The following is a 57,671-nucleotide window of genomic DNA, read 5'->3' on the forward strand; positions in this document are numbered from 1 at the left end:
CTAGCGTCCGCGTGCCTATTGACCACGGGTACTGGTCCCAGGCGAGCGGCACGGGATTATTTACCGCGATGTAGTCGAGGTTGTTGAGCTTGTGTCATCCGGGGCGGTGGTGAGGAAGGGCAAGAGTGGCGAATTGCCGATTGAATGTCTGCGCGCTCCCCGTTAGCTGTCTGCAACGTGCCAGAGAATATGAGTAACCCTGCAAATTCAATTGCTGCATATTCCGTACTGATTGCGCTACACCGCTTTCAATCTTGACCTCGCAATGAGTTCTATCGCGGCATCAGATTCGTCGAGCTCAGCCTCGGCGATGATCGCCGGAAGGTAGTGCCCGGACACGGCGACGGTATTGAAGGTTCCCACCGGCAAGGTGTTCAACGATGACGGAATTATCCGACCCATGGTGGCGCGGTGCTTCCCGGCGTTACTCTTTGCCGATGATCGCGGGTGAGAAAGCACCTGACTTCACTCTGTACGACCACACCGGTTGGCCGCGGACACTGTCCGCGCTACTTTCCCACGGGCCGGTTGTGCTGTTCTTCTTCCCAATAGCGTCCTCACCGATCTGTACCGCCCAGGCTTGTCATTTTCGGGACCTGAGCAGCGAATTCGCCACCGTGGGCGCCCAGCGCGTGGGCATCAGCACCGACACCGTCGACAAGCAAGCCCACTTCGCCCAACAGCGATCATTCGACTATCCGCTGCTTTCCGATGCGGACGGCGTGGTGTCTGAGATGTTCGGGGTGCGCCGAGGCAGGCTCGCCCAGCTGCGCAGATCCGTCGTGGCGCGTGAGGAGGCCCGGCGTGGCCGGCACACTCGGCACCGTGGCCTGCTGGCCCGGCTGCTGCCGGTCAGACGGACCACATTCGTCATCGACACCGACCGCACCGTACTCAAGGTCGTCTCCAGCGAGCTGCGCGCATCGGTGCACGCCGACCAGACCTTGTGGTTCTTGCAGCACCGCAACGTGGCGCACAGTCCGCCGCATATCCCGGCGAAGCACACCGTCGCGGATCAGCAGCCGGCGGAAAGGGACGAACCGACCAGTGATTTGTTCACCGAACCGGAGACTGCGGACGCGCTGAGCCTGGTCCGGCCATACACGCTGACGGCAGGCCGTACTTACTCTGCCGTCGAACTGGCACTCGAGGCTCCGGTCGAAGCGCTCAACATCACAGCGAAGCTGCCGCGCTGGCCGAAAAGTGATGTGCGGGGCAAGATCATGACGTTGTGCGCACAAAGCACCTCCGTCGCCGAGATTGCCGCTCGTTTGTCTTTGCCGCTCGGTGTGACCCGGGTTCTGGTCGGCGATCTGGTGAAACAGGGCTATTTGCAGGTGCACGCCACGCTCGATGACTTGGTGACAATCGACGAACAGCGTGAGCTGATAAGCAGAACCCTGCAAGGCCTTCGAGCCCTCTGAGGGCCGGGGCGCCGGGCGCACTAGCGTCTCGTGCATGTCGGCACGCAATGCTGTCCGCTGTTGGCAGGGGAGAACGTCGTTGATCTCCACCTGCGGCGACGCACATCGCTAAGTTGACATAATGTCGCTTATCGGCACAATTATCTCTGGAGACCATCACCAGATGAATACGCACGGCGATGTGCATTTCGCGCCGACGGTTGCCGATTGATGTGGAGTCGTCTGCGAGGTTCGCGGCCCTGATTGCGCGCGATCTAGCTGTGTAGCCCAGCTTCCGCGCCGCGACCTGGCTCAGCCCGAAACGGGAGCATCCACCGCGTGGCTGTGATCCGTCACAGTGACGTAATGAGCTGTGGCAGTGTGTATCTCGAAAGCCACCTATGCTTCAACATCTGGTCGCTGGAGCCGGCCGGCAGGTAAGCGGCCGCGGCGCGGAACTCCCGTTACGTATTTCACTGACGGTGACAACGTCATCCGCCTGCTTGCCCACCCGGCATGCGAACTGCACATCGGACCGCGCGGTGGGCGGACTGCGAGATCAAGGCCGCGCGAAAGCCGGCTTGAGCCAGGCTCAATGGCGGGTCGACATGTAGAAGTAGTAGCCGATCGCACCGGCGAAGAACAGCACCAGGACCACGATGGTGCTGATCCGCTGGCCAGTCGCGTGGGCTCGGTGGCCCGGCGCGCACATCGTGACGGGGAAGCCGAGAGCAGTAAGGATCTCGGCCGCGGGCCCTTGACCGGCTGGATCGATATTGAGCTGGCCGCCTCTACGGAGCACGAGTTCGACCGTCAACGGGTAGGACGGCAGATCCAGGCGGTAGCTGGCTGGTACGGATCCCCCGTAACTCGTGTGCTGTTGCGTCCGTGCGGCGAAGGCCGGCCTGATGTACGCCTGCGCGATGTTCTCGCGCCGTGCCAGTGGCGCGTTGTCGGCGTAGACGCCGGTTTGGTCGACGTACAGGGCGAGAGAGACACGCTGTGGCGTGATCCCACGCGACAGCAACATCGGGTACACGCCGATCATCGCTGGGACGACCACTGCGAGGGCGATCAACTTTGTCCTGCCGGGAAGCAGCATCAGCGCTACGGCGAATAGCAGGCAAACGACCATGGCGCCACCGAAGATCCACTTGAGTTGGCGGTTGGTCCGCATCAGGGTCGCCGGTCCGCGAAACATGGAACGGCAGTCTATGTGTCGGCGTCCGTTGTGTCGCGGGTTTGCTGAAACGTCCTGGCAGGTCAGCGTTTGTCGACAGGCTAGGCTACGCCTGCCACCATGGGCGCAGTGGCAGGCCGTCGGTGCCGTGCTCGGCGAGATTGGACGCGAGCACGTGGTGCAGCTGAATATTGTTCTGCTCGAACGCCACCCGGGACGCCGCCATGTACAAGCCCCACACCTTCGCCGTGGCGATGCCAACCTCGGCGACAGCCTCCTCCCAGTGCGCGACGAGGTTGTGGGACCAGTCACGCAACGTCATGGCGTAGTGGTGACGAAAATTCTCCGCGTGGAGCACCTCGAATCCCACGTCTTGAATCGCGGACAGAATGCGACCCGAACCGGTCAGCTCGGCGTCCGGGAAGACATAGCGATCGGTGAAGCTGCTCGCGCGGAAGTTCGACTTGTTGTTGTTGCGGGTGATTCAGTGGTTGAGCAGCAAACCGTCGGTGCGCAACTTGGACTTGAGGAACTCGAAATACGACGGATAGTTCTTGACGCCGATGTGCTCGGTCAATCCGATCGAGGAGACTGCGTCGAAACCGGTTTCGTCGACATCGCGATAGTCGCAGTGACGCACCTCGGCCAGTTCACCGAGCCCTTCCTCCTCGACCGCTGTTTGAGCCCAGGCAGCCTGTTCTGCGGACAATGTCGCGCCGATCGCGTGGACGCCGCGCCGGGCCGCGTAGCGCACCATGCCACCCCAGCCGCAGCCGACGTCGAGTAGCCGGTCCCCCGGCTGCAGCCGCAGCTTCTCGAAGATCAGCCGGTACTTGTTGTCCTGGGCCGCCTCCAGCGTTGCTTCGGACTCTGGATAGATCGCACACGTGTAGGTCATTGACGGCCCCAAGACCCACTCGTAAAAGGAGTTGGACACGTCGTAGTGGTATTGGATCGCCCCGGCATCACGAGTCTTGCTGTGCCGCATGCCCTCGGCGATTCGGCGCCAGCGAGGCAGCACCTCCTGCGGCGGTGGCGCTGCCGGCAGGAGATGCTCGATGCCGACCGCGCGGACGATACTGGCCATCAGTCGCGGCGAGGGCCTGGTGAATTCGACCTTTTCAGCCAGCAACTTGAGTACGTCGTAGGGATTGCCGGGGTGCACGCCGCGCGCCTCAATGTCACCGGCGACGTATGCCCGGGCCAGACCGAGTTCACCTGGCGCGGTGGCCAGATAGGTCGTACCGCGAGGAGTAAGCAGGTCCATTCCCAGTACGGCGTCTTCGGCTCCGGCGCTACTGCCGTCGTAGGCAGTGAACCGTAATGATTCGGTGGCGCCGCGGGTGAAGACCGCCAGGACCTCAGCGAGGCTCAACTTGCCTGTCGCGGTCGACGCCGGCTCCTTGGTAGTCGTCATCTTCGTTGCACTGCCTTTGCGTACAGGTCGAGGAAGCGGGAATCCGGATCGTAGATTTTCTTGGCGGTCTTGTAGGTCTCGCCGCCGTAGAGTTCGTCGAACTCTTCTCTGGTGTAGTAGGAGTCGGAGTACAGCGATTTGTGCCCGTCCAGCGTACCGACCTTCTCCTCGATCAATCGATTCGTCGCGCCATCGGTCGCGCCCACCGGGACCGACGACCAGAAGCCGACGTTGACGTAGCTGTGTCCCGTCCGGATCGGATACAGCGACCAGCCGTCGTGATCACGTAACCGCAACGGGCACAACCAGATCGGAGCGATCGGTACCGAATTGAGGAACCATTCCAAGAACTCCGTCGTGCGTTCGAGTGGGAGCTCGACATCTTGGACCACCCGTTCGCGCGGCGGACGGCCGTTGCGCTTTTCGATGCGGTCGGCGATACCGAACCGCCGGTCGAGCGCTACCAGCTTCCAGTACACGCTGCTGCGGCGGTAGCGTCGCGGCCACCAGCGTCGCAGACGGGGGTTCTGCGCGCCGAAAGCACCGGAGCACCAGAACCAGTCGGTGTCCCATCGCCAGAAGTAGTCGTGCATTGTCAACCGGTCTTCTGTGGTGCCGGTGTCGTGCTGGATGGAGCGGTAGTAGATGCGTTGTCCGGTGTAGTCACTGGCCGGGCCGGAGGCCGCGGTGCGTTCACCGAGAGAGAGGTAGCTCTCGGTGGCGTTGAACACCACGCCGTCGAGATAGTCGACGCGAACACCATCGAACTCATCGGTGTCAATGATGCGATCCATCGCCGCCATCAGGTGGCTCAGCGAGTGGAACCGCACGTGCCGCAGCGCGACGAACGGTTTGACAGGTTCTAACTCGATGCGTAACCGTGTCGAATATCCCAGTGTGCCATATGAATTCGGATACGCGCGGAAGAGATCGGAGTGCTGCTGGGGTGAAACGGTGAGCAATTCTCCTGTGCCGGTGAGGATGTCCAACTCCAGCACAGACTCATGAGGCAGGCCATTGCGGAATGAGGCCGACTCGATGCCCAACCCGGCGACTGCCCCGCCCAGCGTGATGGTCTTCAATTGCGGGACCACCAGCGGCGACAGGCCATACGGGTGCGTCGCTGCCACCAGATCTTCGTAAGTGCACATGCCGGCCACGTCGGCGGTGCGTGCGTCCGGGTCAACCGAAATGACGTTCGTCAGCCCTGAAACGTCTAGTCCAGGAGTGCGGAGTCTCGCGCGGTCGCGGAACAAATTGGAGGTGGGCTTGGCCAGTCGGACAGCCGCCGTCGAGGGAATCGAACGATAACTCGCCAAGAACCGTTCGACGCCCTCCACATGAGTCGCAGGTGCGGATGCAGGGACAGGCATCGCCTCAACGATAGTCCCCGACAACCGCCAGCGCAGATACACCGCAACGACCCGCAAGGAGCAGCACGCCTCCTACGGCTGTGCTGCGTCGTCGTGGCTTGCCGCCAGATTGCAGTGCACGGTCATAGGTATCGTGTCGTGGTGGCTCAAACGGAAAGCGGCTTGTCGCCCGGGTCGTCGCGATCCGCGATGGCTCGCCGTTCTCGGCTGGCTCGAACAGGCTTATTAGCGACAAGTACAACATGACACCTCGCCGGGCAGACCCGAAGGCAGCTCCCCCAGTGGGCGATCTGGTGGTTCCGGTCGTAGACGACCTGCCCCAAGGTCTCGCTGACACCGTCGCTGAGCTCATTGGCAGGCCACGCGCGCGCGGCTGGATTCACCTCTGCTGTGCGGCCATCGCCACCGTGGGTGGATTGGCACTGGTGTCGGTTGCGGGAATCACGTCTTCTCAGAAAGCCGTCCTCGCAACCCTGATCTACACCGTCACCATTGTCGCGATGTTCAGCGTCAGCGCCATCTATCACCGCAAGCACTGGCACAATCCGGTGGCCTTGAAGTGGATGAAGCGGCTGGATCACTCGGCGATCTTCATCTTCATCGCCGGTAGTTACACCCCCTTCGCACTATTGGCGATGCCGCCGCGCACCGGAGCCGAAGTGCTGGCCATCGTATGGACGGGCGCAGCAGCCGGCGTGGCACTGAAGATGTGGTGGCCGTCGTCTCCGCGATGGGTTGGCATACCGCTCTACCTCTTGCTGGGCTATGTGGCGCTCTGGTTCGCCGGCACCCTGCTCGACGGCGGAGGGCCGATCGTCGTCGGCCTACTCGTCGCGGGCGGGATCCTCTACAACATCGGCGTTATCTTCTTCGCCATTCGTTGGCCGAACCCGTGGCCGCGCACCTTCGGCTATCACGAGTTTTTTCACGCCTTCACCGCAGCCGCGGCGGTGAGTCACTACGTCGCCGTGTGGTTCGTCGTCGTGTAATGCCGACTGGAATACTCGAATGGGCGAACAGCCCCGGACAAGAAAGCGATTCCGATCGTGGCGAAGGCAAAGAGCGAACGCAAGAACGACAACGAAACAAAGTCTGCTTCACAGCTGATCGATGCCCGAATCGCCGAGCTCGACGACTGGCGCGGCCAGACGCTGGCTCAGATCAGGAAACTCATCAGCGAGGCCGACCCGGACGTGGTCGAGGATTGGAAGTGGCGCGGTGTACCGGTGTGGTACCACGGCGGAATGATCTGCACCGGTGAGACTTACAAGAATGTCGTCAAGATGACATTCGCCAAGGGCGCTGCACTAGACGACCCGTCGCATCTCTTCAACTCCAGCCTGGATGGAAATACGCGGCGTGCCATAGATATTCACGAAGACGAGAAGATCAATGAAAAGGCGCTCAAGGCGCTCATCCGCGCCGCCGTCGCGCTGAACAAGTCGTAGGGGTCAATTCCCCACTTCCCGGAGACGTCGGCATCTTTCGTCACTGTGACGCTTATCCTCTGTCGCGCGACGTAATACATTGGAACATCTCAGGTGTCAGGTACCAATCGTCGCATCCGTGCCGCTGCCGGGGCGCGGCGGCAGGACCGTGAGCCACGAGTCCGAGAGCAGCTCCAGCAGCTGGCCGTCGGGGTCGCGGATCATGGCCGACTGATTGGAAACAGTGCCCTCGACGATCGATCCCCCAAAACTCTCGACCGCCGCAAGTACCTCGCTGAGATCGGACACCGACAGCGACAGATGAGTAAGCCCGACTTGGTCCATCACGCGGTCCGGCCCAGCGCGCAGGACGCGATGCGAGTAGGCGAGCAACTCCAGGACCAGCCCGTCGCGGACGAGATATGTCGCATGCAAGCCGATCGGTGTGTTGAGTTGCAGCAGCTGGCCCGTTCCCTCGTCCGGTGGCTGGAGTTCCCACCAGAAGGTGAAATCAAGCAGCCCCTCGTAGAAACGCCGCGATCGGGCGGTGTCGGCGACACACAATCCGACATGGTTGAAAACTATTCGCTGACGGGCCATTCAACCTCCGACGAGTGAGCGGCGACCCCTACGGTATCCGTAGCGGGAACGGGTCGTTGGCGAAATCGATTTGGGCTGCCGGATTGGCGACCGCCGTGGTCATCCCGGAGCCGAAAGCACCCGATCGGTCGAAAAGCGTGGCAGTGCCGACCGAAATACCGTCGGCCGCCCAATGTGAATCGGCTTGCACGCCGATCCACTCCCCGACGGGCAAGCGCGCCAATCCCACGGTCAGGTCTCCGTTGATGTAGCCGACCCCGTGAGTGCCGAGGTTCGTCACCAGGCTGGTGGCCTCGGCAACCATCACCGCCCGTAGGAACTGCGAGTTGGGATACCCTGCCACCACGTCAATAGCACTGTTGTAGAAGCGCTTTCGGGCGTCATTTTGATGCGCTCCCGGCCAGCGACTCCACTCACCCGCGTCGCTGTGTACAACGGTTTGCACGCCATCGTCTAACGGCGGCGGGAATGGAATTGTCGTGGGCACGGACCACAGTTGCCCTGGTGGAGCCGCCGACCGGCGGTATTGCACCAGAGTGGCCCGTGCGACCAACCGGCCCTGCTGTACCACGTCGCATTCCGCGCTACGCACTCGCCGGCCGTCACGCACCACGCGGACGGTCACCGCGGTCGCAACACCGCGCGCCGCTCGAAACAAGTCGACTGTGAGCCGCGTCGGCATGAAATCGGGCGATCCGTGCTGGAGTTCGAGCGTCCGCGCCGCCAGGCCTACGACGGCCGGTCCGTTGAGATGATCGTCGCCCCAGTGACTCCCAGCAAACTGGGTCGGTTCGAATTCACCGCTCTCGGTCAGAGTGAAATGTGCGGGTTCCACCGGCGCGTCACCTCATCGTCAGTGCCCGGTCGAACCGCGGCAGGACTAGTGATCATGGGCCCTGGACCAAAAATACTTAATATCTCAACCACCTCCGATCCAAATCAGCGAATTTGCCTTTCGCCCTTACCGTTTACATTCATCACCGACCGCCTTCGGCATACCCGTTCGGGCGTAACCGACCGGCACGCTAACATCAGCCTGATCCTTCACGTGCGACCAGAAAGACGAGAGGACCTTACCTGATGACGGGCCGTCGACAGCGACGCAGTCTGGTGGCGAGCAGCACCGTGGCAATGGCGCTGGTGCTCGCGGCGTGCGGCAGTCACACACCATCATGGTTCCCGATGCAGGCACAGAAAACGTCGAAGACACACGCTCCGGATGCGGCCCCCGCTACCTCCTCTTCGGATCTAAAACCGTTGCCCGCCAATAACATTAAAACCTTGATCTTGTCGAACGAAGACGTCAACGAGATTGTCGGACTGCCCTTGAACGATAGGTCGCAGTTCGAGTCGCCCACCGCCTCGGCCAGCGACTACAGCAAACCCGACTGCGCCCTGACCATGGGGATCACCAAAGATGCCCTCGGGGACGGGGAATTCACCGCCTACCGTGCAATCCGAAACCAGGCGTCCAAAGATGACAGTCTCATCGGGATGTTTTCGCAGAATATCGCCACATTCGAGACTTCTGGCACGGCCAGCGAGATTTTCCACAAAGCGTACGGAACGCTGGATCATTGCAATTCCGGCACCATCGCTGCCAAAAACAACCCCGCCAACTGGAAAATCCTGGCCGCAGGTCCGTTCAACGGCGATGTGGTGACATTCGGTGCCTTGCAGTTCACCGACAAAAACCAACCGCTCGGATGGCGTTGCGATCACCAGGCACGCGTCAAGAACAACGTCATCGTCGAGACGTCGATGTGCGCGTGGGCGAACGGATCGTCCGCGGCTGCGGCCGGCGTCGACCAGATCAGCGCCCGGATACCACCTCCAGACAAACCCGCTCCGCCCGCCCCGACAGACTTCTTAGCGCCGACCAAGATCAAATCCCTGATCGTCGGGGTTCCAGAAGCCAGCAAGATCCTCGGCGCCAACCTCGGCGACAGCAGCACCGTCTTGTATCCACCGGCTCCCCGTGACTTCGGCGACAAGTCCCACTGCAGCGCGTTGGAAGGACCCGACGCGAATTCTTTCGGAGCCGACGTCGACTACACCGCGTATCGGGGCACCGATTATCGCGAAGCCAAAGACAATTACCAGCACATCGTCGACCAACAGGTCGCTACATATCCGGATACCGAAACTGCATCCCGCATCTTTCACAACGCGTTCAACGGTCTCGATGGCTGCGACGGGGCCCAGGTACCCGGTGAGACCGGGAGTGACGCCCAGTTCCAGCTGCAGGCCCCCACCATCACCGACGGCAGGGCACTATGGGTGTTGACCGGAATATCCAACGGTCAGCCGGACGCGTGGCGCTGCGCCTTCAATTTCCGCACTCAGAGCAACGTCCTGTTCGTCGCGAAGGTCTGCGAGAACGGCGATCCGACCGACATCGCCAGTCAGATAGCCGATCAGATGGCCGGCGCGATCCCCAAGTGAGCCCTCGCGCGCTACAGCAAACGACGCCCATCGGCACCGAAGAAATGCAGATGTCCAGTTTGCGGATGTACGCGCACGCGGCTCCCCCGCTGAGGAGGGTCCTGCCCATCGGTGCGCGCGACGACAGGCCGATCGAATGCATTGTCGGGGCTGGTGATTCGACCGTACAGATACGCGTCCGCACCGAGTTCTTCGACCACGTCGATCTGTATCTCGACGCCGGTCGCGCCGACTTCCAGATGCTCCGGTCGGATGCCGATCACGACTTGTGCTGCGGTATCGGTCATCTCACGTGGCAGCGGGATCGACCAGTCACCGAGTGAGACGGAGTGATCGACGACCGGAAGAGTCAACAGGTTCATCGCCGGTGTCCCGATGAACTCCGCGACGAACGTGTTCACCGGACTCCGGTACAGTTCCCGCGGTGTCGCGCACTGCTGCAAGACGCCGTCGCGCAGCACTGCGACGCGGTCACCCATCGTCATCGCCTCAACTTGGTCGTGGGTAACGTACACGGTGGTGGTCCCCAGTCGCCGCTGAAGTCGGGCAATTTGATTGCGGGTTTGCACCCGTAGTTTGGCGTCCAGGTTGGACAGTGGTTCGTCCATCAGGAACACCTGCGGTCGACGAACGATCGCGCGTCCCATCGCGACGCGTTGGCGCTGTCCTCCGGACAAATCCTTCGGCTTACGATCCAGGTAGGGCTCGAGGTCGAGCAGTCGCGCCACATCCAATACCCGTTGCCGGATCTCGGCTTTCGATGTTCCCGCGATCTTGAGGGCGAACCCCATGTTCTGCGCGACAGTCATGTGCGGATACAAGGCATAGTTCTGGAAAACCATGGCCACGTCGCGGTCCTTCGGATCGGCGTCGGTGACATCTTGGGCGCCGATGAAGATCCGGCCGGAGTCGACTGTTTCCAACCCCGCGATCATCCGGAGCGATGTGGTTTTGCCGCAACCGGACGGTCCGACCAGCACGACGAACTCGCCGTCGCCGACGCTCAGGTCCAAGTGGTCAACGGCGGGTCGGTCCGTGCTCGAGTAACGCCGGGTCGCGTGCTCGAAAGTCACTGAAGCCATCGGCTACCCGCCCAGCCCGGTGACAGCGATTCCGCGGATGAAAGCGCGTTGCGCAACCGCGTACACCAACAGCAGCGGCAGCAGAATCAGAATGGACGCGGCCATCAGCACGGGCCACCTAGCGGTGTATTCGCCCTGCATCCGAACCAGCCCAAGAGTGAGGGTCGCGATACTGCTTCGCTGAATCATCAACAGCGGCCACAGAAAATCATTCCAGACGTTGACCCAGGTGAGCACCGCCAGCACCATCACCGCCGGCTTTGCGTGCGGGAGCAGTATCCGCCAGTAAATCTGCCACGGAGAGCAGCCGTCGAGGATCGCCGCTTCCTCGAGTTCGTCGGGCAGGGTACGGAAGAACTGGCGCATCAGATAGGTACCGAATGCGCTGCCGAACAATCCCGGCACGATCATGGCCCACGGAGTGTCGGTCAGCCCGGCGACGCGCATCAGAATGAACTGCGGGATCACCGTGACGGTCAGCGGCACCATCAGTGTCCCCAGATACAAGATGAACAACGTATCCCGGCCCCGAAACCGCAGGCGCGCGAACGCGTAGCCGGCCAGCGAACAGAAGAACACCTGCCCGATGCTGACGCAGCCGGCATAAAGCACAGAGTTGAAGAACATTCGCCAGAAGGGCATGACGGCGAACACGTCGCGGTAGTTGGACCACTGCGGATGTGCGGGAAACAGGCTCGGCATGGTCACCTCGCCCGTTGTCTTCAACGATCCCGACAACGCCCACAGAATGGGAAACAATGCACACGTGCCGATCGCCGTCAGCGTGGCGTACAGCACGACACCCCGAAAGACCTTGGGCCGGAACACCCGTCCTGCTATGCCCATGATCGTTCCTCCTGCGCGGCTCGACGGCGCCCAAGCCGCAACTGCACAACGGTAAGCACCAGCAGGATCGCGAACATCACCCACGCCAGCGCCGACGCGTAACCGAACTCCAGAAATGCAAAAGCATGCTGGAACAGCATGATGCCCAGAACGTACGTCGCCGTCTCGGGTCCCCCATTACGGCCGGTCAGAACGTAGACCAGATCAAAGGCCTGGAATGCGTGAATGATTGAGATAACGACCACGAACGACAGGGCACTGCGAATCAGCGGCACGGTGATCGACACGAACTGGCGCAACTCCCCCGCGCCGTCGAGCCTGGCCGCTTCATGGAGGTTCTCCGGCACCCCCTGCATGGCAGCCAACAGAATGACCGTGGCGAAAGGAACGCTGCGCCAGACGCTGACGATGCACAACGAGGCCATGGCGTATTTCGGATCGACCAACCACGGAATCGGTTCGATACCGATCCAGCCGAGGACGATGTTCAGCAGGCCGTTGTTGGTGTTGAACACGAACTGCCAGACGACAGCCATCACCACCGACGAGACCGCCAACGGCAAAAAGACGATGGTCCGAAATATGGCTATCCCCTTGATTTTCCGGTTCAGGACACCGGCTACGGCAAGGCTGATGAGCACGGTCGGCACCACAGTTCCTACCGTGTAGACCACTGTGTTGCGCAACGCGATGCTGAACAGCGGGTCTTCGGCAAAGAGGCTGCGGTAGTTCGCCGAACCGACGAACTTGGCCGGCGTGAACATATCCCAGTTGTGGAAGCTCATGTACAGCGAGAATCCGAGCGGGAACAGCATGAACACTACGACCGCCGTCAAATTTGGCGCGACGAAGAGACGGCCGGCCCGGGCGCGCCGCCTCGACGGTCCGCGTCGCGGGGTCGCCGTGGTGGCGGAAACATCGATCGATGTCATGGCGTCCGGAGCACCTCTTCGATCTTGTGCGTCAGCCCGTCTGTCAGCGACGCGGCGGGCCGCGAGCCCCGCAGAACCGGACCGACGTTGCGGTCCATCAACGCGGCGATCTTAGGCCACGCCGGAGTGACGGGCAGGCCCTCAGCGTGGGCCGGTCCGCCGGTCAACACCGCCAGATTGCTGATTCTGTTGTGCGCGTTGGCAAAACCTGGCGACCGCAACGCAGACCGCAGCACCGGTACGAACAGGCCCGTCTCGGCAATGACCGCCTGGCCGACGGGTCCGGTGGCGAATTTCACGAATTCCCATGCCTGTTTCTTGCGGGGGCTGCTCGATGCGATGGCCAGCCCGGTGGTCCCGATATTCGAATGTGCGGCATGTCCTTTCGGGCCGGTCGGCAGCACAGTGATATCGAAGTCGAGGTCTTGGGCCCGCACCAGCGTCTGATATCTCCAATGCCCGCCGAGCGCCATCGCGGCCTGGCCCGACGAGAACAGGTCCGTCTGCGACATCGACTGGGTCTCCGATGCGGTGGGCGCGACCCGGTGCTTGTTGGCCAGATCAGCGTAGAACTGAATGCCCTCGATGAACGCGTCATCGTCGAAGTTCAGGTGCGACGGATTCATCCGTGGATCTGACCACGGAACTCCGTTGTTCATCCCGAACAACATGGCGGAGTAATACGGCACCCAGGTGTCGACGAATCCCCATTGACCGACCCGGCCCGATCGGTCGCGTTTGGTGAGCGCCTTGGCGGTTTCCAAGAATTCGCCGAAGCTCCACGGCTCGTTCCAGCTCCCGGGCGGTGGGCGCACGCCGGCCTCGGCGAACAATTTCTTGTTGTAGAACAAGAAGTTTCCGGACCACTGCTCGGGGAATGCATACTGTCCGCTGCCATAACTGAATGTCTGGTACAGCGACGCGACGCTGTCCGCTCTGAGTTCGGCGGCAAAGGTCTTGTCGTGCGCCAGCATGGTGTTGAGATCCAGCAGCACTCCCCTCTCAGCCAGTCCGGAGTAGGTGAACTCCCACGCCATCAGCACATCTGGACACTTGCCGCCGGCGCAATAGATCGACACATGCTGCAATGCGTCCGGCCCGGACAACAAGGTCCGAACCTTGATGTCGGGATGCCTGCGCTGAAATGCGTCTACGACGCGAAGCCGGGCATCCGCCTCTTCGGGGTTGGCGGCGAAGAAAAAGGTCAGTGCGTCGTCCTCGGAGCTACACGCCGTCGGCCACACCGCGAGCGACGCGGCGCCGAGCGCTCCGGCGCCGCGGAGCAGCGTCCGCCGATCGAAGGGCCTGCCGCAGCCAAGTCTGGTGTTCGTGATGGGTCTCCGGATCGCAGTGACGGTTATGTGGTTCTTAGGTAATCGATCTGGCTGTGGTGTTGCTGTGCGCTGTCGATCGTCGGCGCGGCCATTATTGCGGGAAGTAGCGGACCCGATGGATCCCCGTGCCGCGTCGGGCCATATCGGCGAACAGAACGCCGCGGCGGTCGCCCGCGGTGACCGAGGCGGTAACTGTGGAACCCGCGGCAATCAGCTTCGCGGCGCTCGCACCCGAGCATCGTTCGATGAGCTCGGCGACGTCGACGACCTCCTCGTCGCCGAAAGTGATTGTCGCACCGGATGACAATGCCTGCAGCGTGCCGAATCTGTCACCTCGTCCCACGGCTTTCACGAAGGTGTCGACCAATGACTTCTGCCGAGGCCCTACTCGGCGGAAGCCGGCAAGGAATCCGACGGTGCCGCGCAACCGCTGATTGCGGATCAGCCCTTGCGAGAGTTGGACGGTGGCCGGCACGGCAGATGCGCCGTTGCGCAGGAACTGCAACATCATCGCGGGCAGCTCCCAATACGCGCGCAACATCGCAACCTTCCAGTCACCGTCGATCTGGCTGAGGTCATACCGGAGGAATGCCGGAATCGTCATCGTGACCGCTGAACCCATCGCTACCTCGAGATCGAGATCGCGGATCACCGACGAGCCGCGGACGATATCGAGATCGCGATGAAAGGCGATATCGCGTGGGCCGATGAAAGTGTCGTAGAACCGGCCGATTTCGGCCGGCCCCGTGTGTGGCCGCGAACCGACCGGATCTTCGACACGACCGTCCGCGGTGAACAGGCCCACCCATCCCGTCCGGTCATGGGCAGCCGCGGCCTGCGGTGATCGTTCCACCGCGGTCAGCAGCGTCTGCTCCGCCGGCGCCATCATGTGCCCGCCCCCACAATCGTGACGCCCGCCGCGCGCAGAGCTTCGATGGCAGCGGCGGTGGACTCCTCCCCGACCCCCACCGTCAAGTTCACCAGTACCCGAGTCGCCAAGCCCTGCCCCACAGCGTCGTCTGCGGTCCGGCGGACGCAGTGGTCGGTGGCGATACCCACCACGTCGACCTGGTCGACTGCACGTTGCCGCAGCCAGTCCGCCAGCGCAGTGCCGCTGTCGTCATGACCGCTGAACCCGCTGTAACCGGCGTCGTAGGCGCCCTTGCGGAAGACCGCGTCGAACCGCCCGGCGTCGAGATTAGGATGAAACTGCGCGCCGACGGTATGGGCAAGGCAGTGCGGTGGCCACGATGAGATGCAGTCCGGGTGGTCGGAGAAATGGTCGCCGGGATCAATATGGAAATCCTGCGTGGCTACCACGTGTCGGTAATCCGCGCTGCCATCCAGGTATGCGTTGATGGCGCTGGCGAGCGCCGCCCCACCAGTCACAGCCAGTGAGCCGCCCTCGCAAAAGTCGTTCTGAACGTCGGTCACGATCAGCGCGCGCATGAGACCACGGTATCGCCGACGGAGCCGTGCAGGACTCAGCGTGACCGTTCGTCTGACTGGGATCGGCAAAGTTAACGCCGTTACCTGTGCGTTGCATCAGGTAGCTAGTCAAACTATAGTCCAGACACGTGTCCAGAAAGTTCGCTGACGCCTCGCCCGAATCGTTCGCCGTGATTCCGCCCGGCAACACCACGCCGGATCGGGCGTGAGCATGCGGATTGCGCTGCTCTCGTACCGCAGCAAGCCGCACTGCGGCGGTCAGGGGATTTACGTCCGGCATCTCAGCCGGGGCCTGGTCGAACTCGGACACCAGGTCGAGGTGTTTTCCGGCCAGCCCTACCCCGAGGAACTCGATCCTCGGGTCGTGCTGACCGAGGTGCCCAGCCTCGACATGTATCGCGAGCCCGACCCCTTCCGCATACCGCACCCCCGGGAAATCCGGGACCGCATCGACCTGCTCGAGCTGGCCGGCGTGTGGACGGCGGGTTTCCCCGAGCCGCGCACCTTCAGCCTGCGCGCTGCGCGGCTGCTGGCCGATCGGCTGGGTGACTTCGACGTCGTGCACGACAACCAGAGCTTGGGCGTCGGCCTACTGAAAATCGCGGCGACCGGCCTGCCCGTCGTGGCGACTGTGCATCATCCGATCACCCGCGACCGGGTGCTGGACCTCGCCGCGGCAGGATGGTGGCGTAAACCGTCGGTGCGCCGGTGGTATGGCTTTTTGGCGATGCAAGAGCGAGTGGCTCGCAGTATCCCTGAGCTGTTGACCGTCTCGTCGTCCTCGGCTGCCGACATCACCACCGACTTCGGCGTGCGCCCCGACCAGCTTCATGTGGTGCCGCTGGGCGTCGACACGGACATGTTTGCACCGTCGACAGAGCCGCGAATTCCCGGTCGCATCATCGCAATTGCCAGCGCCGATCGTCCCCTCAAAGGCGTTGGGCACCTATTGCAGGCGGTAGCCAACCTGCGAACCGGACACGACCTGGAGCTGCAGTTGGTTGCCAAGCTCGAGCCCAACGGCCCGACCGAGAAGCTGATCGCCGAGCTGGGAATCTCGGATATCGTTCACATTTCCAATGGGCTCTCCGACGCGGAACTGGCGCGGTTGTTTGCCTCAGCCGAAATCGCTTGCATCCCTTCGCTTTACGAAGGCTTCTCACTGCCGGCGGTGGAAGCGATGGCCAGCGGGACACCGATCGTGGCCAGTCGCGCCGGTGCACTGCCCGAGGTGCTCGGGCCCGACGGCGGTTGCGCCAGGCTGGTGCGTCCCGGTGACGCCGCTGAGCTGATTCGGGTTATCGGCGAACTGCTCGCCTCCCCCGACCAGCTGAGGCGTCTGGGTGCGGCAGGTCGCCGTCGCGCTGTCGAGGTGTTCAGCTGGGAATCGGTGGCCGCGCAGACGGTGCGCGTCTACGAACAGGCCGTTGCGCGCAGCGCGCCGGCCCGCGACGAACGCCAGGCAGTGGGTGAGCCGTGCTGACGGTGGATTTCGACCGGCTCGGAATCGGTTCTGGCACCAACGTCATCGATATCGGCTGCGGGGCCGGCCGGCACAGTTTCGAGGCGTACCGGCGAGGCGCCGATGTAATCGCCTTCGATCAGAACGCCGCTGAGCTCGGTGAGGTCGACACCCTGTTCCGGGCCATGGCCGCCGCCGGGGAGGTGCCGCCGTCGGCGCACGCTGCGACTGTCGTCGGTGACGCGCGGGAGTTGCCTTATCCGGACGGGAAATTCGATTGCGTCATCGCCTCGGAGATCCTCGAGCATGTCCCGGCCGACGATGCCGTGATCGCCGAATTGATTCGGGTGCTCAAGGTCGGCGGCCAGCTGGCCGTCACGGTGCCGAGATGGTTGCCCGAACAAGTCTGCTGGCTGCTCTCGGACGACTACCACAGCAACGAGGGCGGCCACATCCGCATCTACCGGGCAAATCAGCTGCGCGACAAAATCACCGGACGCGGCATGACATTCACCCACACCCATCACTCGCACGCGCTGCACTCACCATTCTGGTGGCTGAAATGCATGGTCGGCGTGGATAATTCCGACCATCCGGCTGTCGCCGCCTATCACAAGATGTTGGTATGGGACATGATGCAACGACCTCTGTTGACCCGGGTGACCGAATCAACACTGAACCCGCTGATCGGCAAGAGCGTCGCGCTGTATTTCGAGAAACCGGTACCCGCCGTTGAGTTTGTCTAAAGTACCGGGCGTCACCGGCGTCCTCTCCCCCGCGCAATGCCGGCAGACGGCGGAATCGATTGCGGCACTTCAACAGCCGTCGGGTGAGATCCCATGGTCAGATGGCGGTCACACCGACCCCTGGGACCATGTGGAATGCGCGATGGCCTTGACCGCGGCGGGTTTGACCACGCAAGCGCGACGTGCCTTCGACTGGTCTCGTCACCAACAGCGCGCGGACGGCTCCTGGCCGATTCAGCTCCGCGCGGGCGCCATCGAGGACGCGAACAGCGACAGCAACTTCTGCGCCTATATCGCAGTCGGAGTCTGGCACCACGTACTGGTCACCGGTGACCTGAGCTTTGCGGCTACGATGTGGCCGACGGTGCGCACGGCTATCAACTTTGTCTTGGATTTGCAGCTCGAAGGCGGCGAAATTGGTTGGGCGCGTAGCTCTTCAGGGCCGCTGACCGAGGCGCTACTCACCGGTTGCGCCAGCATTTTCCACAGCATTCGGTGCGCGCTGGCCTTGGCGAATCTGGTCGACGAACCACAACCTGAGTGGGAGCTCGCGCTCGGCCGGCTGGGACACGCGATCACCACCCACCCGTCGGCGTTCACCGAGAAGCCACACCACTCGATGGACTGGTACTACCCGATCCTTGGTGGTGCGCTGCGCGGTCGCGCGGCAGAGGCCCGGATCGCAGACCGTTGGGGGGATTTCGTCGTCGACGGTCTGGGCATCAGATGTGTCGATGACCGGCCGTGGGTCACCGGCGCGGAGACCTGTGAACTGGTCCTGGCCCTCGATGCGATGGGCAATCGGCAGGCCGCTCTGCAGCAGTTCGCCGCGATGCAGCACCTGCGCGAGAAGGACGGCTCCTACTGGACCGGACTGGTGTTCAGCGATGGGAAGCGTTGGCCCGTCGAGCGAACGACATGGACCGGAGCGGCTGTCATTCTCGCCGCCGATGCGCTGTCATCCACAACCGCCGGCAGCGGCATTTTCCGCGGCACCGAACTTCCGCGCGGCCTGGAAAGCGATTACGACTGCGAGTGTGCGACCAGCCAGTTCGATCGCTAAACCGCGACTCCGGCCTCGCCTTTTCGCCGCTGCAACACCCGCATCGACCCGATCGCGAACTTCTCCTGGAACGCACCGCTTTGCAGTGCGCGGCAATAGATCTCGTAAGGCGGCCGCCCGCCGTCACGCGGATCCGGAAAGACGTCGTGGATGATCAGCGCGCCTCCGATGCTCACCCACTTCGCCCAGCCGTCGTAGTCCTTGTGCGCGGCGTCCGCGCTGTGGCCACCGTCGATGAACAACAGTTGCAGCGGCGTCCGCCAGCCCGCGGCCACCACGGTCGACTTGCCGACCACGGCGACCACGTTGTCGTCCAGGCCGGCGGCGTCGAGCGTGTGCCGCAATGTCGGCAACGTATCGAAACGTCCGGTGACGGCATCGACCATCGACGCGTCGTGGTACTCCCAGCCGGGCTGGTGCTCTTCGGAGCCGTGGTGGTGGTCGACGGTGTAGAGCACGCTGTCACGCGCATGCGCAGCAGCGCCCAGCAGCACCGTCGATTTGCCGCAGTATGTGCCGATCTCCACCCCGACACCATGATCGAGGTAGCTCAGCGCCGCGTCATGCAGCGCGCGACCTTCATCAGCGGGCATGAAGCCGATGACCTGCTCGGCCAATTCGAACAACCGGCTGGTCAGCTCGTCGTGAGCAGTGCGATCTGAGGAGGTTGTCATCCCCTGAACCGTAACGCATCCGGTTGCCGCACCTGAGGCGGTGTAGTAGTGTCCGGACACGTGTCCACCCCGGTAGCTCGGGAATCGACCAGGCGACGACTGAGCGCCAAGCAAGCCGATACTGTTGACCGGCTGGGCCAAGCCGCGATCGGTGTGCTGAGCCGAGAAGGCTTCTCCGGGTTGACGATTCGAATGGTCGCGGCCGAAGCCGGCGTTGGCGCGGCCACGGCGTACACCTATTTCTCGTCGAAAGAGCATCTCGTCGCCGAAGTTTTCTGGCGCCGGTTGGCCGCCAGCCCGGTTCCGCCGACCGATTCTCCGGATGCGACGGTGCGGGTGATCGCGGTGCTGCGTCAGATCGCGTTGTTGGTCGCCGACGAACCCGCATTGGCGGGCGCGGTGACCCATGCGTTGCTGGGCAAGGATCCCGAGGTCGAGCATCTGCGGCTGCGCATCGGACTCGAAATCAATCAACGCCTGGTGGCCGCCTTGGGCCCCGGTCACACCCCCGACCTGGTCGAATCACTCGAGCTGCTCTACGCGGGAGCATTGGTACGCGCCGGCATGGGCTACGCCTCGTACACCGAGATCGCCGACCGGTTGGAGGCCTCGGCGCGACTTCTGTTGGCCGAGAGGCCCTAGTTGCGGTTGCAGACTGGCATGATCAACGCCCATGGACATCGTCGACCATCCTGAACGCGATCAGGCCTGGGATTCCACGGCGCGGTCCGAGACTGAAGTCCAACGGCTGGACCGTAATTGGATCAGCCTGCTCCAGGAGTTGCGGGTCGTCCAGACCGGTGTGCAGCTGCTGACCGGATTCTTGTTGACCCTGCCGTTCCAGTCCCGATTCGACGGACTGAGCACCGCGATGCGGGTGGTCTATCTGGCGACGGTCGGCTGCTCGGTCGCCGCCACGGTGCTCTTGGAGGCCCCGGTCGGCATGCATCGCTTGTTGTTTCGGCGGCATCGAACCCAGTACCTGGTGTCGGCGGCCCACCGGTTTGCCTACGCGGGACTGCTTCTGATGGGCTTGGCGCTCACCGGGGTCACGGTGATCATTTTCGGCGCGGTGGCCGGTCCGGCCACTGGCGCCATTGCCGGAGCCTGCGCCATCGTGGCTCAACTCGGTTTTTGGGTGGTGTTGCCATTGTGGGCACGACATGAGGCGCCCCCACCCACCTCGTGACGACCGCCGCTGGCGTTTGACGGCCCGGTTTGCCCGGCGGACAACCTGGGAACACAGCTGCCATGTTGATTCGCAGAGTCGCTCGTCCCCTGCTGTCCGCGGCATTCATTGGCCAAGGTGTCGAAACATTGCGCAACCCAGCGGCCACGCTCGAGGCGACCGAGCCGACTGTCGCGGCGCTGCGCAACCTGCCGGACCCGTACGGAGACAAAGTTCCCTCGAATCCCGAAACCGCCGCGCGGATCAACGCGGCGGTTCAGGTAGCCGGCGGTGTGTTGCTGGCCACCGGCAAGATGCCCCGCATCGCTTCGGCCGCGCTGGCGTTCACGGTCATACCGGGCAGCCTTGGCGGACACCTTTTTTGGACGGAAAGCGACCCGCAACGCAAGGCGCAGAAGCGCCGCGACCTGCTCACCGACCTGAGCCTGCTGGGCGGCCTGATCATCGCCGCCGCCGATACGGCCGGCAAGCCCTCGTTGGGTTGGCGAGGCAGGCAAGCAGCGGGCCGCATCTCAGAGGCGGTATCCAGCGCGCTACCGCTGGACGGATCCGACGACTCGGTGCTCGATTCCGAGTTCGCCGAACGGATCGCCCACGGCCTGCAGGCCGGAGCCGAGCGCGGCCGCGAGTTGGCCAGCACCGCCGCCGAGCGAGGTGCGCCGCTGGTCGAAGCTGCCCGCAAACGGGGCGGCGAGCTGGCCAGTACCGCCGCGGAGAAGAGCGCACCGGTAGTCAAGAAGGCACGCAGGCGGGCCCGGAAGCGCGGCGCCGAACTGGCCGATATCGCCCGCGAACGCGGCGCCGACTTGGCCGAAACCGCGCGCGAGCGCGGCAGCGAGTGGGCCGACATCGCCATTGAACGCGGCAGTGAACTCGGCGAGCGAGCTTACGAGCGCGGTACCGAGCTGGCCGAAACCGCGCGCGAGCGGGGCGGCGAACTGGCTCACCGCGGCAGGGTCAAGGCCCGTCACTGGCACTGATCTGGCGATCGACGGGCGCCATTTAGCGCGGTAGATTGGCTGGCACCGCTGCTAGGAGCCCCCTCATGACATCAGCTGACTTCGACCCGCAATACGGTTACCCCCCGGCCGGTTCACCACAGTCGTCGCACGGCCAAGCCGGCGGCCTCGGCGCGCGGTTCTTCGCCCGGCTGATCGACGGCATCCTGGTGAACATCGTGGTGTTCCTGCTGTCGATGTTCCTGTTCGATCGCGATTATGTGTGGCTGGTAACCGGGCTGTTCTCCGGCGTGTTGATGTTCGGCTACTTTGTGCTTTTCGAAGTCACCAACGGCGCCACCCTCGGCAAGAGGCTTCTGGGCTTGACGGTCCACGGCCCGGGCGGAGCACCAAGGCCGGACGTCACGCAGTCGGCCATTCGCAACTCGTTCACCTTGCTGGCCGTGGTGCCTTACCTCGGCCCGCTGCTGGCATTCATCGCCTACGTCGTGATCGCCGTGACGATCAGCGGCAGCCCCACCAAGCAGGGCAAGCACGACGAATTGGCCGGCGGCACCCAGGTAGTCAAGGGCTGACCGACAAGAACCTCACGAATGCCTCGACGATGGCGTCGACGCTCTGCGCGACGCCAACGGATATCCCACGCTCGTCGGGATCCAGCGGTTCCAGCGTCTCGAATTGGGACGTCACCAACGACGAAGGCATGAAGTGCCCCGGTCTGTCGGCCTGTCGGCTACCGATCAGTTCCGGCGGTCCGGTCAGGTGCAGAAACGCGATATCCGAACGGTGCGAACGCAACTGGTCGCGGTACCGGCGTTTGAGCGCCGAGCAGCTCATCACGCCGCTGTCGTGGTCGGCCAGCCATTCCCCCACCGCGTCCAGCCACGGATAGCGGTCATCGTCGTCGAGCGGAGTGCCCGCGGCCATCTTCGCGACGTTGGCTGCCGGGTGGAACGCATCGGCGTCGGCAATCGGAACACCGAGACGAAGCGCCAGCGCCGCACCCACCGTCGACTTGCCGGATCCCGACACGCCCATCACGACGACCGGTGTGGTTGGCGGATAAAGCTTTTCAGCGTGCACGCGTTCGGCTACTGCGCCAGCAGATTCCGGTTCCACTCCAGCCAGCCCACACCCGTTCTTCCGTCGGCAGTGGTCACGCTGGCCCACACCCGCGGGAATTGACTGGCCCGTCCGTCTTGTGCGACCAGCCGTAGTGGTGCATGTCCGCGCACATCGGCGGTCGCGGTGATGCCGCCGGGCTCGATCGCCAGCGTCGCGCCGATCGGCAATCCATCGGCGTCGAATGTCTGGACCGGACTGACAGATTGCAACTCGGTGATCGCACCGCCGCGGCCCTGGACATAGCCGACGCTGACCGCCGGCACGCCCGGTATCTTGATGTCCACCGCGTGCAGGTGGGTCCCGTCATCGAGATGCACAGCGCTCCAGATCCAGTCCATGCTCCACCAGTCACGCACTCCCCACGAGTGATCCCGCTGCCCGGGCACCGTGTCAAGGACGTAGCGACGGCCGTCGACTGTAACAGATCCCGTTACAGTGCAAGGTATCTCGTAGCGGGTAGCCAGCCGGTACTGATACGGCGTGCCGTCGGTGGTCCACTCCAGATCAATCTCCACCTCGGCCGGGACGCCTTGTTCTGCCCGTAACAACGCGGCTGGGTCCTGGTAGGACTGGCCCTGCCCGCGCAGGGACATCCGATAGACGCGCAGCGGCTCATCGGCCGAGTGGGTGAAATCGATTGCGCTTGTGCGAACCGCCCACGGATCGGCCGGCAGCGGAACCTCGAAGTCGACCACGGCGACCGTGGGCAGGCCGGGACCACACAGCAGCGCGTGCAGCCAGGCGGTCCGCTGGTTAGGGATCAGTCCGAGCCGCAGCCAGCCACCGAATCCCTGTGCGGCATCGGCGAAGTCGGCATACCAGCTTTCATTCCACAGCGTCTCGTCGGTGGCGGCGTGGGCCGATTCGTCATCGTGCGACGGGCACAGCGGCTCGACGGGCGCCGGTGCGCGCAAGATGGCCAGTGCGTCGGTGTCGAGCACATGCTCACAATGACGTTGCAGCATGGTCATGAACATCGCGTCGCCGCGTTCGGTGCGTTCCACCAACATCGACGATACGATCGCCATCATCACCCCGAAGAAGCTCTGCCTGCGCACGCCTTCGCGGACGTCAGCCAGGGTGATCGGCGCATCCGGACCCAGCGCCCGGTGATAGTCGTTGAGCAACGCGTCGTAGTGTTCACGCCGATCCGCAGCCGGCAGAGCACAACCGAGGAAATACGCCAGGTCGGTCATCGCCGGAGCCCAGGTGACCGTCTGCCAGTCGACCACGGTCAGCGGTCGCGCACCGCCGTCCTGACCGAACAGCAAGTTGTCCAGCCGATAATCGCCGTGCACCAGACCATGAAGCCGGTCTTCGGCCGCCTCATCGGCCAGGAAGCCGTCGAAGCCGCCGACCAGCCGTTCGCACACCATGCGGTGCTGCGGCGCGATCTGGTCGCCGTAGCGATCGATGAAGCCGGCGTGCAGCGCGGTGATCAACGCCTGGTTGATCGGCGCGGCGCGATTCAGCCATGCCGCGTCGGCGAGCGTGGCGTCACCCAGCAACGGACCCTGCAGCCTGGCCAGCTCGGTGACTGCGATTCGGGCTTGCGCCGTTGTGGCGCCGCGGATTTCATCACCGACAACGGCGGGATTGGCGTCCCCAAGGAGGACATCGAAAATTCCGGACGACGCGTCGAAAGCGGTGTGGTAGCACGGCGCGACCGGACCCTGCAGTCGCGGCGCGATATCGCGGTAGAAGCACACCTCGCGCTCATAGAGCCCCAGCGTCACCCCGGTCTGACGGCTCATCGGGTCGGTGGCGGCAACTTTCAGAACGACCGAGTCCGGCCGATCGGTGCTTGGCGCAGAGTCTGCGTAGCTCAACTGAACTCGGTAGCACTCGCTCATCTGGCCGGTGCCGATGCGCTCGACGGTGAAGTCTGCGATATCTCCGACACCGATGGCGGCCGTGAGCCAGGCAGCGGTGAGGTCGGCCGGCCGTTCGACGACGTTGTCGGTATGCGATGTCATGGCTCGTCCACGAAATCACATTCGCGGTCATCGCGCCAGGGAGAAGCCCTCCCACGCCATGCGCCGCTCAGGGTGCGGATCGAACTCCAGATGCGACTTGCGGTCGAACACCATCACCGCCCGGTCGGTGTCGGCGTAGACCGGCCAGTCGTCACCAGGATTACCGTTACGGCTGAATGCCCGCCAGCGCCTTTGCACTTCGCTGGTGACCCGCAGAGCGGATCGCCGATCGACGGGCGCCGTGAGCAACGCCCCGAGCTTGGTGCGATATACACCGAACACCGCGAGCAGTTCGGTGGCGTGGGTGGCTCCGAGCCCAGACCAGCGCAGCACCCGCGGCGCGTAGTCGTACCGGTACAGATACACGGGCGCGTGCCTGCCGTGAGCCTCGGCGATCTCCCACGCCGCAGAGCTGAACGCGAAATCGCCGCCGAGCCGGATGCACGCAGATCGGCCCGGATAGTCCGGGTAGGCGCCGGTAATTCGTTCTCGGGCAGCGGGATCCACCTCGGCCAGCAGGGCCTCGATCATCGGTTCGGTGGTGGGCAGTAATTGCAGGAAACGCGTGAACAGGCGTCCTTCTTCGGCGTTGGTTCCCACGATGAGCGGAACCCGGTGCGATGTGCCCTGCCGCATCGCCTCGACAGGATCAAGTGGCAGGTAGTCGTCACCGAACACAGGGCCGATGGGGAACGCGCCGAGCATGTCGCGCACGCCGTCGTCTATCAATCGATTTTGCGCTGCCACAAGTTCTGCGGGAGACGCTTTCAGCAACGCGTGGGCCGCATCCTGCTTGCGAGCGCCCAGCAAAGTGGCGAATCGCGCGGCGAATTCGGCCGCTACCTCAGTGGATCGGGTCATGCCGCTGGCCGGACTCTCCGAAATCGCCTGGGCGAAAAGGCCTTTTGCATCGGGCGCAGCCAGCAGCGCCGCAACCGCATGCGCTCCGGCGCTTTCACCGAACACCGTCACATTGTCCGGATCCCCGCCGAACGCCCCGATGTTGTCTTTGACCCAGCGCAACGCCAGCACCACATCGCGCAGGAACAGGTTGCTTTCGAGGGTGATGTCCTTGGTGGACAGCGCCGACAAGTCCAGGCAGCCCAGCGCGCCGAGACGGTAGTTGACCGAAACATAGACACAGCCACGGCGAGCCAGAGCCACCCCGTCGTAGATCGGCGTGGCCGAGCTGCCCATGATGTATCCACCGCCGTGCACGAACACCATGACCGGAATCGACTCGCTGCCGGGTGCTTCCGGTGCGACGACATTCAGCGTGAGGCAGTCCTCGCCCATCGGCTGGTATTTGCCCACCCCGAGCAACGTGTAGCGACGCTCTTGAGGTGCGCACTTGGTGAAGCCGTGGCAATAGCGCACGCCCGGCCACGGCTGGGCGGGCTCCGGTGCCCGGAATCGCAGCGCACCGACCGGGGGGCGGGCGTATGGGATCGATCGCCACCGGTGTACGCCGTCGCGGGTGAAGCCTTCAACGGTGCCCGCGGCTGTCGTCACGCGGACGGTGTGTTCGTGCATCATCTGACGGTAGCGAACGTCAAGGGGTGGCGCTCGGCAGGTCCGGTTCGAAGACGCGGATTGTTCCGCTGCTGCCGTCGACCTCGATCAACGCCCCGGCCGCGAGGCGCCGCGTCGCGTCGTGCACGTCCACGACGCATGGGATGCCGAATTCGCGTGCCACCACCGCGGCGTGCGACATCGGCCCGCCCAGTTCCGTCACGACGGCGCCGGCATAGGAGAACGCGGCGGTGTAACCGACGTCGGTGACTTCGGCGACCAGGATCTCGCCGGCTTCCAGCTCGTCGATGGTCTCCGGCCTGACGATGCGCACCCGACCGCGGACCCGACCGCCGCTCACGCCGGCCCCGGTCAGGGTTTCGCCGCGGGAAAGTACCGATGCCTCGACGGCAGTGGGCTGCCAGTCGCCGGTGAAGACCGCCGGCGGCGTCACTCCGGCAAGTCGCTGCTGTTCGGCGCGACGGCCCGCCACGAGGGCCGCGGCATCGGCGGGAAGCGCGTCGAGTTCGTCGACCAGCAGATAAAACACGTCGTCGGCAGCCTCGAGCGTTCCCGATTCCACCAGCCTGCGACCAAGCTCGCGAAGTAGATTGCGTAGCACCCAGTTTGCCCGCACCATGCGGTCGCGACGGACTTCGCGGTCGCGAACCTGATGAGCGGCCAGCAGCGCAACCGGTCGGGCGCGCAGTGGGATCACCGGACGGCTGGTCACCGAACGGGACGGCATATCAAGTGATTTCGACACCATCCGGAGCAGTAACTCTGGGTTGTCGGCGTAGCTGAAGGAGCGCATCTCCAGCTCCGCGGGGCCGCGGTGTCCGACCTTGTTCAACTCACTGCGGACCGCTGCGTAAAATCGCGGGGCGTTGGCGGACAATTCGGCCAGGTGTTCGCCGGGACCCGCCAGTATCCGGGCCGCGTCAGGGTCACGCTGTGCGGTTTCGGCCAGCCGGTACACGGCGCTCAGCGGCCCCGCGCTGGCCAGCTCTTGGCCGACCGGTAGCACCATGTCGCGCCCATTCAGGCCGCGCAGGATCGTGCTCAGCGCCGCGAACGCCATGAACGTCCCGGACGCGAGCACCCAGCCGTCGACGACGTAGTCGCGCGCCAACAAGATCAAGCTCTGCAGTCGAGGTTCGGAAAGTTGCGAAAGATCGCCCACTGCAATCTCTTCCAACCGCTCGATATCGTGGACGAAGTCGTCCGTGTCGCGAGTTGCGCCGACGATCAGCCCGGCCAGGTTGACACCGAACACACCAAGATTACGGATCGTGCGCAACGGGCCTGCTGCGTTGCGGGATTCGCGCGGTAGCTGCTGTTCACCGTGGATCGGCAGTGTGGCCACGCTCGGACCGAAGAACTGGCTCTGCCTAACCACGGTGCCCGGCTTGACGAACGGCACGACTTCAGCCATGTAATGTGCGGTGGTGATAGCTCCGTACAGGCGGTGTGCGAACACTCCGACTGTGCGAGTGGCCATCTCGCGCTGAATCAGTCCGCCTGGCCGTAGACGTCGTGCGATCACCGCACCTGATGCGCGCAGTCCTCTGACCGTGACCGACGACGACGAGGGTGAGAACGGCCCCGGCAGCGCCTCCGACAAGTTGGTGGCCAGATAGGTCGGGAAGCGCGGGTCGATCGGGGTGTCGAACTCGCCATTGCCACCGTCCGGGCCGGCCATCACCGTCGGCAACCCGTCGGCGGCCGGTATATCGACCGCCGGGATGTCCTGCACATGCGTCAATCGCCACGGCAGCGAGGTCGACCACGACCCGAAGCTCACGTGGCCACGTACCGCCAATGCGACGTCATCCAAGCAGTCCCGCCCGGTCCAGGCCGGTGTGTAGTTCCATTTATCGCGCAGCAGAGCGGTATCCAGCGGTGGCGCGCTCACCAGTAGGTCAAGTTCGGCCGGCCGGCTCAGCCCTCGCAGCCATCTTGGCACCCGCAGGATCGGCCGCCCGAGTGTTTCGGCGATCTCTGCGAGGGTGAACTCCCCCGGCGCGGCGAGGTTCACCGGCCCGCTGCCGATGCCCGGGTCGGCGGCAGCTCGAACGAAAACCCGGTGTGCGTCGTCGCTGTGCACGACTTGCAGGGGCACGTCGCTGTCTGAGAAGAAAACGGAAGCCAATGCTCGTCGCACCCAATTGTCGACTCCGCGGCCAAGGACCGCCGCCGAGCGGATCGCCACCCATTCGGCACCGCACGCCGCGATCATCTCCTCGGCGCTGGCCTTGTCGCGTCCGAACGTCGAAACAGGCTGCAGCGAGTCGGCTTCCGACCATCTCGATCTGCCGAAACCATAGACATGCGCCGATGAGGCGAAGACGATGCGGCGGGTATCGCTCTGTGTCATCGCGTCGAGCACATTGCGGGTGCCGCCAATGTTGACCTCGTGTTGGCCGGCCGCAGGAGTGACCGCCCAGGCAGCGTGCACCACGACCTCGGCGCCCTCGACCGCCTGCCGCACCGCTGCGACGTCGCGAATATCGCCGTGCACGAAGGTGGCTTCGCTGGGCCAGCTTTCGGGCCGATGGCGGGCCAGACCGACGACGTCGTGGCCGGCACTGAGCAGACGGACGACCACGCCGCGGCCGATGACTCCGCTGGCCCCGGTGACGGCGATCCTCATGGTCTAGTCGTCGTCGTCGAGGAACGCCGCATTGACCAAGTCGTCGAGATCCATTGTTGCGAGGTCTTTTTCCCTGTCCTGTTCAGCATCGGCGCCGTCGGCCTCGTTTGCCAGGCTGAGCAGCAGCTCCAACACCCCGGCCTGCCGCAGCCGTTTGACCGGGATCGAGGCCACCACCCGCTGGATCTCCGCCTCACCGGGGGCGGCTTTGGGCGCCGCCTCGACCGCGGCGCCGACCAATTCCTGGCGGAAGTAACCCGCCAGAGCCGTGGAGTTCGGGTAGTCGAAGATCAGCGTCGGCGACAGCGGGAGCCCGGTCGCGGCTTTGAGTCGGTTGCGCATCTCGACCGCGGTCAGCGAGTCGAAGCCCAACTCCTGGAACGCCTTGTCCGGATCGATCGCCTCCGGGGTGGTGCTGCCCAGCACTGTCGCGATGTGGGACCGCACCAGATCCAGCAGCACCGCCTGTTGCTCGTCCTCGGGCAGACCTTCGAGGCGTTGCAGTAGCGCGGATTTCGACTTTGCGGCGGCCAGCGAGTCGTCGACCTGACGCCGAGCCGGCGCGTTGATCAGATCGACGAACATCGGTGGCAGGGTTCCACCGTCGAACTTGGCCCGAAGCGCGGTGGTGTCGATGTGTGCGGGCAGCAGGAACGGCTCGTCGATCACCATCGCGGTGTCGAGCAGTTGCAGCGCCTGGGTGGACGACATCGCCACGATGCCGTCGCGGGCGAATCGCGCGAAGTCCACGGCTTCCAGTGCGGTGGTCATGTCGCTGGTCTGATCCCACAGACCCCAACCCAGCGAAATCGCCGGCAGGCCGCGAGTCCGGCGGTGCACTGCCAAGCCGTCCATGAAGCTGTTGGCGGCAGCGTAATTCGCCTGGCCCGATGATCCGACCAGCCCGGCCATCGACGAGAACATCACGAACGCCGACAGATTCGAATCCTTGGTCAGCTCATGCAGGTTCCACGCCGTATCCACCTTGGCTCGCAACACCGCATCCATCCGCTCCGGGGTCAATGACGTCACCACTGCGTCGTCAAGAACGCCCGCGGTATGGATCACCGCCGACAACGGATGCTGGACCGGAATGTCGGCCAACACCTTGGCCAGCGCCGCCCGATCCGACGCATCACAGGCGACCACCGATACTTCGGCACCGCCGGCGGACAACTCCGTGCTCAGGTCCGCGGCGCCCGGGGCATCCGGACCGCGCCGACCGATCAACACCAGGTTGCGGGCCCCGTGATTGGCGACGACGTGACGCGCCAGGGCCGAACCCGCCATGCCGGTACCGCCGGTGATCACCACCGTGCCCAACGCCCACGCATCCGGCATCGTCAATACCACCTTGCCGGTATGACGAGCCTGACTCAGATACCGCAGCGCTGCGGGCGCGCGGCGCACATCGAATGCGGTCACCGGTAGCGGCCGAAGCGTCGTGTCGTCGAACAACGCCAACAGGTCGCCGAGCATCCGCTGGATGTGGTCTGCCCCGGCCTCGAAAAGGTCGAAGGCGCGGTAGCGCACACCGGGATACTGCTGGGCGATCTCACCGGGTTCGCGGATGTCGGTCTTACCCATCTCCAGGAACACCCCACCGGGGGCCACCAGACGCAGCGAGGCATCAACGAACTCGCCGGCCAGCGAGTCCAGCACCACATCCACGCCGCGACCGCCCATTACCGCACGGAATTTGTCCTCGAAATCCAGCGTGCGGGAATCGCCGATGTGATCATCGTCAAAGCCCATCGCCCGCAATGTGTCCCACTTGCCACGGCTGGCAGTGGCGAACACTTCCAGACCGAAGTGACGTGCCAACTGCACCGCGGCCATGCCGACCCCGCCGGCCCCGGCGTGCACCAACACCCGCTGGCCCGACTTGACGTCAGCCAAGGCGGTCAGCGCGTAGTAGGCCGTCGTGAAGACCACCGGCGCGGTGGCGGCTTCGGTGTACGACCAGCCTTGCGGGATCTCCATCAGCAGGCGGGCATCGGTGACCGCCATCGTGCCGGTGCCTTCCGGGAACAGCCCCGTCACCCGGTCTCCGACGGCGAAACGACCGACATCCGAGGCGGTTTCGATCACCACACCGGAAGCCTCTACACCCATGACGGCATCCTCGTCGGGGTACAGACCCAGCGCGATCATGACATCTCGGAAGTTGGCCGGCATAGTGCGAACCGCGACCCGGACCTGGCCGGCTGCCAGCGGTGCGTCGGCGTCCGGGATCGGCTCGAGGACCAGGTTCTCGAAGGTGCCCTTGGTGGACATGCCCAGTCGCCACGCCTCGTCACCGGGGGGCACCAACAGCGCGTCCACCGCCCGGCTGCCATGTACCCGACCCGTGTAGACCGCTTCTTTGCGCACGACGACCTGTGGCTCGCCGGCCGCCAGTACCGCGGCGATCGCCGTATCGTCCAGCGGCGCATCGGAGTCCACCAGAACGATCCGGCCCGGATGCTCGGTCTGCGCCGAACGCACTAATCCCCACACCGCGGCACCGGCCAAATCGGTGACGTCCTCCCCCGGCAGACCCACGGCCCCACGCGTCGACACCACCAGCATTCCGGAGTCGTTTTCGGAGAGCCAGGACTGCAGTGCTGCCAGTGCGGCGTGCGTGCGGGCATAGGTCGATGCCAGCGGATCGTCGTCGACGGGCTGCGATTCGAAGATATCGTGTGGCGGCGTCTCACCCTTGGCTTCGCTAGCCGCGGGTGACCAGACGACTTCGAAGATCCGGTCGGGCCCCGAGCCCGATACGGCCGCCATCAACTGCTGACGCGATACCGGGCGGGCGACCATCGACGCTACCGACAAGACCGGCAGCCCCAGCGCGTCGGCCAGTTCCAGCGATACCGATGACGGACCCGACGGTGCTATACGTGCTCGCACCGACGCTGCGCCGGCCGCGTGCAGCGAGACGCCCTGCCACGAGAACGGCACCAGGACATCATCTTTGCCGTCATGATCGGCCTCGGTCGCGACGATCACGGCGTGCAGGGCGGCGTCCAAGACCGCCGGGTGCACGCCGAATCCGGCCGGCGACACACCGGCGTTGTCGGGAAGCGACACATCGGCGAACACCTCGTCGCCGCGGCGCCACATCGCGGTCAACCCTTGGAACGCCGGACCATAGCCATAGCCGCGCGCGGCCAACCGGTGGTAAAGCCCGTCGATGTCGACCGGTGTTGCGCCCGGTGGTGGCCAGGCGGCCAGGTCGGTGCCGGCCTCCTCGGCGCCGGGTCGGACAATGCCTTCCGCGTGCAATGTCCAGCCCGAGTGTGCGTCGCTGCGCGAATACACCGACACCGCACGGTTGCCCGTCTCGTCAGCGGCGCCGACGACAACCTGCATCGACACCGAACCCGTTGCCGGGATCACCAGTGGCGCCGCCAGCATCAGCTCGTCGACAACAGTGCAGCCGACCTCGTCGCCGGCGCGGATCGCCAATTCCACGAAGCCCGATCCAGGGAAGATGACGACACCGCCGATGGCGTGATCGGCCAACCACCCGTGCGATCCCGATGAAAGCCGGCCGGTAAGAACCACGCCGCCCAGGCTCGGCAGCTCCACCACAGCCCCCAGCAGCGCGTGCTCGCTGGCTGCCAAGCCAAGTCCGGCGGCATCGACCGCGACCTCATCACGTGATAGCCAGAACCGGCGTCGTTCAAAGGCGTACGTCGGCAGCTCGACAAACGTGGCTCCCGGCAGTGTGGCACGCCACTGGACTCCGACGCCGGACACGAACGCCCGGGCCACGCCGGCCATCACGCTGTTGGGTTCGGGACGGTCTTTGCGCAGCAACGGCACCGACATGACGTCGGCGTCAGCCAAAGATTCCTCGATGGACGATGTCAGGCCACCGCCGGGGCCTACCTCGACGAATCGGGTGGCGCCAACCGAATTCGCGTGCCGGATGCTGTCGGCGAACCGAACCGCGGCCCGGATGTGTTGGGTCCAGTAGTCGGCCGTCGCGAAGTCGTCTCCGGCCAGCTCGCCAGTCACATTGGAGATGACCGGAATGGTGACCGGATTGACCGCGAGTTCCCGTGCCGCTGCTTTGAATTCGCCGATCATCGGCTCCATCAAAGGCGAGTGGAAGGCATGCGAGACGGCGAGCTGGTGCACCCGCCGGCCCTGGGCGCGCAGTTGATCGGCGATGGCGGTTACCGCCGCTTCGTCTCCAGAAACCACGACCGAGGACGGGCCGTTCACCGCGGCGATTCCGGCGTTGTCGGTCAGCAGCGGACGTACCTCGTCCTCAGTGGCCTGCACGGCGACCATGACGCCGCCCGGCGGCAGTGCCTGCATGAATCGGCCACGCGCGACCACGAGCAGCGCCGCGTTCTCCAGCGACAGGGCACCGGCGATGTGCGCCGCGGTCAACTCGCCGACCGAATGGCCCATCACCATGTCGGGCCGCATTCCCCAGGACTCGAGCAGTCGGTACAGCGCAACCTCGACGGCGAACAGTGCCGGTTGAGCGAATTCGGTTGTGTTCAGCAGGTCTTCGTCGTGACCCCACATCACTTCGCGAAGCGGACGTAACAGGTGGCGGTCCAGCTCGCCGACCACGGTGTTGAATGCTTCGGCAAAGACCGGGTAGGTGGCGTGCAGTCCCATGCCCATGCCGAGCCACTGCGAGCCCTGGCCGGGAAAGACGAATACGGTTTTACCGGCCAGCCCGGTCCCGCTGATCACCGACGTACCTGGCTGGTGATCGGTCAGCTCGCCCAAACCGGCCAGCAATTGCTCACGATCGGCAGCCAGCACCACCGCGCGATGCTCGAAAGCCGAACGACCCGCCAGCGACCACCCGACGTCGGCGGCCGCCAATTCGTCCCGGGCGCCGATGAATTCGGCCAACCGTGCGGCTTGTGATTCCAGGGCAGCCGTCGACTTGGCCGTTACCACCCATGGGATGACGGCCCGCGGCGTGACCGGGGTTTCGACGGGCTGCTCGACCGGCGGGGCGGACTCGATGATCACGTGCGCGTTGGTTCCGCTAATGCCGAACGACGACACCCCCGCCCGGCGCGGGCGTCCGTTGGCCGGCCAGGGCTGCTGGTCGGTCAGCAGTTGCACCGAGCCCATCGACCAATCCACATGCGGGCTGGGCGCATCCACGTGCAGCGTCGCCGGCAGCACCTGATGGCGCATCGCCAGGATCATCTTCATCACCCCGGCCACACCTGCGGCGGCCTGGGTGTGGCCCATGTTGGACTTGATCGAACCCAACCACAGCGGCGTGTGCCGATCCTGTCCATAGGTCGCCAAAATCGCCTGGGCCTCAATCGGATCGCCGAGTGTGGTGCCGGTGCCGTGGCCTTCGACCGCGTCGACGTCAGCCCCGCTCAGTCCCGCGCTGGCCAATGCCGAGCGGACCACCCGCTGCTGGGACGGCCCGTTGGGGGCGGTCAGCCCGTTGGAGGCGCCGTCCTGGTTGATGGCCGAACCGCTCACGACCGCCAGTACCGGGTGGCCGAGTCGCTTGGCGTCGGAGAGCCGCTCCAGCACCAGCATCCCGCCGCCCTCGGAGAACCCGGTGCCGTCGGCGGCCCCGGCGAACGCCTTGCAGCGACCGTCGGTGGAAAGTCCTCGCCAGCGGCTGAATTCGACAAAGATGTCGGGCGTGGCGTTGATCGTGACACCTCCCGCCAAGGCGAGATCGGACTCGCCGGACCGCAGCGACTGCGCCGCCATATGCAGCGTCACCAGCGACGTCGAGCATGCGGTGTCCACCGACACCGCCGGGCCTTCCAGCCCCAGCACATAAGACACCCGGCCCGACGCCACGCTGGACAGCTGCCCGGTGAGCCGGAAGCCTTCTACCGGCTGAGCGGAGAACATGCCGTAGCCCTGCGTCATCAGCCCGGCGAACACTCCGGTGGCGCTCCCCCGCAACGTGGTCGGGTCAATCCCGGCCCGCTCCAACGCTTCCCAGGTCAACTCGAGGAACATCCGCTGCTGGGGATCCATCGCCAGCGCTTCAGACGGTCCGATGCCGAAGAATGCCGGGTCGAAGTCGCCGACGCCCTCGACGAAACCACCGGTGCGGGTGTAGCAGGCGCCGGGCACGTCGGGGTCGGGGTTGTACAGGTTGGCCAGATCCCAGCCGCGGTCACCGGGGAATTCGGACACGACGTCACGGCCCTCGATGACCATGTCCCACAAGTCTTCCGGTGAGTTGACTCCTCCGGGGTACCGGCACGCCATCCCGACGATCGCGATCTGCTCGTCTCCGGTGATCCGCACGGCGGACACACTCTTGACTTCTTGCGGCACACCCTCGAGTTCGGTGCGGAAGTAGTCCGCGAGCCGCCTTGGTGTCGGGTAGTCGAAGATCAGCGTCGGCGAAAGCGCCAGCCCGGTGGCGGCTTTGAGTCGGTTGCGCATCTCAACGGCAGTCAGCGAATCGAAGCCCAGCTCCTGGAATGCCTTGTCCGGATCGACGGCCTCCGGAGTCGTGTTGCCCAGGACGGTGGCGATGTGCGAGCGAACCAGGTCCAAAAGAACAGCGTGCTGCTCAGCTTCCGGCAGCCCGTGGATGCGTTGGGCCAGAGCCGACTTCGACTTGCTGGCGGCCAGCGAATCGTCGACCCGACGACGCGTAGGTGCGTTGATCAGGTCGATGAACATCGGCGGCACAACGGCGGCATTGGCCCGCAGTGCGGCGGCGTCGATGTGTGCGGGCAGCAGGAACGGCTCGTCGACCACCATCGCGGTGTCGAAAAGCTGTAGCGCGTCGGTCGACGACAGTGCCTTGACACCGGTGCGAGCCAACCGGGCCCGGCCCGCGTCGTCGAGCCCGCCGGTCATGTCGCTGGCTTGATCCCACAGGCCCCAGCCCAGCGAGATAGCCGGCAGGCCGTGCGCACGGCGGTGGGCGGCCAAACCATCCAGGAAGGTGTTGGCCGCCGCGTAGTTCGCCTGACCCGACGATCCGACCAGGCCGGCCATCGACGAGAACAGCACGAACGCAGACACGGTCGAATCCTGGCTCAGCTCATGCAGATTCCAGGCCGCGTCCACCTTGGCTCGCAACACCGCATCCACCCGCTCCGGCGTCAACGACGTCAACATCGCGTCGTCGAGCACACCGGCGGCGTGAATAACTGCCGATAGCGGATGCTGCACCGGAATGTCGGCGATCACCTTGGCCAGCGCCGCGCGATCCGCCGCGTCACACGCCACGACCGACACCTCGGCACCGGCAGCCGTCAGCTCCGCGGTCAACTCCGCGGCACCGGGTGCGTCCGGTCCTCGGCGGCCGAGCAACAACAGATGCTGCGCGCCGTGATTGACGACCAGGTGGCGGGCCAGCGCCGAACCGGCCATTCCGGTACCGCCGGTGATCACCACCGTGCCCAACGCCCAGGCGTCCGGCATGGTCAGCACGACCTTGCCGGTGTGACGGGCCTGGCTGAGATACCGCAGCGCCGCGGGTGCGCGCCGAATATCGAAGGTCGTCACCGGCAACGGCCGCAGCACTCCCGCGTCGAAGAGTTCGGCGAGTTCCAGCATGTACTGGTGCATCCGGTTGCGACCGGGCTCGAACAGGTCGAAGGCGCGATAGCGCACACCCGGGTACTCCTCGGCAATCTTTCCCGGGTCCCGGATGTCGGTCTTTCCCATCTCCAGGAACACCCCGCCGGGCTTGACCAGCCGCAGTGAGGCGTCGACGAATTCACCGGCCAGCGAGTCCAGCACCACGTCGAAGCCCCGGTCGCCGACGATGGCACGGAACTTGTCCTCGAAATCCAGCGTGCGCGAGTCGCCGATGTGGTCGTCGTCAAAACCCATCGCCCGCAACGTGTCCCACTTGCCACGACTGGCGGTGGCAAAGACTTCCAGTCCGAAGTGCCGCGCCAACTGCACCGCGGCCATACCCACGCCACCGGTGCCCGCGTGTAGCAGCAAACGCTGGCCCGGCTGCACGTCGGCAAGGTGGACGAACGCGTAGTAGGCGGTGGTGAATACGGCGGAGATGGCAGCGGCTTCGGCGTACGACCAATCGGACGGCAGCGGAAGCAGCAGCCGGATGTCGCCGGCGACCAAGGTGCCGCTGCCGTCCGGGAAGAACCCGTACACGTCATCGCCGATGGCGAATTCGGTGACGCCGGGGCCGACTTCGACGACGACGCCCGCGCCTTCCCCACCGATCAGCGCATCGTGGGTGAACATGCCCAGCGTGATCATGATGTCGCGGAAGTTGGTGGAGATGGAGCGCAGCGCGACTCGCACCTGGCCCGGTTCCAGCGGCGTACCGGCGTTGGGTACGGGCTCCAGTTGCAGGTTCTCGAACGTGCCCGCGGTCGACAGACCAAGGCGCCACGGCCCCTCAGCCGGCGGGACCAGCACACCGTCCACCGCGCGGCTGCCGCGCACGCGCGCGGTGTAAATCGTCTCGCCGCGGACGAGAACCTGCGGCTCTCCGACCGCCAGGACCGCGGATATGGTCGAATCGCTTAGCGGTACATCGGAATCAACCAACACGATCCGGCCGGGATGTTCGGTCTGCGCCGACCGCGCCAACCCCCACACGGCCGCACCGGCCAGATCGGTGACGTCCTCACGCGGCAGCCCTACCGCGCCATGGGTCGACACCATCAAAACGCCCGACTCGTGTTCGGCCAGCCACGATTGCAACGCCGCCAATGCCTTGTGCACACGTTCGTAGCTCGCGGTGACAGGATCGCCTGCAGCCGAAGCAGACTCGAACACCTGGTAGGCCGGTGTCTCAGCGTGCGACGCGGCAGACGCCGGCGACCAGGTCAGCTCGAAGAGTCGGTCCCCAGTCGAGCCGGAAACCGCGGCCATCAACTGCTGCTGGGATATCGGGCGGGCGACCATCGACGTCACCGTCAACACCGGAAGGCCCAGCCCGTCGGCCAGTTCGACCGATACCGCCGATGGACCCGACGGTGCAATCCGCGCCCGCACCGCGGACGCTCCTGCGGCGTGCAGCGACACACCCTGCCACGCGAACGGCAGTGCCACACCGGCGCCGTCGTGCGTGACTGCCGCCGCGTGCAACGCCGCGTCTAGGAGCACCGGGTGCACACCGAATCCGCTCACGCCCCCTGCCGCCTGAGGCAACGTCACCTCGGCGAAGAACTCGTCGCCGCGACGCCACAACGCAGTCAGCCCTTGGAACGCCGGGCCGTACTGGTAGCCACGCGCTGCCAGCCGCGCATAGCCGTCGGTCACATCGACGGGAGTTGCGCCTTCCGGAGGCCACACTGACAGATCCGCCACCGGCTCCACCGCAGTGGACGACAGGATCCCCGTCGCATGGCAATTCCATGCGGATTCCGCGGTCTCCCTGGAGAACACCGACACGCTGCGCTGGCCGGATTCGTCTTCGGCGCCGACCACCAGCTGCACCGCGACCGAACCGGACGCGGGCAGCAGCATCGGAGACTGCAAGGTCAATTCGTCGATCACCGGGCAGCCGACTTCGTCGCCGGCCCGGATGGCCAACTCGACGAAGCCCGCACCCGGGAAGACGACCATCCCGTCGACAGCGTGATCGGCCAGCCAGCCCTGGGTCGCCGGCGACAGCCGGCCGGTCAGCACCACCCCGCCGGTTTCCGGCAGTTCCACCACGGCGCCCAACAGCGCGTGCTCACTGGCTCCCAAGCCCAAGCCCGCGGCGTCAATTGCTGCGCCGTCACCGGAGAGCCAAAACCGCCGTCGTTCAAAGGCATAGGTCGGCAACTCGACAAAGCCGGCGCCCGGCAGTGCCGCCCGCCAATCCACCTTGACGCCCGACACGAACGCCTGGGCGGCCGAACTGAAGAACCGGGCAAGGCCGCCGTCGTCGCGGCCAAGGGTGGGCACCACCACAGCTTCAGCACCGCCGTCGGAAGCGGTGTCTTCGATGCCGACGATCAGGGCCGGGTGCGGGCTGGATTCGATGAATGTCCGGTAGCCGCTCGTAGACGCGGTGCGCACCGCCTGATCGAATTCGACGGTCTGGCGGATGTTGCGGAACCAGTAGTCGGCGGTCAGTTCGGCGGTGTCCAAGACGCCGCCGGTGACCGTGGAAAAGAACACGGTCCGCGCCGTCTGGGGCTCGATACCCGCCAGCGCCTCGGCGAGCTGCTCCCGAATCGCATCGACGGCAACGGAATGCGACGCGTAGTCGACGTCGATGCGGCGGGCCCGAAGTTCACGCTCGGTGCACAGGGCCACTATCTCGTCGAGCGCGGCAACCTCACCGGAGAGCACGACCGCCGATCGCCCGTTGATCGCGGCGATGCTGACCCGATCGCCGTACGGTGTCAACAGTTCTCGGGCGTGATCGGGTCCACACGCCAACGAGGCCATCCCGCCGCAGCCGGACAACGCCAGCAGCAGTTTGCTCCGCAGGGTTACCACCCGTGCGGCGTCGCGCAGCGATAAGGCGCCCGCGACGTAGGCCGCGGCGATCTCACCCTGGGAATGCCCGATAACGGCGTCCGGGCGCACCCCGATCGACCGCCACAGTTCGGCGAGCGAAACCATCACCGCGAACAGTGCCGGCTGAACGACGTCGACGCGGTCCAGGCTCGGCGCGCCCGGCGTCCCGCGCAACACGTCGATCAACGACCAGTCGACGAATTCGGCGTACGCCTGCGCGCAGGCATTCATGGTCTCAGCGAAAACTGGCGCAGTATCCAGCAATTCGACGCCCATGCCGATCCACTGCGAGCCTTGGCCGGGGAAGACGAAGACGGCCTTGCCAACGGGAGTGGCGTGGCCGGTGGTCACCGAACCGCCCGGCATCCCGTCAGCCAACTCACCCAGTCCGGCCAGTAACTCGCCACGGTCACGCCCGAGCACCACCGCCCGATGCTCGAAGGTCGACCGTCCGGCCAGCGACCATCCGATGTCGGCAGCATCCAATTGTTCACGGGCACTGATGGATTCAGCTAGTCGGGACGCCTGGGCAGACAGTGCCGCCGCGCTCTTGGCCGACACCACCCACGGCACCACCGACGGTTGCGGAGCGCTCGCAACGGACTCGGGCGACGGGCACTCCTCGATGATCACGTGCGCGTTGGTGCCGCTGATTCCAAACGATGAGACCCCGGCACGGCGGGCCTGTCCATTGGCCGGCCACGACTGGGCTTCGGTCAACAGCGACACCGCGCCGGCCGACCAATCCACATGCGGGCTGGGCACATCCACGTGCAACGTGGCCGGCAGCAACTCATGGTGCATCGCCTGCACCATCTTGATCACACCGGCCACACCGGCGGCAGCCTGGGTGTGACCCATGTTCGACTTGATCGACCCCAGCCACAACGGTTTTCCGGGCTCGGCTCGATCTTGGCCATAGGTGGCCAGCAGCGCCTGCGCTTCGATCGGGTCGCCCAAAGTCGTTCCCGTGCCATGGCCCTCGACCACGTCGACTTCACCGGCGCTCAGTCCGGCATTGGCCAACGCCGTGCGCACCACCCGCTGCTGGGACGGACCATTGGGTGCGGTGAGCCCGTTGGAGGCGCCGTCCTGGTTGACCGCGGTGCCGCGCACCACCGCGAGCACCCGATGGCCCAACCGCTGGGCATCCGAAAGCCGTTCCACCACCAATATTCCGCCGCCCTCGGACCAGCCGACACCGTCGGCGGCCCCCGCGAAGGGCTTGCACCGGCCATCCGGCGACAGGCCCCGGTGCCGGCTGAATTCGACGAAAACCGTTGGGGTGGCGTTGACGGTCGCGCCGCCGGCCAGAGCCAGATCGCACTCCCCCGATCGCAACGACTGCACCGCCATATGCAGGGCCACCAATGACGACGAGCACGCGGTATCGACCGACACCGCCGGGCCTTCCAGCCCCAGCACGTAGGCCACCCGGCCGGTCGCCACGCTGGACGTCATACCGGTCAGTCGGTAGCCCTCGATTTCTTCGGCGAGCATCCCGTAGCCCTGGACGATGATTCCGGCGAACACTCCGGTGGCGCTGCCCCGCAACGTGGTCGGGTCAATTCCGGCCCGCTCCAAGGCTTCCCACGACAACTCCAGCAGCATGCGGTGCTGCGGGTCGGTGGCCAGTGCTTCGCTGGGTGCCACGCCGAAGAAGCCCGCGTCAAAACCCGCCACGCCGTCGACGAATCCGCCGGCGCGCGCGTAGCACTTGTGCGGCGCATCGGGGTCGTCGTCGAAAAGTCCGGCCAGATCCCAACCGCGGTCGGTCGGGAACTCCGACATCACGTCGCGCTTGTCGGCGACCATTTCCCAGAGACTGTCCGGCGAGTCGACTCCGCCGGGGAATCGGCACGACATGCCCACGATCGCGATCGGCTCGCCGGCGCGTTCCAGCAGCGCCCGGTTCTTGCTCTTCAGGCGCTCGACCTGGACCAGCGCTTTTCTCAACGCCTCGGTTGCATGCTGAAGTTGGTCAGCCATGTCCTACCCCTCGCCTAACGTCGGTCGTCGCTCAATGCGGCCCTGGGATGAGAAGCAGGGTCATCCGCCGCACAGGTGAGGACGAACCTGCTCTTCCACCCGAGAACATCGTTGGCGGGCGCCGACTCGCCCGCCCGATCCATGGCCTGGCTCCGCGACTGATTCCGGCGTGGCCCAGCGATCCATGGCGAGACTGTACCCGCCCCAAGTCAGCCGAGGCTAAGCCCGGTCAACGCCACCCGTCGGCGGCCTGAGCGGCGCGCATCAGGGTGGCGCACAGGTCTCGTAATTCCCGGGCGCCAGCGCCCTCGTCCAGCGCCGTGGCGACATCCTCCGCTGCGCATCGCACCTGATAAACGCGGTCGGACAGGTCAGCGGCCTCATCCGCGGACAGCACCACCGCGTCGGCCGGCAATGACGCACCCTTGACGCCGTTGATCGAGGCCCGCTGCTCGTAGGCGCGCTGTCGGCACGACTGCCGGCAGTATTGGCGGCGACGCCCCATGCCGCTGTCCGCAACGTCCCGACCACACCATCGGCATGGCTGCGGGCGGACGCGGCGTGTCACGGGGCCGACTTTAGTCGGGGTGCCGGCCGAATCCCGGTATCATGGAACGTTAGGTCGCAGGTGTGCCCGGGAACTTCGTCGCCGGTTGCGACGTTGATCAGGGCGCTAGCTGCTGAGAAGACATTAAGAGGAGTGCTGACCAATGGCTGATCGTGTCCTAAGAGGCAGTCGCCTTGGAGCCGTAAGCTACGAGACCGACCGCAACCACGACTTGGCGCCGCGTCAGATCGCGCGCTACCGCACCGAAAACGGCGAAGAATTCGATGTTCCGTTCGCCGATGATGCCGAGATCCCCGGCACCTGGCTGTGCCGCAACGGCATGGAAGGCACCTTGATCGAAGGTGACCTGCCCGAGCCGAAAAAGGTGAAGCCGCCCCGCACCCACTGGGACATGTTGCTGGAGCGACGCTCGGTTGACGAACTCGACGAACTGCTCAAAGAGCGTCTCGAGTTGATCAAAACGCGCCGTCGCGGCAGCTGACGCCGCGCGCGGGCCTCAGTTCACTGCTTGACCGCTGTCGCACGCTTGCGGTGCAGGCGTCCGTCGATCCCCCACTGCGCGACTTTCACCACTGCCTCGCGGATGTTGGATCCGCTCATCTTCGACACGCCCAGCTCACGCTCGGTGAACGTGATCGGTACTTCTGCGACGACAAACCCGTTGCTGATGGCGCGCCAGGTCAGATCGATCTGGAAGCAATAGCCTTTGGAATCGACATGGTCGAGGTCGATCTTCTGCAGAACCTCGCGGCGATAGGCCCGGTAGCCGGCGGTGATGTCGTGAATCCCGATACCCAGAGCCAGCCGCGCATACGTGTTGGCCGTCCAGGACAGCGCCCAGCGCCGCCACGGCCAGTTCTGTACGTTGCCGCCCTCGACGTAGCGCGAGCCGATGACCAGATCGGCGCCGGCGTCGACAGCCTCGAGCAATAGGTGCAGCTGTTCGGGCGCATGACTGCCGTCGGCATCCATCTCGACCAGCGTGGTGTACTGCCGGCTCAGCCCCCAGGCGAAACCGGCCAGGTAGGCGGCGCCCAGACCGTCCTTGACGGTGCGGTGCATGACGTGAATCCGGCCGGGAGCGGCCGCGGCCAGCTCCTCGGCCAGCTGGCCGGTGCCGTCCGGGCTGTTGTCGTCGACAACCAGGACGTGCACCTTCGGGCAAGCCTGGTGGAGTCGCTGCAAGATCAGCGGAAGATTCTCCCGCTCGTTGTAGGTGGGGATGATCACCAGGGTGTGCAGGGTGGGGCGATCGCCCGCAACCCGTGGCACCGGATCGCCGGTGGTCATATCTCTCCTTTTTCAGGCCCTTGCCGGGCGGTATGTCGACCGTCCTCGGCGAGTTCGTCGGTGGCTACCGCCTCGCTGACAGTCGCGCCGTCGGCTACCACGTCGTCGCCCAGCCCATCGTCGTCGGATTCCTCCGACCCCGGGCCGAAGCGCTTCGCCAGCCCTGACATGCGCCGGTTCAGATCCGCGAACCATCCATTGTGCAGCATCGCAGCGAACAGGACCGCGAGTGCAGCGAGGACCAGAGCCCCCTGGACTATCGGACCCCATCGGGCGGCCGGCGTCAGCGTGGTCTTGAGGCGAACCTGGCTGTCCAGGTAGCCGGGGGTGAAGAAGCGCGTGCGCTGCAGTTCGCGGCCGTCCGGGGTGACCAGGGCGGAGATCCCGACGTTGCTGGCGACGACGGTGTAACGATCCAACTCGACCGCGCGAAGCTTCGAGAACGCCAGCTGCTGCTCGCTCATCGTCTGGTTGAAGTTCGCGTTGTTGGCGGGCACCGCGAGCACTTGAGCGCCACTGCGAACCGAGTGCTGCAAGGCGCGGTCGAAGATGACCTCCCAGCAGGTCGCGATCCCGATCGGAGTGCCCGCCGCATGCACCACGCCGGAGCCCTTGCCCGGAACGATGTAGCCGGCCAAGTCGGCGAGCCCAGTCAGATGCCGGAAGAATCCTCGCCAGGGCAGGTATTCGCCGAAGGGCTGCACAATCCGCTTGTCGTGCCGTTCGCCCGGTCCCGCTTTGGGACTCCAGACGATCACGGTGTTCGTTTGAGCCGGCGCGTCGGCCGGCCGGCCGGCGATGTCCAGCACCGTGCCGACCAGGATCGGCGCTCGGATGGCGTCGACGGCCACCGAGATCTCCTGCGCCGCTTCGGGATTGAGTAGTGGGTCGACTTCCGACGCATCCTCGGGCCAGACCACGAAGTCGGGTTGGGGTGCGCGACCGGCCCGCACGTCGTCGGCCAGCTGGCGGGTCTCACGGACGTCGTTGCCCAGCACCGCAAGACGCTGCGCGTTGAACTCCAGACCGAGGCGTGGCACGTTGCCCTGCACGACTGCCGCCGTAGCGGTCGGCTCGTTCCCAGATCCGGTGCCAGAGTGGCGCACCTGCGGCGAAACGGCGGCGGCGGCAAAGAACACCAGGCAGATGCAGAAGGCGGGCAGCACGACCGCGGGCGGCGCATCCGCCACTGCGGCGTCAGCTCCGGAGTGCGGCCGACGGGACGCCTGCCACCACGTGACCGTCTCGAGCACGAAAGCGGCGGCGCTGCAACCGGTCAGCACGATCGCCAACGAGAGCAGTGGGACACCGCCGAGCCGGACCAACGGCAGAAACGGTCCGTCGGTCTGGCCGGCGGCCACCACGCCCCACGGGAAGCCCCCGAACGGGACAGTCGACTTCAACCACTCCTGCGCCGCCCAGAGCAGCGCGAACCAGATCGGCCAGCCGGGCAGCCGCCGGACCGCGACCGCCGCCATACCGAAAAGCCCCGGGAACACCGCGCACAACAGCACCAGCGCCAACAGCGGCATGGCGCCGACGAGAATGCTGATCCAACGAATCAATGGCAGGTAGAACGCCAAGCCGAACAAGAAGCCGTAACCGAAACCGCCAACCGGTGTGGTCGCCGGGCGGGTCAGCACCCAGGTCAGCACGGCGAACGCGAGCACGGCGGCCCACCACCAGTTGAACCTCGGATAACTCGAGCAGAGCAGCAGACCGGACACCATCGCGGCGCCCAGTCGCGCCACCCGCGGCCGCAGCCAGCGGCCGAACTGGGGCACCCGGATGCGTGACTCGCGGACCAGCCAGGCCAGCAGCACGGCGGACAGGTAGACCAGGCGCTGCCACACCGTCCTGGCTACCCGGACAGCGTGATCACGTATCTGCGCCAGTCGGTCGTGATGGGGATCCGGCTCAGCATCGGCGTCCAGCGATTCGACATCGCCTGCGGCGTCGGTGTCCCCGTCATCGGGCTCGACGTCCCCGACCGGTTTCGCCCCGGTGACCTCCGCATCGGCCACCGCGGTCGGGACGGGGATTTCTCCGGTGCTGTCGTCATCTCTGACCGCCGGGAAGACGTCGGTGTCTTCCGCGGGCCGGATCCGCCTACCGCGTCTAGCCATGAATCACAGCGCCTCGGTGCACGGTCTGCCGGCAACGGGGCAACGGGTCGGTCAGGCCGAGTCGCGGCAATGCCGGCACTCGCGAACGCGGGTCGGTTGACCATCGCCGCACGGCATCGCTCGACGCGCTGGCTTCGAACTCGTCGACGTCCCAGACGGCGTAGGACGCGGGAGCGCCGGGTACCAGACTGCCCATCAGCCCGTCGGCGCCGCTCGCCCGCCAGCCACCGCGGGTCGCCGCTGCGAATGCCGCCCGCGCGGAGATCGAGCTGTCTGCTGTGTGGTGGTTGACGGCTGCGCGAATCGTGGCCCAAGGGTCGAGGCCGGTCACCGGGGCGTCGGATCCGAACGCGAGGGCCACGCCTTGGGATGCTAGCAGCGCAAACGGGTTGAGACTCCGCGCTCGATCGATACCCAGACGACGGGCGTACATGCCTTCGCGGCCGCCCCAGAGGGCGTCGAAATTGGGTTGCATGCTGGCGATGACCCCCCAAGCGCCGAGCTTGGTCGCCTGGTCTGCGGTCACCATCTCCAGATGCTCCAAGCGGTGGCCGCAGCGAGCCACCGCGGGCACGCCGAGGTCTTCCACGATCTGCTCCAGGGCGTTGACGACGCTCGCGACCGCGGCGTCGCCGATGACGTGGAATCCGGCCGTCACACCGGCTTCGGTGCACGCCCGCAGATGCGCAGCGACGGTCTCGGCATCCAGGTAGCAGCTTCCACAGTGATCGTGGGCGTCGTCGTACGGCTCATCCAGCCAGGCCGTCCGCGACCCGAGGGCGCCGTCGACGAACAGGTCACCTGCCAACCCGGCCGCGCCGGTGTCGGCGAGCAGCGCACGCGCCTGACCCGGGCTGGTCACCGCCTCGCCCCAATAACCGATCAGCTCGACGGCGTGGCCGCGCAAACCCCGCAGCCCATGCCAGTCACCCAGCCCGCCGATCTGCGGGCCGGCGCACTCATGCACCGCGACAATGCCGTGCGCGGCCGCGGCATCCAGCGCGGCCAGCCGGGCCTGGGCAAGCTGACCGTCCGTCAACAGGTCGCGCGCGACAGCGCGGACCGCATGATGGGCGTCGCCGATCAGCGGTTGCCGCTCGTCGAACCCGGAAGCCGACGCCAGCCCGGACACCCGCTGGCGCAGGCCGGTCGACACCAGCGCCGAGTGCACGTCGACGCGGGCCAGATAGGCAGGCCGGTTGCCCAACACCGCGTCGATCTCGGCCGTGGTCGGCGCCGTGTTCTCCGGCCACGATGATTCGTCCCAGCCGTGCCCCCAGAGCGGCTGGCCGGGGTGGGCCGCGGCATAGTCGGCGATGAGTTGCAGGCAATGCGACCGCGACGTCGACCCGCGCAGATCGAGACCGGTAAGCGCCAGCCCGGTCGCGGTGACGTGGATGTGGCTGTCGACGAAAGCCGGTGCGACGAAGCCGCCGTCGAGATCGACGACATCGGCGCCGGCGAACTGATCGAGACCGACGTCGTCGCTGCCCAACCACACCACGACGCCGTCGCGTACCGCCATCGCGGTCGCCTCGGGGTGGCTCGTGCTGTGCACCCGGCCGTCGAGCAGCAAGGTGGTCGGGACGTTAGTCACGCCGCAAAACTTACGGGGTGAACCGACGGGCTATTCAGGCCCGCCCGGCAACGATTCGGGCCGTCGTGGGGCCCGAGGAGGAGCCGGGCAGTCCTGCACGAGCGGTAGGGCCGGCGGGTCGACCTCGGTGACATCGATGACCTCGCCGTCGATGTAGTCGGGTCGGCGGTCATACCGGTCGGCGCCGGCGTTGACGACGGTGATCAGCGGGAAGCGCCGTCCGATGCCGCGAACCGCCATCGCACCGAGCAGCGGGCGCGCAGCAGCGCGGGTCGGCGGCAACAACAGCAACAGCCCCGCGGCGCTGGTCAGCAGGCCGGGCGTCACGACAAGCAGCGTTCCCAGCGCGACCGCCATGCTGTCGGCGGCCAACCGCGGCTGGTCGGCGTTCAACCCAGATCGCAGTCGGTTGAGCTGAAGCTTGAGTTGCGAGCCCGCCAGCGCCAATCCACCGGCGAACGCGGCCAACAACAGCAACAGCGTCCATCCCAGCCCGATCGTCGACGCCAGCGCCACCACTACGGCGAGCTCGGCTATCACGTAGACCAGAAACAGTCTCGACACCATGAGATGGCAACGTCGCAGACGGTCGCCGGAGTTCCGCAGACCGCTGCCGCACGGTTAGATGGCAGCGTGACGACAATCGAGATCGACACCCCAGCCGGCCCGATCGACGCCCTGCTCGACGTTCCCGACGGCCCGGGGCCGTGGCCCGGGGTGGTGATCATTCACGACGCGATCGGTTACGGACCGGATAAAGAATCGATCAACAGTCATGTCGCCGCGGCGGGATATGTCGCGCTGACCCCGAACCTGTTCGCCCGCGGCGGCTGGGCGCGGTGCGTCACCAAGGTCATGCGCGACCTGCTCACCAAGCGGGGACGGGCGCTGGATGACGTGCTGGCGGCGCGCGACCATCTCACAGCGCTGCGGGAATGCACCGGCCGGGTCGGCATCGCGGGCTTCTGCATGGGCGGACAGTTCGCATTGGTCATGTCGCCCAAGGGTTTTGACGCTTCAGCGCCGTTCTACGGCGTGCCGCTGCCCCGCGAGCTCAGCGAGACGCTCGACGGGGCCTGCCCGATCGTCGCCAGCTTCGGCAGCCGGGATCTGACCGGCAGAGGGGCGCCCGAGAAACTGCAGCGGGTGCTGGACCACAAGGGCATTACCAGCGACATCAAGAGCTATCCGAAGGTCGGGCACAGCTTCGCCAACAAGCTGCCTGCCCAGCCACTGCTACGCATCGCGGGTTTCGGCTACAACCAGGAGGCCACCGAAGACGCGTGGGCCCGCGTCTTCTCGTTCTTCGGCCAACACCTGGCAAGCTGATTCAGGCGGGCCGGACTTCCAGACCGACGTTGTTCTTCATCCCGCCGCGCAGCTTGCTGAACACGTTGAACACCTTGCCGACAATGCCGTACTCGCGCCCGATCGCGTCGTAGACGAGACCGGTCTGCGACGCGTCCAGGATGCTCGCGGTCGCCTCGATCGCCTCGCTTTTCGGGTGTCCCTGCATGTCGCAGATCGCCAATGTGACCCGGGGCGTGTTGCGAATCCGCTTGACCTTCCACGACTTTCGCTGGGTGATCATCAGCAGGCGGTCGCCGTCGCCGGCGCCCCAGATCGCGGTGGGCTTGGGCCGACCGTCTTTGGTGAACGTGGTCAGCAGGACATATTGCGCCTTGGCGACATCTGCGAAGCTGGGGGCCATGGCGCCAGCCTAGTCAGCGCTCGTCGCGGCATTAGCCGACGTCCGGGGGCAGCCACCGCTACATGGCGTCGGCTATCGCCATGTGCCCCTCGAATCCCAGCGATGTCGCCATGATGCGGTAGCGATTCACGAAACGGCTGTACGTTGCCTCGTCGCCCTGGCTTCGTGCCAGCAGTGCGCGCAACCGCAACAACGCAATGTCGTACATCACAAATCCCTGTTCGGTGGGCACAGCCGAGAGACGCTCGATCGCGGTGCGTGCTTCGCCGATATCAACAGCGGTGCCGCGCTGTAGCAATGCTTCGACTAAGGCGGTGACGAGGGCGCCCAGAAAAATTTTGCTACCCGAGGCGAATTCACCGTCGACGAGCGGGCGGAGCATCTCAACGGCGCCATCGAGATCGCCGCGTGCGTTCTCCCTGAAACTTTCCAAGTCGATCAGCAGAAACATCGCCGTCATGAATTGCTTTTCCTGCGCCGCCTGCCGGGCCAAAGCTATTAACCGCAATCCCTCGCGGCGTTCTTCTGGGCTATTCGACCGGGCGAGCACGAAGCCTCGCAGAAGCCTCGCCGCCGTCAGCGCGTAATCGTCACCACGCTGCTCCGCTAGCTTCAACGTCTCGCCGGTGTCCTCGACAAGCGGCGTATCGGAGCGCAGCGGCCCGAGCAGTATCCCGAAGCTGTATACGTAAATCAGTTCAATTGCCGCACGTCCACCGGGCTTGGCCTGGCGGGACAACGCCACGGCCTCCTCAATCTCGTCCTTCCAATGCGGCTGCCCCAGACAAGCGTGCGCGGCGGCTCGTGCCATCAACGCCACTATTAATGGCGTTTCGACGATGAGTTGGCCCATATGGAGATTGCCGTCGGCCAGATCGATCATGTGCTGCGCAAGCCGCGCGCACTCGGTTATTTCGCCCACGCTCAGCTTGGCTAGCAGCGCCGGCCAAATCAGCGCGACCGTCAGCTCGGGGTCACCGATCGATTCCAGCAGCAGTACTGCGAGCTCTGATGCCAACTCCGACGATTCGCGATGACGTCCCTGGTCAGAAAGCGCGTTGATGTGCCCGGCCATTCCCATTGCAAGCGATACTTTGTCGCCGGCCGCGGCCGCGTCGTTTCGGAGCGCGTCGAAGTCGCTGCCCGCGACGCTGCCCCCGGCACGCCAAGAAGTCGCACACAGCCGGGCCCGCGGCGCGATGCGCATCGCGGTGCGGTCGGGATCATCGGCGGGCAGCCGGTCGGCAATTCGACGTGCTCGCTGCCAACTAGCCCATGCCGCACCAATATCGCGATATGCCCGCAGCCACGTGCCGGCCCGCATGAGCCAATCGAAGGCTTCGTGCAGGTCGCCGGCGGCCTCGAGATGTTCGGCGATAAGCGGACCGTTGTCGTCGCTCTGTGCGATCGCGGCGGCCAGTCGCCGGTGCAAATCCGCACGCTCTGCCTTCAGCTGCGATTCGTATGCCACGGTGCGGATTAGCGGATGCCGGAACGCATACTCGGCCTGCGGCGTGAACAGCACCTGATCGATCAGTTCGGCTTCCACAAGCGGTGCCACGACGGGGTTGTCGACCAGTGTCGCGAGCAACTCTTGGCCGAATCTCACACCGACCACCGCGGCCGCGTTCAGGGTGCGTTTGGCGGACGCCTCGAGCCGGTCGATGCGCGCTGCGATCACCGTCTGCAAAGTGGCAGGCACGTGCAATTCGGTGGCTTCATGGGTGCATCGATATGCGCCGCGTTCGCCGGAGAGCACATGACGGTCGGCGAGGTCCCGCACGATCTGCTCCGCGAAAAACGGGTTACCGGCCGCGCGCTCCCCGATCTTGTCAGCGAGTGCACCAAGAGACGAATGCGATCCGAGCAGCTCCTCGATCAACGCCGACGTCTGCGTGTCGTCAAGAGGGGCAAGCGCAATCGTCTGGGAGCCCGGTGTATTGCTTAGCGCACCGCGATACTCGGGCCGGTAGGTAATCAGCACTAGTGAGCGAGTCTGGGGAATCACCGTCAGAAACTCAGCCAGCATCGATTCGCTGGACGGGTCAATCCAGTGCGCGTCTTCGATGACGTAGACACGGGGCGTTGCGCGCGCCAGGGCGGCGGTATTGAGGAGAGCCGTCAGCCGCCGCCGCCGAGCGTCGGGCGCGATATCGGGCGGCCCGGTTGTCGGATCGCGGATACCCAACAGGTCGTCAAGGAGCACGAGGTCGGCTGGGTCCGCGTTCGAAAGTTGCGTTCGCACCCGCGACCGCGCCCCTTCTTCGTCGACATTCGCTATCTCCAACACCGCACGCAGCAACTGGGTCACTGTGCGGAATGCAACCTCGTTGGTGTGGGACTCACAGAAAGTCGAAAAGACCTGAATCTCATGGGTGGCAGCAGTTGAAGCGGTTTCGGCGACGATCCGGCTCTTACCAATGCCCGGCGGGCCGACGATTGCGGCCACGCACCCTTGTCCTGTTAACGACCGTTCCAGCATCGCCCTCAGAGCGGCCAGTTCCCAGTCGCGGCCCACCAAAGTCGAGGCATGTGGACCAACGTTTCCGAGGGTCGGCGCCAAGGCCAGGAGTTCCTGGGTGGGCACCGGGTCCGCGGCACCCTTGATACGCACTCGTTGCGGCTCACCAAGTACGACCATGTTCGCAACGAGGCGCGCGGTGGAATCGCTGAGCATCACACCGCCTGGCGCTGCGACCGACTCCATGCGCTGAGCCATGCCCACGTGAGCACCCACCGCGGTGTAACCGAGAGGGCCGGAACCGACTTCCCCCGCGATCACTTCGCCAGAGTTCAGCCCAACTCGCAGTTTCAGAGCGATCGCGTCTTCGGCTTCCACTTCGACGGCCAAGCGTCGGGCATCCTCCTGGATCGCCAAGGCAGCTAGGCAAGCACGAAAAGCATGGTCTTCCAGGGCAACTGGCGCTCCAAACAGCGCCATGATGCCGTCGCCGGTGAACTTGTCGACGGTCCCGCCATAACGTCCGACCACAACCGACGTGCGTTTAACCAGATCCGCCATGATCTCTCGCAACCGCTCCGTGCCGACCGCCGTCGCAATATCCATGGAATGCACCACGTCGGCGAACAACACCGTGACCTGCTTGTACTCCGCCGGCATCGTCGGGGTCGACACGGCCGCGCCGCAGTCGTCGCAGAACTTGGCGTTGGACCGCAATGCGGTGCCGCATGCCGCGCAGTCGATCACGCCACTATGGTGGCATCGCCAGCGCGCCGACAGTGGCTCTTCGTAATTCAGCGCGGCATCCGGCGCCAGACGAACTGCGGTAGCAGGCGCATCACTGCCGCCGCCGGCCCCAGCGCCCACGGAATCCACACCGTCCGGCGGCCCTTCGCCAGAGCTCGCGCGGTCGCCGCGGCCACCTGCGTCGGCGTGCTGGACAGCGGAGCCGGCGTCATGCCTTCGGTCATCCGGCCGATCACGAAACCGGGCCGCACGATCAGCAGCCGCACGCCGGTGCCGTGCAGCGCATCGGACAGCCCGCTGGCGAAGCCGTCCAGGCCCGCTTTGGCCGACCCGTACACATAGTTGGCCCGCCGCACCCGCGCGCCGGCGATCGAGGAGAACACCACCAGCGTTCCGCGGCCGGCCTGGCGCATCCCGGCGGCCAGCTGAGTGAGCAGGCTGACCTGCGCGACATAGTCGGTGTGCACGACGGCAACCGCGTGCGCGCCATCGGTCTCGGCGCGGCTCTGGTCACCGAGAATTCCGAAGGCCAGCACCGCGGTGTCGATCGGGCCGTGCTCGGCGATGATCGAGGCGAGCAGCTTCCCGTGCGATTGGACGTCGTCGGCGTCGAATTCGATGGTGGACACCCCCGTGGCACCGGCGGCGCGGATCGCCGCGCTCTGTTCGCCGAGCCGGTCGGCGTTTCGCGCCGCCAGCACGACGGACGCACCGGGTGCGAGTCGCACCGCGAGCTCGACGCCGATTTCGCTGCGGCCGCCCAGAATCAGCACCGTATGTGCGCCCGTGTCATCCACGGCTGCGATTATCACCTGCGCTAGCGTGAGCGGTGATGGCGAACTCCTCGGCCCGGCTGACCAATGACGCGCTGGCGTTTCTGACCGAGCGCCACCTCGCCATGCTGACCACTCTGCGCCCCGACAATTCGCCCCATGTGGTGGCGGTGGGCTTCACCTTCGACCCCAAGACGCACATCGCGCGGGTGATCACGACCGGTGGCTCGCAGAAGGCGGTCAACGCCCAGCGTGGTGGGGTGGCCGTGCTGAGTCAGGTCGACGGAGCCCGCTGGCTGTCGCTGGAGGGCCGGGCCAGCGTCAACGGTGAGATCGACGCCGTGCGCGACGCGGAGCTGCGCTACGCCCAGCGTTACCGCACACCTCGGGTGAATCCGCGACGAGTGGTCATCGAGGTGCAGGTGGAGCGGGTGCTGGGGTCCTCGGATCTGCTGACTCGCAAATCCGAGTAGCCCGCTAGACGAGGGTGGCGCCAGGCGCGTGAATCACCAGCGGGACCGCGGGGAAATAGGCCGCCATCTCCGGTCGTGATTTGGCCAGCGCGGCGGTGCCGTAGCCGCGATGCCGGTAGTCGGGATTGATCCAGATCCGGACGTGAACTTCGTGGCCGGTGAGTTCGCCGAAAACCATGCCGACCTTCTCATCACCGTCGACCGCGACAAACCACGCGGCCTCTTCGGCGTCGAGTCGCTCCTGCGCTGCGCGGATCTCGTCGTCCAGGCCACCCGCCGGGCCGCCGGACCCGTCACCCTTGGCGCCGATGTCCTCGGTGCGTGCGGCGAAGATATCGCGATCGTCGGCACCGGAAAACGCACGAAGCGCCAAGGTTTCCCCGGCGCTGGCCGGCCGGTCTTTGAACGTGAAGCTCAAGAGATTGTTCAGATCCTCGAGTTCGGCGGCGATCTTCTTGCGTGAGTCCTTGGTCAGCTGATCGAACGACATCCCGATCACCGCTTCGGCTCCCAGCCGGGAGGTGCCCAGCAGGTTGACGATGCCGTCGACCGCCGAGGGCCGGTCGTCGGACTCCACGATCAGGTCCAGCACTTCATGTCGACGTTCCAGCGCGTTCATCAGAGCGTCGGTAATCTCTCGGCGGGCGGCGGCGCGGTCGTGATCGGTCATCGCACGAGCCTAATACTTAAACCGCAACCACGATCAGCTCGTGTGGCCGGTGGTTGACCGGCTCGGCGCCGTCCTCGGCCACCACCACGATGTCTTCGATGCGCGCTCCCCACTGCCCCGGGAAATAGATCCCGGGTTCGACCGAGAACGCCATGCCCGCCTGCAGCGGCAGATCGTTGCCCGCGACGATGTAGGGCTCTTCGTGCACCGAAAGTCCGATGCCGTGGCCGGTGCGGTGCACGAAGTAATCGGCGAGCCCGGCTTCGGCCAGCACGTCGCGCGCGGCGGCGTCGATCTGTTCGGCGGTCGCGCCAGGGCGGACCGCCTCGACTGCCGCGCGCTGGGCCCGTTGGAGCACCGAGTACTGTTGTGCGACTTCGGGACTGGGCTCACCGATGCTGTAAGTCCGCGTCGAGTCGGAGTTGTAGCCGGGCTCATAAGCACCTCCGATGTCGACGACGACGATGTCCCCGGCGCGAATTTCGCGATCGGAGTATTCATGATGCGGGTCTGCGCCATGCGGGCCGGAACCGACGATGACGAACGCCACCTCCGAATGTCCTTCGGCGACAATGGCTTCGGCGATATCGGCAGCGACGTCGGCCTCCGTCCGACCGGGCGCCAGGAAGTCCGGCACCTGGGCGTGTACCCGGTCGATGGCCGCACCCGCCTTGCGTAGCGCGTCGACTTCGGCCGCGTCCTTGACCATCCGCAGTTCCCGCAATACATCAGTGGCCAGCACCGGCAGCACGCCGAGGACGTCGGCCAGCGGCAACAGGTGCAGGGCGGGCATCGAGTCGGTGACCGCGGTTGCCACCGGAGCGCTGCCCATCGCGGTGGCGACCAGCTGGTAGGGGTCGTCGCCGTCGACCCAATCCCGCACCACCAGGCCAAGGTCGGTGACGGCGGACTGTTTCAGCGACGCCAACTCCAGTCGCGGCACCACGATGGTCGGGCTGCCGGACGCCGGTAGCACCAGCGCGGTGAGACGTTCGAAAGTCTGCGCGCGCGAGCCCAGCAGATAGCGAAGGTCATAGCCCGGGGTGATCACCAGACCGGCCAGGCCCGCGTTGGCGGTGGCGGCGGTCACTGCGACTATCCGGCGGCGATAGACCTCTGAGTCGAAGCGGTCAGAACCCATGACAGTCAGGCTAGCCAAGCGACTGGCAGGATGACGGGCATGTCCGCACCGCTGTTGCTGCTCGACGGCGCCAGCATGTGGTTTCGGTCGTTTTTCGGGGTCCCGTCCTCGATCACGTCGCCCGATGGCCGGCCGGTCAACGCGGTCCGCGGCTTCATCGACTCGATGGCCACGGTGATCACCCGGCACAAACCCGGCCGGTTGGTGGTCTGCCTGGATCTGGATTGGCGCCCGCAGTTCCGGGTCGATCGCATCCCGTCGTACAAGGCACATCGGGTCGAAGAGGAAAACCCAAGCGGGCAAACCGATGTCGAAGAAGTGCCCGACGATCTGTCGCCGCAAGTCGAGATGATCGCCGAGATTCTCGACGCGTTCGGCATCTGCACCGGCGGCGCGGAGGGTTTCGAAGCCGACGACGTGATCGGCACGCTGGCTGCCCAAGAGCGGCGTGACCCGGTGGTCGTCGTGAGCGGCGACCGCGACTTGCTGCAGGTGGTCCGTGACAAGCCGGTTCAGATACGGGTGTTGTACCTCGGACGCGGCCTGACCAACGCGACGCTGATGGGGCCCGCGGAGGTCGCGGAGCGCTACGGCGTGCCCGTCGATCGGGCCGGCGAAGGCTACGCCGAGCTGGCTCTGCTGCGTGGCGACCCGTCCGACGGGCTGCCCGGCGTGCCCGGTATCGGAGAGAAGACCGCCGCGACGTTGTTGGCGCAGCACGGCTCGCTGGCAGCAATCCTGAGCGCCGTCGACGACCCGAAATCGTCACTGGCCAAAGGTGTTAGGGCAAAGCTGCGTGCGGCCACCGATTACATCGAGGTGGCCGGACCTGTCGTGGCGGTGGCCACCGATGCCCCGGTCGCCTTCTCCACGGCCACCGACACCCTGACGCTGGTGGCGACCGACCCGGCGCGCACCGCTGAACTGGCGACCCGGCTGGGCGTCGGATCGTCGATCGCGCGACTACAGAAGGCGCTCGACGCGCTGCCCGCGTCGTGATCCGGCGCTACTTGGGCCGGCCCACCTCGTAGGTGCCCTTGTTGTCCTGGAACGTCACCGTCACTGAACGCTTGGTGCCGTCAATACTGACGTCGCAGTCGAAGGTGGAGCCCTTCTTGACGGTCGGATTTTGACCGTTATTGCACTTGACGTCTTTGACGTTCTTGGCGCCGTAGCCGTTGCTGGTGTCGGTCAAGATCTGCTGCACGCCGGCAGCGGCCTTGCTGACGTCCAGCTTGGTGGTCACGAAGAACCCTGGTGCCCAGAAGCCCAGCACCAAGACCACCGCGACAGCGACCGCGGCCAACACGCCGATGACGGGGCCGACCATCGTCCGCGACCGCTTGGGACCGGCCGGCGGCTGACCGTAGGCGCCCGGGTACTGGCCGTACTGGCCGGGTTGCTGGTATTGGCCGGGTTGGCCGTACTGTCCCGGCTGCCCGTACTGACCCGGCTGCGCGTACTGACCTGGCTCTCCATACTGGCCCGGCTGCCCGTATTGCGTGGTCGGCGTGCCGTACGCGGCGGTCTGGCCGCCGTACTGGCCCGGCTGCGGGTAGCCCTGCGGGTACGTCTGCGACGGCGGGTAGTACTGGGTGGGCGGCTGCTGGTACTGCCCGTATTCGGTGGGCGTGTACGCCGGTGCCTGCCAGGTCTGTTGCTCTGCGCCCGAGCCCTGCCAGCCCTGGTCGCCGGAGGACTGCTGCTGCCACGGCGACACCTGCTGTGCCTGTTCGTCACTCGACTGCTGACCTTCACCCTGCGGTTGCCACGGCTGCGTCGGGTCGGGTCCATGCGGTCCGCTCATCGTGTGTCAGTCCTCTCAGTACTCACTGCAGTGCTCGCGTCGGTCGCCGTAGGCCACCGTAGCTTCGGCTCAGCCTACCCGGCGTCAACTGCTACGACGCCGCGCCGAATGGCGTCGATCGCGCGTTTCGCGGTGACCCGCATCTCCGGCTGCGGAGCGGCATTGCGGACTTGGTCGAGCAGATCGAGTACCTGCCGGCACCAGCGTACGAAATCCCCTGGCGACAGCGCCGAACCGGCGCCCTCGTTGTCGGAAGCAGCCAGCGCGGTGACCAGGTCGCCGCTGCTCGCCCAGCGATAGATGGCCGCAACGAAACCGTCGTCAGGCTCGCGGCTCAGTGTGATGCGGTGCCGATGCTCGTCGGCGCGTAACTCTGCCGACAGCCGCCGCGTTCGAGTCAGCGCCTGACGTAACCGCGGGGTCGGCACCTGCTCGTTTCGCGGCGCCCCGGGCCCGTCCCCGCCCCGCGTTTCGAACAGCACCGCTGAAAGCACCGCGGCCAACTCCGCCTCCCGCAGACCTGTCCACGCATCGGTGCGCAAACATTCGGCGACCAGAAGATCGCTCTCGCTATAGATCCGGGCCAATAGTCGACCGTCGTCGGTCACCCTCGGACTGTCGTCAGCCGGCTCGATGAACCCTCGTTCGGTGAGCAGTCCGACGATCCGGTCAAAGGTGCGCGCCAACGAGTTGGTGGCGGCGGCGACCTTCTTCTGCAGCGCGGCGTTGTCCCGTTCGATCCGCAAATAGCGCTCGGCGACCCGGACCCTGGTCTCCCTATCGGAGTCACGGTGCACGGGATGACGACGCATCTCCTCACGCAGCGACGCCAACTCGGGGTCGACGTCGCTGCTGTCGGTGCGCTTGCCTCGGCGGTCACCCGGGCTGGTCAATCCGGAGGCCGCCGAACGCAGCGCCGAGGCCAGGTCGCGGCGGACCCGGGGTTGCCGGTGCTCGACTCGCTTGGGCAAGGTCATCGACCCGACCGGGGCCGATTCACCGGAGTAGTCCGCCGAGGAAATTCTTCCGGCCCAACGGTTTTCGGTCAGCACCAACGGCCT

The 57,671-nt window shown here is 65.5% G+C and carries 43 protein-coding genes and 3 pseudogenes (1 of these 46 running past the window's edge); 16 read left to right on the forward strand and 30 right to left on the reverse strand.

The annotated features are described in order from the left end of the window. Positions 1-237 precede the first annotated feature (237 nt). Positions 238-363 carry a hypothetical protein gene (locus tag WAO18_RS09355; protein ID WP_422205793.1) on the reverse strand — a complete coding sequence of 42 codons (126 nt, stop codon included), beginning with the start codon at positions 361-363 and terminating at the stop codon, positions 238-240. Between the two features lie 74 nt (positions 364-437). Between WAO18_RS09355 and WAO18_RS09360 the strand changes: the two are divergent. Next, positions 438-965, forward strand: a pseudogene (locus WAO18_RS09360) (peroxiredoxin); the annotation flags it as partial. Positions 966-1,097: 132 nt separating this feature from the next. Beyond that, positions 1,098-1,424 (forward strand): annotated as a pseudogene (locus WAO18_RS09365) (DUF742 domain-containing protein); the annotation flags it as partial. Positions 1,425-1,995: 571 nt separating this feature from the next. Here the strand turns inward: WAO18_RS09365 and WAO18_RS09370 are convergent. From WAO18_RS09370 to WAO18_RS09380, 3 genes and pseudogenes are all read right to left on the reverse strand, one after another. After that, on the reverse strand, positions 1,996-2,604 hold the full coding sequence (locus WAO18_RS09370) for a hypothetical protein (RefSeq protein ID WP_422205795.1): 609 nt from the start codon (positions 2,602-2,604) through the stop codon (positions 1,996-1,998). An 85-nt stretch (positions 2,605-2,689) separates the two neighbouring features. Next, positions 2,690-4,000: pseudogene (locus tag WAO18_RS09375) on the reverse strand (class I SAM-dependent methyltransferase). Beyond that, the gene (locus tag WAO18_RS09380; RefSeq protein ID WP_422205797.1) at positions 3,997-5,373 is read right to left on the reverse strand and encodes an FAD-binding oxidoreductase; all 1,377 of its coding nucleotides are present in this window, start codon (positions 5,371-5,373) and stop codon (positions 3,997-3,999) included. The pseudogene WAO18_RS09375 and the gene WAO18_RS09380 overlap by 4 nt, the downstream one beginning before the upstream one ends. A gap of 242 nt (positions 5,374-5,615) precedes the next feature. Here WAO18_RS09380 and trhA point away from each other — a divergent pair, with 242 nt between their 5' ends. Together trhA and WAO18_RS09390 are read left to right on the forward strand one after the other, a co-directional pair. After that, positions 5,616-6,362, forward strand: a complete 747-nt coding sequence (gene trhA, locus WAO18_RS09385; protein ID WP_422205798.1) for a PAQR family membrane homeostasis protein TrhA — start codon at positions 5,616-5,618, stop codon at positions 6,360-6,362. Positions 6,363-6,419: 57 nt separating this feature from the next. Next, on the forward strand, positions 6,420-6,821 hold the full coding sequence (locus WAO18_RS09390) for a DUF1801 domain-containing protein (protein ID WP_422205800.1): 402 nt from the start codon (positions 6,420-6,422) through the stop codon (positions 6,819-6,821). A 96-nt stretch (positions 6,822-6,917) separates the two neighbouring features. On the opposite strand, the gene WAO18_RS09395 is transcribed toward WAO18_RS09390, so the two are convergent. Together WAO18_RS09395 and WAO18_RS09400 are read right to left on the reverse strand one after the other, a co-directional pair. Further along, positions 6,918-7,400, reverse strand: coding sequence for a VOC family protein (locus WAO18_RS09395; RefSeq protein ID WP_422205801.1), 483 nt, complete (start codon positions 7,398-7,400; stop codon positions 6,918-6,920). A 28-nt stretch (positions 7,401-7,428) separates the two neighbouring features. Further along, complete coding sequence (locus WAO18_RS09400) at positions 7,429-8,235, reverse strand: acyl-CoA thioesterase domain-containing protein (protein WP_422205802.1); 807 nt, start codon at positions 8,233-8,235, stop codon at positions 7,429-7,431. A 347-nt stretch (positions 8,236-8,582) separates the two neighbouring features. On the opposite strand from WAO18_RS09400, the gene WAO18_RS09405 reads away from it, so the two are divergent. Next, complete coding sequence (locus tag WAO18_RS09405) at positions 8,583-9,845, forward strand: sensor domain-containing protein (protein WP_422205804.1); 1,263 nt, start codon at positions 8,583-8,585, stop codon at positions 9,843-9,845. A gap of 11 nt (positions 9,846-9,856) precedes the next feature. Here the strand turns inward: WAO18_RS09405 and WAO18_RS09410 are convergent, their stop codons facing one another. From WAO18_RS09410 to WAO18_RS09435, 6 genes are all read right to left on the reverse strand, one after another. Beyond that, entirely contained in the window at positions 9,857-10,927 is a 1,071-nt protein-coding gene (locus tag WAO18_RS09410) for an ABC transporter ATP-binding protein (protein WP_422205805.1), read from the reverse strand. 3 nt (positions 10,928-10,930) lie between these two features. Then, the gene (locus tag WAO18_RS09415; protein ID WP_422205806.1) at positions 10,931-11,773 is read right to left on the reverse strand and encodes a carbohydrate ABC transporter permease; all 843 of its coding nucleotides are present in this window, start codon (positions 11,771-11,773) and stop codon (positions 10,931-10,933) included. Then, positions 11,764-12,705, reverse strand: a complete 942-nt coding sequence (locus tag WAO18_RS09420) for a carbohydrate ABC transporter permease (RefSeq protein ID WP_422205808.1) — start codon at positions 12,703-12,705, stop codon at positions 11,764-11,766. The genes WAO18_RS09415 and WAO18_RS09420 overlap by 10 nt, the downstream gene beginning before the upstream one ends. After that, positions 12,702-14,039, reverse strand: a complete 1,338-nt coding sequence (locus WAO18_RS09425; protein ID WP_422205869.1) for an ABC transporter substrate-binding protein — start codon at positions 14,037-14,039, stop codon at positions 12,702-12,704. Before WAO18_RS09425 ends, WAO18_RS09420 begins: the two co-directional genes overlap by 4 nt. A gap of 91 nt (positions 14,040-14,130) precedes the next feature. Then, positions 14,131-14,928, reverse strand: a complete 798-nt coding sequence (locus WAO18_RS09430; protein ID WP_422205809.1) for a ketosteroid isomerase family protein — start codon at positions 14,926-14,928, stop codon at positions 14,131-14,133. Beyond that, positions 14,925-15,488 (reverse strand): isochorismatase family protein, encoded by a 564-nt coding sequence (locus WAO18_RS09435; RefSeq protein ID WP_422205811.1) that lies wholly within the window; start codon positions 15,486-15,488, stop codon positions 14,925-14,927. The genes WAO18_RS09430 and WAO18_RS09435 overlap by 4 nt, the downstream gene beginning before the upstream one ends. Before the next feature lie 211 nt (positions 15,489-15,699). Between WAO18_RS09435 and WAO18_RS09440 the strand changes: the two genes are divergently transcribed. From WAO18_RS09440 to WAO18_RS09450, 3 genes are read left to right on the forward strand one after another with little or no spacing between them, the layout of a single operon-like run. Further along, on the forward strand, positions 15,700-16,971 hold the full coding sequence (locus WAO18_RS09440) for a glycosyltransferase family 4 protein (protein WP_422205871.1): 1,272 nt from the start codon (positions 15,700-15,702) through the stop codon (positions 16,969-16,971). After that, entirely contained in the window at positions 16,965-17,696 is a 732-nt protein-coding gene (locus WAO18_RS09445; protein ID WP_422205813.1) for a class I SAM-dependent methyltransferase, read from the forward strand. The genes WAO18_RS09440 and WAO18_RS09445 overlap by 7 nt, the downstream gene beginning before the upstream one ends. Beyond that, positions 17,683-18,759 (forward strand): prenyltransferase, encoded by a 1,077-nt coding sequence (locus WAO18_RS09450; RefSeq protein ID WP_422205815.1) that lies wholly within the window; start codon positions 17,683-17,685, stop codon positions 18,757-18,759. The genes WAO18_RS09445 and WAO18_RS09450 overlap by 14 nt, the downstream gene beginning before the upstream one ends. Here WAO18_RS09450 and WAO18_RS09455 read toward each other — a convergent pair. Continuing rightward, positions 18,756-19,433 (reverse strand): class I SAM-dependent methyltransferase, encoded by a 678-nt coding sequence (locus WAO18_RS09455; RefSeq protein ID WP_422205817.1) that lies wholly within the window; start codon positions 19,431-19,433, stop codon positions 18,756-18,758. The genes WAO18_RS09450 and WAO18_RS09455 overlap by 4 nt on opposite strands. A gap of 60 nt (positions 19,434-19,493) precedes the next feature. On the opposite strand from WAO18_RS09455, the gene WAO18_RS09460 reads away from it, so the two are divergent. From WAO18_RS09460 to WAO18_RS09475, 4 genes are all read left to right on the forward strand, one after another. Continuing rightward, on the forward strand, positions 19,494-20,075 hold the full coding sequence (locus tag WAO18_RS09460; protein WP_422205819.1) for a TetR/AcrR family transcriptional regulator: 582 nt from the start codon (positions 19,494-19,496) through the stop codon (positions 20,073-20,075). Positions 20,076-20,106: 31 nt separating this feature from the next. Continuing rightward, positions 20,107-20,622: a DUF6328 family protein gene (locus WAO18_RS09465; RefSeq protein ID WP_422205820.1), complete on the forward strand. Its 516-nt coding sequence runs from the start codon at positions 20,107-20,109 to the stop codon at positions 20,620-20,622. Between the two features lie 62 nt (positions 20,623-20,684). Continuing rightward, the gene (locus WAO18_RS09470) at positions 20,685-21,602 is read left to right on the forward strand and encodes a DoxX family protein (protein WP_422205822.1); all 918 of its coding nucleotides are present in this window, start codon (positions 20,685-20,687) and stop codon (positions 21,600-21,602) included. Between the two features lie 65 nt (positions 21,603-21,667). Then, complete coding sequence (locus tag WAO18_RS09475) at positions 21,668-22,156, forward strand: RDD family protein (RefSeq protein WP_422205824.1); 489 nt, start codon at positions 21,668-21,670, stop codon at positions 22,154-22,156. Here WAO18_RS09475 and WAO18_RS09480 read toward each other — a convergent pair. The 6 genes from WAO18_RS09480 to WAO18_RS09505 form a co-directional block, all read right to left on the reverse strand. Then, positions 22,146-22,619, reverse strand: a complete 474-nt coding sequence (locus WAO18_RS09480; protein WP_422205872.1) for a gluconokinase — start codon at positions 22,617-22,619, stop codon at positions 22,146-22,148. The genes WAO18_RS09475 and WAO18_RS09480 overlap by 11 nt on opposite strands. A gap of 53 nt (positions 22,620-22,672) precedes the next feature. Then, a complete protein-coding gene (locus WAO18_RS09485; protein ID WP_422205825.1) occupies positions 22,673-24,682 on the reverse strand; it encodes a DUF7065 domain-containing protein in 2,010 nt (669 codons plus the stop codon). Positions 24,683-24,709: 27 nt separating this feature from the next. Next, positions 24,710-26,215 carry a carboxylesterase/lipase family protein gene (locus WAO18_RS09490; RefSeq protein WP_422205827.1) on the reverse strand — a complete coding sequence of 502 codons (1,506 nt, stop codon included), beginning with the start codon at positions 26,213-26,215 and terminating at the stop codon, positions 24,710-24,712. Between the two features lie 19 nt (positions 26,216-26,234). After that, complete coding sequence (locus tag WAO18_RS09495; protein WP_422205829.1) at positions 26,235-28,847, reverse strand: NAD-dependent epimerase/dehydratase family protein; 2,613 nt, start codon at positions 28,845-28,847, stop codon at positions 26,235-26,237. Positions 28,848-28,850: 3 nt separating this feature from the next. Then, positions 28,851-41,246 carry a type I polyketide synthase gene (locus WAO18_RS09500; protein ID WP_422205830.1) on the reverse strand — a complete coding sequence of 4,132 codons (12,396 nt, stop codon included), beginning with the start codon at positions 41,244-41,246 and terminating at the stop codon, positions 28,851-28,853. A 229-nt stretch (positions 41,247-41,475) separates the two neighbouring features. Next, a complete protein-coding gene (locus WAO18_RS09505) occupies positions 41,476-41,814 on the reverse strand; it encodes a hypothetical protein (RefSeq protein ID WP_422205832.1) in 339 nt (112 codons plus the stop codon). A gap of 142 nt (positions 41,815-41,956) precedes the next feature. Here WAO18_RS09505 and WAO18_RS09510 point away from each other — a divergent pair, with 142 nt between their 5' ends. Next, the gene (locus WAO18_RS09510) at positions 41,957-42,295 is read left to right on the forward strand and encodes an RNA polymerase-binding protein RbpA (RefSeq protein ID WP_422205833.1); all 339 of its coding nucleotides are present in this window, start codon (positions 41,957-41,959) and stop codon (positions 42,293-42,295) included. Positions 42,296-42,315: 20 nt separating this feature from the next. Here WAO18_RS09510 and WAO18_RS09515 read toward each other — a convergent pair whose 3' ends face one another. The 4 genes from WAO18_RS09515 to WAO18_RS09530 form a co-directional block, all read right to left on the reverse strand. Then, on the reverse strand, positions 42,316-43,104 hold the full coding sequence (locus WAO18_RS09515; protein WP_422205835.1) for a polyprenol monophosphomannose synthase: 789 nt from the start codon (positions 43,102-43,104) through the stop codon (positions 42,316-42,318). After that, a complete protein-coding gene (lnt, locus tag WAO18_RS09520; protein ID WP_422205838.1) occupies positions 43,101-45,230 on the reverse strand; it encodes an apolipoprotein N-acyltransferase in 2,130 nt (709 codons plus the stop codon). Before lnt ends, WAO18_RS09515 begins: the two co-directional genes overlap by 4 nt. Next, complete coding sequence (locus WAO18_RS09525) at positions 45,223-46,755, reverse strand: amidohydrolase (protein ID WP_422205874.1); 1,533 nt, start codon at positions 46,753-46,755, stop codon at positions 45,223-45,225. Before WAO18_RS09525 ends, lnt begins: the two co-directional genes overlap by 8 nt. 102 nt (positions 46,756-46,857) lie before the next feature. Beyond that, entirely contained in the window at positions 46,858-47,394 is a 537-nt protein-coding gene (locus tag WAO18_RS09530) for an FxsA family protein (RefSeq protein WP_422205840.1), read from the reverse strand. A gap of 66 nt (positions 47,395-47,460) precedes the next feature. Here WAO18_RS09530 and WAO18_RS09535 point away from each other — a divergent pair, with 66 nt between their 5' ends. Next, on the forward strand, positions 47,461-48,156 hold the full coding sequence (locus WAO18_RS09535) for a dienelactone hydrolase family protein (RefSeq protein WP_422205842.1): 696 nt from the start codon (positions 47,461-47,463) through the stop codon (positions 48,154-48,156). Between the two features lies 1 nt (position 48,157). On the opposite strand, the gene WAO18_RS09540 is transcribed toward WAO18_RS09535, so the two are convergent. Genes WAO18_RS09540 through WAO18_RS09550 form a run of 3 tightly spaced genes read right to left on the reverse strand, consistent with a single transcriptional unit; the run spans position 48,158 to position 52,543 of the window. Beyond that, positions 48,158-48,538, reverse strand: coding sequence for a PPOX class F420-dependent oxidoreductase (locus WAO18_RS09540; protein WP_422205844.1), 381 nt, complete (start codon positions 48,536-48,538; stop codon positions 48,158-48,160). A gap of 58 nt (positions 48,539-48,596) precedes the next feature. Next, the gene (locus WAO18_RS09545; protein WP_422205846.1) at positions 48,597-51,746 is read right to left on the reverse strand and encodes an AAA family ATPase; all 3,150 of its coding nucleotides are present in this window, start codon (positions 51,744-51,746) and stop codon (positions 48,597-48,599) included. Positions 51,747-51,793: 47 nt separating this feature from the next. Next, positions 51,794-52,543 (reverse strand): SDR family NAD(P)-dependent oxidoreductase, encoded by a 750-nt coding sequence (locus tag WAO18_RS09550; RefSeq protein WP_422205848.1) that lies wholly within the window; start codon positions 52,541-52,543, stop codon positions 51,794-51,796. A gap of 35 nt (positions 52,544-52,578) precedes the next feature. On the opposite strand from WAO18_RS09550, the gene WAO18_RS09555 reads away from it, so the two are divergent. Continuing rightward, on the forward strand, positions 52,579-52,992 hold the full coding sequence (locus WAO18_RS09555) for a F420-dependent biliverdin reductase (protein WP_422205850.1): 414 nt from the start codon (positions 52,579-52,581) through the stop codon (positions 52,990-52,992). A 4-nt stretch (positions 52,993-52,996) separates the two neighbouring features. Here WAO18_RS09555 and WAO18_RS09560 read toward each other — a convergent pair whose 3' ends face one another. Both WAO18_RS09560 and WAO18_RS09565 read right to left on the reverse strand, forming a co-directional pair. After that, positions 52,997-53,662: a GNAT family N-acetyltransferase gene (locus WAO18_RS09560; RefSeq protein WP_422205852.1), complete on the reverse strand. Its 666-nt coding sequence runs from the start codon at positions 53,660-53,662 to the stop codon at positions 52,997-52,999. Between the two features lie 16 nt (positions 53,663-53,678). Next, positions 53,679-54,803, reverse strand: coding sequence for a M24 family metallopeptidase (locus WAO18_RS09565; protein WP_422205854.1), 1,125 nt, complete (start codon positions 54,801-54,803; stop codon positions 53,679-53,681). A 39-nt stretch (positions 54,804-54,842) separates the two neighbouring features. Between WAO18_RS09565 and WAO18_RS09570 the strand changes: the two genes are divergently transcribed. Further along, entirely contained in the window at positions 54,843-55,802 is a 960-nt protein-coding gene (locus WAO18_RS09570) for a 5'-3' exonuclease (RefSeq protein WP_422205856.1), read from the forward strand. 7 nt (positions 55,803-55,809) lie between these two features. Here WAO18_RS09570 and WAO18_RS09575 read toward each other — a convergent pair whose 3' ends face one another. Further along, entirely contained in the window at positions 55,810-56,610 is an 801-nt protein-coding gene (locus WAO18_RS09575) for a DUF4333 domain-containing protein (protein ID WP_422205857.1), read from the reverse strand. Between the two features lie 74 nt (positions 56,611-56,684). Continuing rightward, on the reverse strand, positions 56,685-57,671 hold the 3' portion of the coding sequence (locus WAO18_RS09580; protein WP_422205859.1) for a DEAD/DEAH box helicase. 1,797 nt of this gene lie beyond the right edge of the window; the window shows 987 of its 2,784 coding nt (coding positions 1,798-2,784); its start codon lies off the right edge, out of view; the stop codon is at positions 56,685-56,687.

The organism is Mycobacterium sp. (assembly GCF_049278535.1).
Taxonomy (GTDB): domain Bacteria; phylum Actinomycetota; class Actinomycetes; order Mycobacteriales; family Mycobacteriaceae; genus Mycobacterium.

Excerpts from the sequence above, each read along its gene's own strand:
- WAO18_RS09370 (WP_422205795.1), bottom strand. The coding sequence starts at position 2,604 with ATGTTTCGCGGACCGGCGACCCTGATGCGGACCAACCGCCAACTCAAG.
- WAO18_RS09380 (WP_422205797.1), bottom strand. The coding sequence starts at position 5,373 with ATGCCTGTCCCTGCATCCGCACCTGCGACTCATGTGGAGGGCGTCGAA.
- trhA (WP_422205798.1), top strand. The coding sequence starts at position 5,616 with ATGACACCTCGCCGGGCAGACCCGAAGGCAGCTCCCCCAGTGGGCGAT.
- WAO18_RS09395 (WP_422205801.1), bottom strand. The coding sequence starts at position 7,400 with ATGGCCCGTCAGCGAATAGTTTTCAACCATGTCGGATTGTGTGTCGCC.
- WAO18_RS09405 (WP_422205804.1), top strand. The coding sequence starts at position 8,583 with ATGCAGGCACAGAAAACGTCGAAGACACACGCTCCGGATGCGGCCCCC.
- WAO18_RS09410 (WP_422205805.1), bottom strand. The coding sequence starts at position 10,927 with ATGGCTTCAGTGACTTTCGAGCACGCGACCCGGCGTTACTCGAGCACG.
- WAO18_RS09415 (WP_422205806.1), bottom strand. The coding sequence starts at position 11,773 with ATGGGCATAGCAGGACGGGTGTTCCGGCCCAAGGTCTTTCGGGGTGTC.
- WAO18_RS09420 (WP_422205808.1), bottom strand. The coding sequence starts at position 12,705 with ATGACATCGATCGATGTTTCCGCCACCACGGCGACCCCGCGACGCGGA.
- WAO18_RS09430 (WP_422205809.1), bottom strand. The coding sequence starts at position 14,928 with ATGATGGCGCCGGCGGAGCAGACGCTGCTGACCGCGGTGGAACGATCA.
- WAO18_RS09435 (WP_422205811.1), bottom strand. The coding sequence starts at position 15,488 with ATGCGCGCGCTGATCGTGACCGACGTTCAGAACGACTTTTGCGAGGGC.
- WAO18_RS09440 (WP_422205871.1), top strand. The coding sequence starts at position 15,700 with ATGCGGATTGCGCTGCTCTCGTACCGCAGCAAGCCGCACTGCGGCGGT.
- WAO18_RS09455 (WP_422205817.1), bottom strand. The coding sequence starts at position 19,433 with ATGACAACCTCCTCAGATCGCACTGCTCACGACGAGCTGACCAGCCGG.
- WAO18_RS09465 (WP_422205820.1), top strand. The coding sequence starts at position 20,107 with ATGGACATCGTCGACCATCCTGAACGCGATCAGGCCTGGGATTCCACG.
- WAO18_RS09470 (WP_422205822.1), top strand. The coding sequence starts at position 20,685 with ATGTTGATTCGCAGAGTCGCTCGTCCCCTGCTGTCCGCGGCATTCATT.
- WAO18_RS09475 (WP_422205824.1), top strand. The coding sequence starts at position 21,668 with ATGACATCAGCTGACTTCGACCCGCAATACGGTTACCCCCCGGCCGGT.
- WAO18_RS09480 (WP_422205872.1), bottom strand. The coding sequence starts at position 22,619 with ATGGGCGTGTCGGGATCCGGCAAGTCGACGGTGGGTGCGGCGCTGGCG.
- WAO18_RS09485 (WP_422205825.1), bottom strand. The coding sequence starts at position 24,682 with ATGACATCGCATACCGACAACGTCGTCGAACGGCCGGCCGACCTCACC.
- WAO18_RS09490 (WP_422205827.1), bottom strand. The coding sequence starts at position 26,215 with ATGCACGAACACACCGTCCGCGTGACGACAGCCGCGGGCACCGTTGAA.
- WAO18_RS09495 (WP_422205829.1), bottom strand. The coding sequence starts at position 28,847 with ATGAGGATCGCCGTCACCGGGGCCAGCGGAGTCATCGGCCGCGGCGTG.
- WAO18_RS09500 (WP_422205830.1), bottom strand. The coding sequence starts at position 41,246 with ATGGCTGACCAACTTCAGCATGCAACCGAGGCGTTGAGAAAAGCGCTG.
- WAO18_RS09510 (WP_422205833.1), top strand. The coding sequence starts at position 41,957 with ATGGCTGATCGTGTCCTAAGAGGCAGTCGCCTTGGAGCCGTAAGCTAC.
- WAO18_RS09515 (WP_422205835.1), bottom strand. The coding sequence starts at position 43,104 with ATGACCACCGGCGATCCGGTGCCACGGGTTGCGGGCGATCGCCCCACC.
- lnt (WP_422205838.1), bottom strand. The coding sequence starts at position 45,230 with ATGGCTAGACGCGGTAGGCGGATCCGGCCCGCGGAAGACACCGACGTC.
- WAO18_RS09525 (WP_422205874.1), bottom strand. The coding sequence starts at position 46,755 with ATGGCGGTACGCGACGGCGTCGTGGTGTGGTTGGGCAGCGACGACGTC.
- WAO18_RS09530 (WP_422205840.1), bottom strand. The coding sequence starts at position 47,394 with ATGGTGTCGAGACTGTTTCTGGTCTACGTGATAGCCGAGCTCGCCGTA.
- WAO18_RS09540 (WP_422205844.1), bottom strand. The coding sequence starts at position 48,538 with ATGGCCCCCAGCTTCGCAGATGTCGCCAAGGCGCAATATGTCCTGCTG.
- WAO18_RS09555 (WP_422205850.1), top strand. The coding sequence starts at position 52,579 with ATGGCGAACTCCTCGGCCCGGCTGACCAATGACGCGCTGGCGTTTCTG.
- WAO18_RS09560 (WP_422205852.1), bottom strand. The coding sequence starts at position 53,662 with ATGACCGATCACGACCGCGCCGCCGCCCGCCGAGAGATTACCGACGCT.
- WAO18_RS09565 (WP_422205854.1), bottom strand. The coding sequence starts at position 54,803 with ATGGGTTCTGACCGCTTCGACTCAGAGGTCTATCGCCGCCGGATAGTC.
- WAO18_RS09570 (WP_422205856.1), top strand. The coding sequence starts at position 54,843 with ATGTCCGCACCGCTGTTGCTGCTCGACGGCGCCAGCATGTGGTTTCGG.
- WAO18_RS09575 (WP_422205857.1), bottom strand. The coding sequence starts at position 56,610 with ATGAGCGGACCGCATGGACCCGACCCGACGCAGCCGTGGCAACCGCAG.